A 57,671-nucleotide genomic window follows, 5' to 3' on the forward strand; every position below is an offset into this window, starting at 1 on the left:
TGACCGTTTTTGACCGTTCGGGAGGAGGCACAGAGGGGACAAGCAGGCATGAGCAAACAAAGAGCATTCGAAAATGAACTTTACTCTTCTATCATTACATCTTGAGCACTACCCAAGTCCAATAAAAAAGGGGCAACCGCTTGCCCCCATCACGAATCTGTCTGCAATCAAAATGCAGCTTAAGACTCTTCATCTTCCCCTTCTTCGTCATTGGGATAGACAAAGCCCTTAGAACGTCCGGTCAAAATGGATTTGCCAAGAGAGAGAGCTTTTTGCGCCTGCAACGCGGCTTTGCGCTTCCAGGTCGCTTTACGCATATCTCGCTTAGACTTGGATGTTTTCTTCTTAGGAACAGCCATGCTCGTCCGTGCGGCGATCGCAATTTTTAGACAACCCTCCTATTCTAGGGCATGATGCCTCCATTTAAACCAAGCCTTTTGCAGGTCATTAAGCAATTTTGATTGATCAGCTAGCTGCAAACTAACGATTTCCCCCATCAGTTGACTGATTGGGAGTTGTGGTTCCATTAGGCTGTGTAGTTGGTGTAATGACTTGCCCATTGGGAGTCGTAATAGTGAAAGAGCCGTTGTTGGGCGCGTTGTTGGGCGTTGTAGTTGTACCAGTGCCCGGTGCTGTCGTTCTGTTTATTCCTGGTGTTCCGATCCCAGTCGGTTGAGCGCCAGGAGCAACAGTTTGACCATTCGGAGTCGTAATCACTGACCCTTGATTTCCAGGCGTTGTGGATGCCCCAGGGGCAAGAGTACCAGGTCCAGCCGGAGTTATTTGAGTGCCGCCACCTGGTCCCGTTCCGGTTCCAGTAGTGCCCCCCTGTCCTGCACCTGTTCCAACACCTGTGCCAGTTCCCGTAGTAGGTGCAACAGTGCCTGCACCCGCGCCCGTCCCGGTACCTGTACCTGTGCCCGTATTAGCTCCAGTACCGGTTCCGGGGACAGTTCCAGGAACGGTTGTATCAGTTCCAGTTCCCGCGCCCGTTCCAACACCTGTGCCAGTCCCAGTCACACCACCCGGAATAGTAGTGCTAGGCCCAGTTCTGTTGCCTGTATTAGCTCCAGTGCCTGTTCCGGGGACAGTTCCAGGAACGGTTGTGTCAGTTCCAGTTCCTGCTCCTGTTCCAACACCTGTGCCAGTCCCAGTCACACCACCAGGAACGGTTGTGTCGGTTCCAGTTCCTGCTCCTGTTCCAACACCTGTGCCAGTCCCAGTCACACCACCAGGAACGGTTGTGTCGGTTCCAGTTCCTGCTCCTGTTCCAACACCTGTGCCAGTTCCGGTAGTAGGTGCAACAGTGCCTGCACCCGCGCCCGCTCCGGTACCTGTGCCAGTCGTGCCGCCAGGCGTAGTCGTGCCTGTTCCACCTGTATTTCCAGTTCCGGTACCTGTGCCGCCAGTAGGTACAGTCGTGCCTGCACCCGTTCCCGTTCCAGTACCTGTAGCACCAGGAGCAGCAGTACCAGTACCTGTGCCTGCACCCGTTCCAGTTCCCGCGCCCGTTCCAGTTCCACCATTTGGTGCGGCTGGTATACCAGGTGCTCGACTACCTGCGGGGATGTTGCTTCCTGGCGCTCCTGGCGTGGGTGCTACTGGTACGGTAGCAGGTTGCGAGGGTACAACCGGAGGTGGCGGTGGAGCAGCTTGAGCGGGTACGGTCTCTTCAGCTACGCCTTGATTTAGCCGTAACAACGCTTGCGAAGTGCGAAAGTAGGTTGCCCAACGTTGTGGATCAGGACGGCTGCGCCATTGAGTGCGGCTGACATCTAGATTCAGTACAGGTACTACCGAGCCTTCACTTTGGGCTGAGACGATGACAGACACTTGACTGGTCAAAATGTCGCGATCGAAACTGCGCTGAGCCGCAGCTCTAGCGGCAATTTCCGCTCGGCGCAAAAGCGTTTCGTAGCTCTCCCCGGTGCGGCGGTCTAGGGCCACATCTACTCTGGCGGTATAAGCTTGAGCCGCTTGAGGAGCGATCGCAGCTTGGGTGAGCCAAACGCTACCCCCTAATCCTAAGCAGGTTGCCAAGCTTAGAAGTTGCGGGAGTGCTAAAAAACGAAGGTGGGAAGGGGAAAACTCTCGCATGTTTGCTGCTAGCTCCTTACGCGATCACTCAGCAAGACCACTCAATATATTAATGACTCAGACTTGGTTAAACTGGACACCATCTTAAGCGGGGTCAGGTTTAAGCAGTTTAAATGAGTTAGTTATTAGAAATTTAATTCATAATGAAGCAGAATTAACTTAGACTATAGACGGAATTTTAGACGTTGCGTTTTTATCTTGAGGTTTGCAGTTTCTGACCTGAATTTAATGCCTCACGAAGGCAGTCAGATATTACTGTTTCTTATCTCTCTAGGGTTGTGCACTGGGTCAGCCAAACAAATTTGTCAGATAACTTAGTTTTCAATAAAAGTTTTCAATAAAAAAGTTATCGTACTTCTTGTCTTTTTAACCAACAACATGCCACTTGAGCTGAGTAAAAACAGAGCGTAAGGTTCCTATTTACTTGAACTGCCTTCTGGGCACACTATCTAGTAAGAATCTAGGGCATTCAGCATGGTGAAACACTGGGCGATCGCAATTGGTATCAATCAATATCAGTTCTTGCAGCCTTTGAGGTATGCCCAGCAGGACGCCCAGGCTCTGCATGATTTTCTAGTGGAGGAAGCAGGCTTCCCAGCCGAACAGTGCCTACTGCTAACCGATGCTTCGTTACCTGTTGCCGATCGCTCCACTTATCCCACTGGAGGTTCGCTACAAGCTTGGATTGATCAGTTTTGCCAACAGTGGGTGCACCCCGGCGACCTGGTTTGGTTTTTCTTTAGCGGTTATGGAGTCTGTTACCAAGGACAAGACTACCTAATGCCGATTGATGGTGATCCAGCCGATATTCCTGGTACTGCCATCTCAGTGCGATCGCTGCTGGGACAATTGGATGCCATTGCCGCCGAGACAGCCTTGTTATGCTTGGATATGAATCGGAGCCAAGGGCTGCCATCGGATCAACCGCTGGGCACTCAGACCTTGGAATGTGCCCGTCAACTCAGCGTCGCCACAATCCTGGCTTGCGAACCGGGTGAGTTCTCGTACGAGACTGCCAGCTTGCATCATGGGTGCTTTACGGCTGCCTTGTTGGAGGGGCTGCGGTTTGGTAAATGTGACACCCTCGCCGATCTAGATTATTTTTTGCGCGATCGCCTCCCAGAACTGACTGAGCACTATTGGCAACCCGCTCAGCATGCGGTAGTGCTAGTGCCACTAGGGAAAGGGCAGCAGGGCATCTTGCCTCACTCAATGGTGGCTGCAAGCACCTGGAATACACTCGATCGCCCATCTGACCCGGCTGACACAATGGCTGCGCTCGACTCAGATGCATCTCGTGGCTATATATCCTTGCAAGCACCACCCCAAGCGGGAACTGGTCTCTCTACTCTCTCTGTTACGGGTGATTCTGGCACAGGTCCTTCTGGCACGGGTGATTTTGGCAATGCTGACCACTCTTCTCGTTCCTCGCCCTACCAGATTTTAGAACGGTTGACTCGTAGGCCAGCTAGTTCTACTACACAACCCGCCCCATCTAGTCCTCTATCCCCTCAATCCCCTATGCGAGATCCCGAAGCAGAACCAGAAATGGCAGATAGCGTATTTTGGCGACGGTTGCTGGTTTGGGGCGGTTTGATTGCATTTGTTTTGTGCTCAGGTGTGATCATTCGCAATAAAGCAGCCTTTACAGGTCAGCCCATCGACAATGCTGTTGTCTCCACAGCCACCCAATCGTCGAAGTCCACTCCTACGCCTGTGGCAACGGTGGCGACTTCAACCACAGGTGCGACAGCAACGGCTCCGGTGGTGAGCCCCACCCCCGTCCCAGACAAGGCTGCGCCTAGTCCTCCTGCTACAGTTGCCGCCTCGGATGTGCCACCGACACAACTGCTGCCCGCCGCTCAGACAGCGCTGCAACAGAATAAATCTCAAGAAGCCTTGCGCCTGCTTAATCAGGTACCCGCCAAGCAGCAAACCGAGCAGTACCGTAATCTGAAAACTCAGGCAGAACAGCAGGTTAATCAAGATTTATTGGAAAAAGCAAGAGTAACGATTCGACCGAATCAAGCTTCCCGGTTTAATCAAGCGATCGCTCAAGCCAGCAAAATCAAGCCAGGTCAACCGCTCTACGACCAAGCCCAACAAGATATTCAGCGCTGGAGTCAAGTGATTTTAGACTTGGCAGAGGGTCGAGCCAAGCAAGGTCAGTTTGGCGAGGCGATACAAACCGCTCGCTTGGTGCCCAAGAATAATGCTGCCGTTTATGGCCAAGCTCAGCAAGCGATCGCGGGATGGCAACAAAGCTCTCAGCAGCAAAAGACTAACCAAGCTCTGATTGACCAAGCTCAGGGTTCGTTGCGGCGGGGGGAAGCGTCTTCTTACAGTCGCGCGATCGCCTTGGTTCGACGCATCCCCGCAGGCCAACCAGGGTATTTGGAAGCCCAACGACTCACGGGCGAATGGAGCAATATCATTTTAGGGATGGCAGAACTGCGAGCGTCACGGGGGCGGATTCAGGCAGCCTTGCAAACTGCGACTCTCGTTCCATCAGGGACACCTGCTTATGCTCAAGCTCAGAAATCTATTGCTGCGTGGAAGCGTTGATTTCGCTTTATTTCATTGCCTCAATCAGCAATCACGGTTGGGGTGGTCCAGCCTGAGCGAATTGGAATCTCAATTAAAAACTCAGTTCCTTGGCCCACTTGAGACGTGCATTTGAGCATACCGCCATGTTTTTCTACCACGATCTGATAACTGATCGATAGGCCTAACCCTGTGCCTTGGCCTACAGGCTTGGTGGTGAAGAATGGATCAAAAATTCGCGACCGCACCGCTTCTGACATGCCAGGGCCATTGTCACTAATCCGGATCAGCATTTGGGAAGCATAAGACGCAGACTGCATCAGTTCTGTCTCAATTTTGATTAACCCTGGATTGAACGGCAGACCTTGAGCTAGACGTTGCTGGTTGTCATTCTCGATCGCATCAATAGCATTGCTGATGATATTCATGAAGACCTGGTTGAGTTGGCCCGCGTAGCACTCCGCTAGGGGCAACAATCCATATTGCTTCACGACCCTGATTGCCGTTGGATCATTCGCCAGCTTGAGACGATGTTGCAGAATCATCAAGGTGCTATCAATGCCTTCATGGACATCGACAGGTTTTTTCTCTGCCTGATCTAGGCGGGAAAAATTCCGCAGTGACAACACGATCTGACGAATGCGGTCGGTTCCCACTTTCATCGAAGCCAACATTTTAGGCAAGTCTGTGGCTAAGAAGTCTAGCTCAATTGATTCAGCGTATTCTTGGATGGGCCGCTCAGGGTTGGGGTAGTGTTGCTGATAGAGATGGAGCAGCGTCAGCAATTCTTTGGTGTATTCGCTGACATAGTTGACATTGCCATAAATGAAATTGACGGGATTGTTGATTTCGTGCGCCACTCCAGCCACGAGCTGCCCCAAACTCGACATTTTCTCAGTCTGGATCAGTTGCGTCTGGGTTTGTTGCAGTTCGTTCAGGGTTTGAGCGAGTTGCACCGTCTGGTGTTGGGTTTGAGTCAGCAATTCGGCTTGTTGAATTGCCACTCCCAACTGCGCGGCAATCTGAGTTACAAACTCAATCTCAGACGTTGTCCATGCATGAGGCTGAGAGCATTGATGCACACACAACAAGCCCCAAAGTTCATCACTTTGAATCAGCGGCACCACCAAATTCGCTCTGACCTGAAACTGCTCCAAAATCTTCAGGTGGCAATCGCTCAAGTTGGCAGCATATAGATCAGCCACCGCTTGAATTCGACCGAGCCGATAGTAGGGGGCATACTGTTCGCCAAAACAGTGGTCATGAACTTTCCGGTCTAGTACGGAGGTAAAACCAGGCAGCACACTTTCGGAAACGAAGACACCATCCTGGCAACTAGACTCTGGCTCAAACCGAAACACCCCCACGCGATCGACGTTAAGCAGTTGGCGCACTTCTCGGGCTGTTGCCTGAAAAATCGTTTGCAAATCCAGCGATTCACGAATCTTGGTGATCACCTCAAACAACGTTTTTTGTTGCTCAGCCGCTTGTTCAATCTGTTTAGCTTGTGCGGTTGCCATCGCCGCGGTCGCACAGCTTTGCTCATATAATTCCGCTTGCTGAATCGCGATCGCCACTTGGTCGGCCAACTGTTCTAGCAACTCCATTTCAAAGGCTTGCCACTGGCGCGGCCCTCGGCACTCATGGGCAATCAGCAAGCCCCACAGTTGCTCACCCATACGAATTGGCACTACCAAGTTGGCTTGAACCTGCAGATTGTCTAAAAATTCGATATGACAAGGATGCAAATTAGATTGCTTGACATGATCGATCGCGCGAATCCGACCGCGCTGGTACAAGCTGGCATGCTCGGTCGGGAAACATTCGTCTGCATATTTTTCATGCAAAATTGACTGCCACCCCGATGCCACCTCTTCCACCACAATCTCCCCTTGCCAACCCCGCACGAATTGATAAATCACCACGCGATCGGTATCGAGCAAGCCGCGGACTTCTCGCACAATCGTTTGCAGGATGGTCGGCAAATTTAGCGTGCTACGAATTTGGTCACTCACCTGCCTCAGGAGACGAGCAGACTCTAAGGCTTGCTCTAGCTCTTGGGTGCGTTGCTGAACTTGCAACTCCAGACTGATATTCAACCCATGTATTTGTTGGTAAAGCTGCTGCTGCTGGATGGCCATTGAGAAGTGCTCCCCTAAGGCAGCAGCCAAGTCCCAATCTTCTGGCGTCCAAGGCAAAGCTTGGCCTTGCTTGAGTTCTTGCCAAGCTTCAAAAGAGTTGCGGGGTTGAAATTGTCGCTGATCCGAGTCAAACTGCCCTGCCCACAGGGTTGCGGTATCGATCGCATCTCGAAAAACTGTGAGATAACCCAAAAATTGTTGGCGATATTGCAGCGGCACAACTAAGATGCCACGAATGAGCGTAGCCCGGAACGCTGGTGCTAAAACTCGCAGTTCTGGTTCCTTATAAAGGTCAGTAATCGACTGCTGCCAAAACTCGGCCTTTGATTCGGCAGGTTTAAAGTACTGCTGCCAGAGGGGGCTTTGTTCGATCATCCAGGTCTGGTCTTGTCCTGGCATCTGCGGTTGAGCCCCACAGGTGGCGATCGTGGCTTGGGTGGGATCGAGTGCGAAGGTGTAGAGTCTGCCACCAGACCCTTGGAGTATGGCTACCGTGCGCTCTAAAGCTGCTTGTAGCTGTAGAGTTGGCAGGGTATGGAGGAGAGTCGCGATTTGGTTGATACTGAATTCTTTTGCCGCTTGAGCCCTAGCTTGCCGCAGCAATTCTGCTTGGGCGATCGCGATCGAAACTTGGTCAGCCACTTGCTGTACCACCTGAAGCTCCGACTCAGCAATAATTCGGGGTTGGGCATGATGAGATACCAATAACCCCCAAAGTATCGGTTCGCCAGTCTGGGTCCGGGCATCTTGATGCAAGATCGGCACTACCAAGGAAGATTTCACGCCCATTGCCGTTAGGTAAGCAATGTGGCAAGGGTCTACAGGACGATAACGAATATCTTCTGCCTGGACAGGCAACCCTGTCTCTGGGTTATCTAAAGGGCTTGAACCAATTTGTTCGGAAGCGAGGTCTACGATAGAGCGCTGGCGAGCCTTGAGGAACAACTCGCGGGCTCGCGGCGGAATATCATCAGCCGGAAAATTGAGACCTAAGAGCGAAGGCAAGCGATCGCGCTCAATAGATTCAGCAATAACTTCACCACTTTCATCGGGATGAAAGCGATAGATCATGACGCGATCGGTGTTTAAGAAGGACCGCATTTCTTTAACGGTCGCAGTCAAAATTTCTGATAATTCAAGAGATTGCCGAATGCAGGTGGTAATTTTGTGGAGTAAAACCTCTTGACCTAAACGATCTACCGTGGGTCGTAAATCCTGCATTTCCTGTATGTTCTCTAGTGAATTACTTAAAAGCTGATTAGGCCTAAAAAGCCAAAAAGACCTATAACATTTTGCCTGTTTCTAATTGATATTGAAATCAGTAAAAGTATCTAGAAGTTAATTAGCAAAAATCAACTAATTGCCTGGAGGCTTTCACGTCTAGAGAGATTTAATTGAGGCTTTTAGGGAAGCAATTTAGTTCTTGTCATTAAGCTTGAAGTTGGCTACTCAGCCAATTGCTGTCGAATTTCTTGGCGCACTTGCATCAAAATCTTGCCGAGCTGATTCTGCCCAGTCCGCTCTGAGCCGCAGCCCCAATAGTAATCTGTGGGTGAGTCTTCTACGATTAGTAATTCATTAGTGGAGAGCAAAACAGATTGAATATCTAAATGCGTCAAAAATTTAGTTAAAACTGCTTGATACATGATTTCTGCTTTTACTTGCTCCCAATCTTCCCGGAACACTCGGCAGCGATCGCGACCTAAAGCAGCGGCTTCCTCAGGCGTTTTCACGGCCCGAATGGTCATGATCAGAGCTTCATGTTCAGTTCCGAAAAACTTCTGGGATTGGTAATAATGCTCAACAGTGGACCAGCTTTGATCATCAATAAAAATGGGATGGGGAGAAAAATTAGAAAAACAGCCGTAGGGGTCGCCAACCTTGTAAAAATAAATGGTCATTTTACGCTTACAGATCTACTTAAACAGGGTCCGGGGCATCGCAAGAATTTGTATCAGTCGCAAGCACGATTGAGCGATCGCCCCACAGCACTACGGTACCCATAGGCCAAAGCTCAGGAATCGTTGATAATAGGGCAAAACCGTACCCTTTCTTCCCAGATGGTATGCATTCATGCCAACAGGTTCCTTTGAGAAGACTAACATTGGCTGGCAGACCCAGCAGTTGTTGCGGCAGCCGGGAGAGTGGATTGAGCTGCAACTGAATAAACTCTTCAGTAGCTCCAATGACCAAACTCCACAGACTTTACCCAGTTGGCTAACGGATGCGATCGAATCTCTTGTCCGGGTCGTCTTTTGGCTGCTAGTGGGATTTTGTTTGCTTTGGCTGACTTGGCAGTTGTTACAAACATTTTTGCCATCCCTACGTAGCTTAAAGTTGCTTTCCTGGTTACAGCGACCAGAAGCCCACTCAAACATCAATGCCCAAGTTAGCCAGCTTGATGCTGCCGGATGGTTTCAGCGATCGCAGGATTCCCAGCGTCGAGGCAACTACCCGGAAGCCTTCCAAGCCTTGTATTTTGCGCTGCTGCAACACTTGAGTGAATCCAACTTAGTGCCTTTGGAGGCTAGCCGCACCGATGGGGAGTATTGGCAGTTGGTGCAGCATTTTCCCCAAGCTCCGCTTTACCAGCTATTGATTACGACGCACGAACAAATGCGGTTTAACAATATGGCGATCTCGCTAGAGACGTTAAATCGTTGCCAAGCAGCCTATCAAGAAATTGAGAGGCCAGAAATCGAGAACCGCATGCCTGCGGGGAGACGCTCTTGATGAATCCTGCGCAAAATCTCTCTCGACGACAAATGTGGTTTGGGGCTTTGGTCATTGGAGCGATCGCTTTACTCACCTTGCTGAGTGCTCCGACTCAAAGTGCTTCCCGTAGTGGTTCAACTTATAGTCGCGCTCCCGATGGTTACGGTGCTTGGTACAGTTTCATGAGCGATCGCGGCACTCCCATCCAGCGTTGGCAGCAACCGTTTGAGCAATTAGCTCAAAAGCAACCCAGCTCAGTGAACCAGGGCAAGATCACGCTGTTACAAATTAACAGCAGGCTGAAGGTAGCATCCCTCGACGAGAACCAAAAAGCTTGGGTAGAGGCAGGCAATACGCTAGTCGTTTTAGGTGCCCATGCTCCTGTTGCCGATGCCGCTTTCCGCACCTGGCAAACCAGTGAAGTGGGTAATGTGCGAGTGGAAACTCGACGACGGCATTACTTACCAAAGCAGGGCACCATCAGCCTAGTCCTGGGCGATCGCTTTGGGGCCGTGGTTTGGCAAGAATCTCTGGGTCAAGGCCGAGTCATTTGGGCCACTACACCCCATCTTGCAGCCAACGCCTATCAAGACGATCGCGGCAACTATGAATTTCTAGCTCAACTGGTGACTCCGCCCAAACAGTCGATTTGGGTCGATGAATATCTGCACGGCTATCGTGACCCTGCTAATGCTACAGGTTCAGGTTCAGGTTCAGAAAAGCGATCGCGCAGCTTTTTAGCTTATTTAGCCAACACTGCTCTCTTGCCTGGATTCATTCAAGTGGGAGTATTGCTGCTCTTAGGCATCTGGGCGCACAATCGCCGCTTCGGTCAGCCGATTCCAGTCACCACTCCCGCTGTGGATAACAGCAAGGCCTATATCGAAGCTTTGGCAGGAGCTCTCTACAAGGCGGAATCCAGCGAGTTTGTGATTGACACCATTCGCAAAGAAGAGCAATTACAAGTGCAACGAGCTTTAGGGTTGGGCAACCAATTATTAGACCCGGAAACTCTGCTCACCGCTTGGACCCAACAAACTGGACGACCTGCCACAGAGTTAGCAGACATGCTACAACTGCGATCGCGCGGTCAACGAGTCAGCGATCGTGACTTGCTGGCTTGGTTAGAAAAAATTCAGACTGTTCGCCATCATCTGCCTCGCTATTAAATCACCTATGACAGAAACGCATGCGGTCATCACTCGCCTGGGTCAGGCACTCAGCCAAGTTATTGTGGGTCAGCCTGCTCTGGTGCGACAACTGCTCATCGCTTTACTCGCCAACGGCCATGTGATCCTAGAAGGCGTACCCGGTACAGGTAAAACCCTTTTAGTCAAAGTGTTGGCCCAACTGGTCCAAGCCGATTTCCGCCGCATTCAGCTCACCCCCGACATTTTGCCGTCCGACATCTTGGGGACGAATATTTTCGACCTGAACACGCGCAGTTTTGTGCTGAAGAAGGGGCCAGTTTTTACCGAAATCTTGCTGGCAGACGAAGTCAACCGTACGCCACCCAAAACTCAAGCCGCTCTGCTAGAAGCGATGGAAGAACAACAGGTGACCCTAGATGGCGAAAGCATGCCGTTACCGTCGTTGTTCTGGGTGATTGCAACGCAAAACTCGCTGGAATTTGAAGGCACCTATCCACTTCCAGAAGCGCAGCTAGACCGCTTTTTATTCAAACTCTTAGTTGACTACCCAGACGTTAAAGCCGAAAAACAAATGCTGCTGAACAGCCAAGCAGGTTTCCAATCTCGCCGTTTGGATTTGGCTCGGCTCAAAGCGATCGCCTCAGTTGAGCAAATTCTGCAAGCTCGCCAAGCGGCTCAAGCGGTCAAAGTCGAGGAGCCTGTATTGGATTATTTGCTGGCTGTAGTACAACGTACCCGACAACATCCCGATTTAGCTTTAGGCGCTTCCCCTCGTGCTGCTGTCGCCTGGTTGCAAGTGAGCAAAGCCCAAGCGTGGCTTTCTGGGCGAGATTTCGTCACCCCCGACGACATCAAAGCGATCGCACCTCCGCTACTCCGCCATCGCCTCATCCTCCGCCCCGAAGCCCAACTCGACGGCCTCAAAATCGACAGCGTCATTGGCTCAGTCCTCAATCAAGTTCCAGTACCAAGATGATTCCTTCCTGGCGAGTTTACGGTTTACTCCTCCTTGGCATGGCGATCGCCACCATTCTGGCCGCACTTTGGCCTGGAGAGGTGCAGCTTAGGATAGCTGTGCTGGGGTTGCTGCTATTTGATGCTGTGGTTTTGGGGTTAGCCTTTTGGGACGCTCGGCAGGTGCGATCGCACTCAGTCAAAATCGAGCGGCAACCGTTGCAGCGTCTCTCGATTGGCCGCGACAATCCGGTTGTGTTGGCTGTGCAAACAGGAGATCAACCTGCCAGGATTCAAGTTCGGGATGCTTATCCAGTAGCATTTGACGTTTCAGCCTCTAGCCTCCAAGCCACCTTAGCGGCCAATAGTAGCCAGGAGCTAACTTATACCATTCACCCCACGCAACGGGGGCAGTTTCAATGGGGCGATGTGCAGGTGCGGCAACTAGGAGCTTGGGGGTTGGCATGGCGAGATTGGCAAGTGCCGCAAATTCAAACAGTAGATGTTTATCCAGATTTGTTGGGTTTGCGATCGCTTTCGATCCGCCTCACCTTGCAATCTACCGGAGCCATTCGCCAAGCCCGACGGTTAGGCATGGGCACCGAATTTGCCGAATTACGGGAATACGGTGTAGGGGACGATCCGCGCTTAATCGACTGGAAAGCTACCGCTCGCCGTAGCCGTCCCTTGGTGCGGGTGTTGGAGCCAGAGCAAGAACAAACCTTGATTGTCTTGCTGGATCGAGGCCGCTTGATGACCGCGCGAGTTCATGGCTTAACTCGATTTGACTGGGGTTTGAACGCCACATTGTCTCTAGCCTTGGCAGGTCTGAATCGGGGCGATCGCGTTGGGATAGGAGTGTTCGATCGCCAGCTTCACACCTGGATTCCGCCAGAGCGGGGTCAGCACCATCTCACCAAGCTGATTGAGCGTTTAACGCCGATGCAACCGGAGCTGCTGGAACCAGACTATTTGGGGGCCGTGACTCGCATGGTCAATCAGCAAACTCGTCGTGCCCTGGTTGTAGTGATCACAGACGTCATTGACACCACTGCTTCTGCTGAGTTGTTAGCCGCTCTTGCCCGCCTCAAACCTCGTTATTTACCTTTTTGTGTCACGCTGCGCGACCCCCAAGTTGATCAACAAGCCCACCAGCTAACCGAGAATGTTGCCTCTACTTATAGCCGTGCTGTGGCTTTAGATCTACTGGCCCAACGTCAAGTCGCTTTCGCCGAGCTACGTCAAAAAGGCGTGCTAGTTCTAGACGCACCTGCGAATCAAATTACTGAGCAACTGGTCGATCGCTACCTGCAACTAAAAGCCCGTAATCAGCTTTAACCTGTCTGCCCTGTTGGCTTTCTGCGACTGCAATATATTAATAGAAGTGTAAAAAGACCCATACCAGCCAAATATTTGAAAGGGGATGGGATGACAGGGCTAGGAGAGAAAAAGCCTTCAATCGTTCCCGCAATGATTAGCATAGGCACAATGCCATAGGTTAACTGAGCTGCCTTAAGGCCATACAGCCGCAGAGCATCCGCACGGCGATACTTGCCGGGAAACAACAGCCCTCTGGCAATCAATAATCCTGCGCCTCCAGCCAAAAAGATGGCGGGTAACTCAAGCGAGCCGTGGGGAAAAACAAAGGCCCAAAACGGATAAGCCAAATTATTTTGGCCAACCAAAGTAGCGATCGCCCCAATACTTAACCCGTTGAAAACTAAGAGAAATAGGGTGTAAAGACCTGCGGTCATGCCTCCCGCGATCGCCCCAAAAGAAACCGAAAGATTGTTGGTCATAATTCGGGTAGAAGCAAGAGGTTCGATGCCTACAATGGACCCCATCCATAGTTCACCTTTGTCTCGCACTTTGGTAATTAGCTCACCCGGTACCAATAACGACAAAAAGGTAGGATCTTGCCAAGCGAACCACCAAGCCACTAAAGATCCAGCCAGAAAACACGCGGTTGCCAAAGCAATGTAGGCCCAAGTTTCTTGCACCAAAGCTGGAAAGCCCCAACGATAAAAGTCTAGAGCCGCTTGCCATTCCTGTCGTCTGGAGCCTTGATAAATCTGTGTATAGCCGCGAGAAGCCAGGGTTTGCAAGTCTTGTACGAGAGCGGCCCCAACTTGATTGGTACGGGCGCGGGCCAAATCTGCGGATACGGAGCGATATAAACTGGCTAATTCTTTGATTTCAGCGGCTGGGAGTGACTTCAAACTCCGTTTTTCTACTTGCTTCAGTAGCGCATCCAAGCGTTTCCAGTTGGGTTCACGCCGTGCAATCCAGCGCTGAATATTCATACTTTATAAATTTTCACTCCGCTCTAAGCTAAGCGTAGCCTAAGATAGCGTCAATCTGGTTCCATTCATTCCCAGGAGAACTTGGCTAGTGTCGTCTCCAAATTTGAACCCCGGTGGCCCCATGCGACCGCTCAGCATCGGTAATGTAGTGAGTGCGAGTTTTCGGCTCTACAGCTCCCATCTGAAGCAATATTTTGGTATCGCTCTAAAAGCCTTTCTTTGGGTGTTATTACCTGTTTACGGTTGGGCCAAATACTCTGCTTTAATGGCGTTGATTTCTCGGTTAGCCTTTAGAGAGCTAATCAATCAGCCAGAGAGCGTAAGCACGGCTCATCAACGCACTGATGCTAGAAAGTGGCGTTTTCTCATCGCTGGAATTCTCGTTCTTCTGCTGACTTTAGGAGTTGTACTCGTATACATCTTAGTTGTCACAGTAGTCGTTGGTGTTTTATCAGTATCAATTAGTGGACTTCTAACAAGCTTCCTAGGAGCTATCCTGGTTGGAGTTCTTGGGATAGTTACCTTTGTTGGATTTATTCTTGTGTTACTATGGCTTACTTCACGCCTTCTAGTTACAGAAGTTCCTCTGGCAATTGAAGACAATTTAGGCGCAGTAAAAACAATCAGCCGCAGTTGGGACCTCTCTGAGAAATTAGTTTGGCAAATCATAGGGATAGTCTCAGTTGCATTTCTGATTACCATTCCTATTCAATTATTATTCTCAGTTATTAGTGGTGTATTACAAACACTACTAGAGCAAACTTTATCGGCCAATGCTCTTATTCCCGTAGGAGTTATGTCTATTTTGCTAAATCTTTTGGGTGGCGCAATTGTGGCACCTTTTTGGCAAGCTTTGAAGGCTGTGGTTTATTACGATCTCCGTAGCCGCCGAGAAGGGTTGGGATTGAAATTGCGCGATCGCTAACCCCCATTGCATCTCTAATCAATCTCTCAACCTCTTTATACTTCTCCCCAGCGCTCTCACCGAATCCCTGATCTCTCCCTACCCCGAGCTATGCAGACGAAAGACCATGCGCTTCTTTAATCGAATTATCCTTCAGACACCAGAAAGCGTAGAGTTGGAATTTACCCTAGCTGGAATTGGGAATCGGGCCTTAGCTTTACTGCTCGATTACACCTGCTTGGGTGGGTGTCTCATTGCCTTCCTATTCATCTGGCTATTTGTTTCTAGTCAAGTTCTAGAATTAGTCAGACAAGTAGCTGGAAACGCCAATAGTGTTGACCTGTGGTTAACGGCGATTACTATTCTGGGTGGCTTTGTGATCTATGTGGGCTACTTTGTCTTCTTTGAAAGCCTTTGGCGTGGGCAGACACCTGGGAAGCGTTACACCAAAATTCGGGTGATTCGCGATGATGGACGGCCTATTGGTTTAGCTCAAGCTACCTTACGAGCTTTACTTCGACCTTTCGATGACACTTTATTTTTAGGCGTATTCTTGATTGCTTTAGGTCGCCAAGAAAAACGTTTAGGAGACTGGGCAGCAGGCACGGTGGTGATTCAAGAGGAGCAAACCATTGCTGCTGCCACTTTTCCTATTTCTCCAGCAGCCGAGGCATTAGCGGCCCAGTTACCCGAAATTGCAGATTTATCCCATTTGCTGCCCGACGACTTCGCTGTGGTTCGAGAATACTTGCAGCGCCGGGGTGCAATGTCATCCAAAGCTAAGTCAGAAGTTAATTTACAGTTAGCTCGTCAAGTAAAAGAAATAATTTTGCTGGAAAAAGTACCGTCGAACACCACCCCAGATTTATTCTTGGAGGCAGTTTATCTTGCCTATCAACAGCAATCTACTAAATAAATGTAGGGCGCACAACGTACGCCCTAGTGATGAATGAGTGATGGCTTTTTAGCCACCCATGCCAGGAATCAAGCTGCTAGTCAGCCGCTTAATTGCCCGGTTGGCGACATCAGCGTAGCGCAGTTCACCGCAGAGAATTTTGCCCATACGTTCTGTAGCGGAAGGACGCTTGATGCCAACTTTGTAGCCAATGCCAGGTACCCGATAGAAGACACCCGCAATACGCTGCGCCCAAGCCATATCTTCGCCCCATTCTTGGTTGATGATTTGGGTATAGCGCTCTAGAGCACTGCGATCGCCTGTTAGAGATTGGTTAATCGCTTCAGCCGCCTTCATACCACTAAAAATAGAAGGCCGAATCCCTTCAGCGGTAAAGGGGTCCACTACACAAGCTGCTTCTCCCGCTAACACCGCATTCTGGGTGTGCAGCTTTTGATTGCCATCCCACAGGCACAGTGGATGGCCATATTGTTGACTGGACTTGACATCCACACCAAACAGCGTGGCATACTCAGCCAGCAAAGCTTTCATATCCTGGGGTTCACCACCTCGGAAGGTACCAATACCCAACGAATAGCCATCGGCTTTAGGGAAGTTCCAGATGTAGCCATTCTTCACCATGCCAAACTCAAAGTGAATAGGGTTGCCGCTTTCTACTTGAGCGGGCACCTCTGCTTCCAAAGCTCCGGCTAAGCGACGCTTCCGCTCTTTGAACCCTAGCCACTTCGCCATTGGGCCTTTGGCACCGTCCGCAGCAACGAGATATCGCCCAGTGACTGGGCCATCGGCTGTATTGACTTGCCAGTGGTCGCTCTTAAACTGAATTCCTGTAACTTCCGTGTTGTCTCGCAGCTCTGCGCCTTGCTTCTGGGCTTGCTGTACCAAGAAGTGATCGAACACATCTCGCCGCACCATCCACATCGGCTCTGGAGTTTTTAGCTCAACTTCCACTGGGTCTTCCATTTTCCAGGTGAAGCGCACGGAGTTGACCTTGAGTGAAATCGCTGGCGTGAAGTCGAAGTCAAACCACTGCGCAACTTGAGGCGAGACTCCGCCCCCACAAGGTTTGTAGCGGGGTAGGGGTTCTTTTTCTAGCACTAGAACAGAACGGCCTTGCTTGGCTAAATGGTAAGCGGCAGTTCCTCCCGCTGGCCCCGCACCGACAATAATGCAGTCAAACATCATGCTCGCATCTCACTCTTGAATATCAGTTCACAACTCCAGCCTGGCCGATCGCTTAGAACTTTGGGTAGTAGCTTTGCCAAACACTGGTAGTTTGTAGTGCTTTACTAGCCATCCTGACCCAATGGCATCCAGAGCTGACAGACAGGGGTAACTCAGTGAATGTTTCCGTATTGATCTCAAATCTAAAGCAGCATACGAATAACCCTGCTGTTTCTTAGGAAAAAACAACAGGGATTTCACAAGTGTGCTTGGCAATTCAAGTTTCAAAGTAGAGGAATTGGTTCAGTTCCAACAACAATCAATCCGTGAAATCACTACAGTTATATAGTTCATTGAATGCACTGAGTACAAAGCCCTGATGTGGCCCCTAGGATAGTTCATGAAGGCTTGATAAAGTTCTGAGCCACAAGACACTCTGAAATGAGGCTAAGCCAATGAACTGGGAAGTATGTGTGCAGTACGCCAACGGCAGTAAGCGAGTTCTGCGTTCTTACAAGAATCGCGAGACTGCCTTGAAGTGCATCGACACAATCTACTCCATTCAGGGGTACCCCATGCACTTAGCTTACGTGGTTCGTCAGACACCCATGCCAGCACTTCAATATGCCTAAACCCGAAAGACGAACTTCAATATATTTCGCTTGAGTGCTTAGTTCTAGAACAATTTAGCTCTATGGCTCTATAGGATTTAGATCCAAACCTGGTGGTGAGCAAAACACTCTAGACGGTGGTGATATCTTTCTCCTTTTCTGCCAAAACTTCTTCAATTCTGGCAATGTACTTGTCCGTCAGCTTTTGAATTTTATCCTGCAAGTCCCGTGCTTCATCTTCGGACACCTCGCCCGCTTTTTCTTGTTTGCGGACGCTATCGACCGCATCGCGACGCACATTGCGAACTGACACTTTGCCTTCTTCGGCAAACTTGGCCGCTAGCTTCACGAGTTCTTTACGGCGATCGCTGGTGAGCGGTGGAATATTTAGGCGAATGGTGGACCCGTCGTTGCTAGGAGTTAAGCCAATGTCGGATAGGGAAATGGCTTTTTCAATCAAGTTTAGGCTACCGCGATCGAAGGGTTGAACCGTAATCGTGCTGGCATCTGGCGTATTGATAGTTGCCAGAGACTTGAGAGAAGTTGGGGCTCCGTAATACTCCACCATGACTCGATCGAGCAGAGATGTGTTGGCTCGTCCAGTCCGAATTGTATTGAAAGACCGTTGAGTTGATTCAACGGCTTTTTGCATCGAATTTTCAGCGTCAGCTAATTTCACAAGAACCTCCCACGATCGTTCCAATTGTTTCTCCCGTCACGGCCCGCAGGATGTTACCGCGTACCGAGAGGTCAAACACAATGATAGGAATGTTGTTATCTTTGCACAGTGCGATCGCAGTACTATCCATCACGCGCAAATCTTGCTGCAAAACATGGGCGTAGGTGAGGCTTTGATACCTACGCGCGTTGGGGTTTTGGTGCGGATCGGAGTCGTAAACACCATCTACCTTGGTAGCCTTGAACAAAACATCGGCGCTAATTTCCGCTGCTCGCAACGCTGCTGTGGTGTCGGTCGTGAAGAAGGGATTGCCGGAGCCTGCCCCAAAGATCACAACTCGCCCTTTTTCGAGATGACGAATGGCTCGCCGCCGAATGTAAGGCTCTGCCACTTCTTGCATGGCGATCGCAGTCTGCACCCTTGTGGGCACGCCCATCTGTTCCAGAGAGTCTTGCAAGGTCATGGCATTCATGACGGTGGCAATCATGCCAATGTAATCGGCGGTTGCCCGGTCCATTCCAGCCGCAGCTCCCTTAACGCCGCGAAAGATGTTGCCGCCACCCACGACAATGGCAACTTGGACTCCAGTTGCTACAACATCTGACACTTCCTGGGCAATAGCTTGAACCACCGCTGGGTCAATGCCATAAGCTAGATCGCCCATTAAGGCTTCACCGCTTAGTTTGAACAAAACCCGCTGATAAACAATCCCCATGTAGCGACTACTTTTTAACTCAAATTGCCTCCAACTAAAGATAACACTAAGCTGTCGGAGGTCAGCTTTTAGGAGCCGCAAGCATTGCTAAATACGCCATTTAACAGAACAACCTACGGGTTCAGTTTCTGCTACAGGTATTGCATTGCCCTCTAGGACACGAGCGATCGCGATTTGAAAGTTAGGCGATCGCACAGCACTGACGTCTTCTGGGTTGTCGTCAATGCGTCCGTGATAGCGCACAATGCCCGCTTGGTCTAGCAAGAAAACTTCTGGCGTTATTTTGACTCCAAAGCTACGCCCTACATCTTGGGTCACGTCTCGCAAGTAGGGGAAGTTCAACTGTTGCTCAACCGCGAAGTGCTTCATATTCTCGAAGCTATCATCCGGGTATTGCGTGGCATCGTTGGGATTAATCCCAATTAAGGTAAACTTTTGAGCTTGAAAGGTAGCTTGAATTTGTTTGAGGCGGTTTAGGTAGAGCCGTACGTAAGGGCAATGGTTACACATAAACACTACCCCTACTGCTTTCGACCTTTCTAGATAACGAGCAAGATGGTGCACCGCATTATCTATTCCTGGGAGTTCAAAGTCTGGAGCGTAGCTGCCTATTGTTGTACCTACTGTTTCCATGAAACTGAATCCGCTGAATGTTCAGAAGAGTTTAACGGGCAGCAGAGGCTTCCCATCTAGCTCTCCATCATAGTCCGCTCGTTGCAGGAATGGTCTAAGGTTGAGAATAAGAGGGCGATTGCGGCAAGGTGCTACCCAACAGTTGCCTTACTTTTGCCAAAATCACGTCTAAACCCGCATCTTTTGCCGCTAGGTCATCGGCCATAAAATAAGGTCGTTGGCTGATGGATGCTAAATCATTTCTGTCAATCCAGCCGGAGACTAACAGGCAGAGAGGAGGGCGCTCTAAGGATGATTTTAAGCGATGAATAATACCATAGCCATCTAGCTTATTTTCTGATTCAGGCAAAGGGTCAAGAACAAAATCAACAATCACCAAATCGTACTGAGCTGCCACTGCAAAAAAGTGATTGGGATCTGTAAAAACAGTTACCAAAAACTCTTTTCTCAAGAACCTTTGAACTGACAAACTCCAGTTAATGTCGTCATCTAAGACCGCAATCTTATGCATTTTAGCTAGGAGTTAATACTCCTCTTCTAAGGAGCTTGTTGCAATTCTGGAGCCATTGAAATTTTGGTGCGCCCCATAGCAATAGCAACAACTTAATTTCTTCATAATTTCATCCTATCAGTTCAGTAAAAACCGCTGAGCAAAGTTAGGATTACTTAGGAATCAAATTTTTATTTCACAATCTTTGTAACTATTTTTAAATTACTAAAACGATAGATTTAGTTGTATGAAACCTTATCAGCAAATCGCGATCGCGGAATGTGGAGAACCATTAGTACCCATTCCACTGGATATATTTGCCATCGAACATCTCCATGCTTATCAAAAGTTAGGGGCTCCTTATGGTGACAAATCGCCCTACTATTTGCGGGAACAAGTGGTGGCTCGCTTGCTCCAGGCTCAGCAGCAACTGCAAGCATGCTGTCCTAGTTGGCGGATTCAAGTTTTTGATGCTTACCGTCCGATCGCAGTGCAGCAGTATATGGTGGACTACACCTTTGCCGAACTGGTGCAAGGGCAAGGGTTACAACTTCAGGAACTCACGGACGCTCAGAAACAAAGCATTTGGGAGCAAGTGCATCAGTTTTGGGCGGTACCGAATGTGAACCCTGCTACGCCACCTCCTCACAGCACTGGTGCTGCGGTAGACGTAACGCTGGTGGACGCATCCGGCGCTCCTGTAAATATGGGTTCACCCATTGATGAGATCTCTCCCCGCTCTTTTCCAGATTTCTTCGCCGATCAGCCAGAACTGGAAGCGCAGCAATATCATCAAAATCGCCAGTTACTCAAGCAAGTGATGACCAGTGCGGGTTTTCTGCAACACATGAATGAATGGTGGCACTTCTCCTGGGGCGACCAATTGTGGGCCTGGTTGAGCACTGGAGTCAACCCAAACCCTGACCCTCATGCCGTCACTGCTCGTTATGGTCGCGCGGAGCTTTAGCTAGGATGGCAACATTGCCACTAGGCTTATCTTGTAGAAATGCAGGCAGCATCCAGCAAGATCAAGCGCTCTGTACTAAAGACGGTACAGCGTGGCACTGTTTGGGCGATCGCAGGTGTAATCCCTTGCTCTAATCGAGTTTGAGCTTCACGAGCTGCGGGCTGGAACTGCTGAAACCAACGGTTGCTCGCCAAGTAGTGGGGGGTAAATGCTTCTTGATCTAGCAACCAAAAGTTAATGCCGTACTGCTGGATAAACTGCTCAACAGCTTCTTGGTTGGGGTTGTACTGCGCTTGCAACAAATCTGTGACTCTTTGGCGAAACTGACTGTAATACCCTTGGTGGAACGGCAGCGCATATTCACGCCCCGCCAACACAGGCCGTTGGCCAAAATAAGGCACAAAATTAGCTTCTTCTGACAGTGAAGCCACCAAGCTAGCTTTGGGGGTCTTTTGCAAAAACTGATAGAGCGCTGGTGCTTGCCCTTCTTTATATTTCGTGTCAGGAAAACGCTGGTCGTAGCTGGGATATAGCAACAAAGCGGCGCTCACCAGAACTATAATTCCAATCGCTAAGTACTGCTTTGGGGCTGACTGAGACTGAGTAGCCCATCGCCATAAAGCATCGAATAACGTAATCAGGACAATCCCAGTGGCGATCGCAGTAATCACCCGAAAACTGTGGTGAGTATAACGACTGGGTAATTGCAACTTAAATAGCAGCAAGTGAGCCAGAGTAAACAGCCCTACCGAAGCGGCGAAAATCTGCACCAATAAACGGATCTGCGGTTGTACTTGTTGCAGTAGCGGCAAGCGATCGCGATATCGCCAGAGCAAGGGTAGCAGCACACCCACAGTCAGCAATGGAGGCAACCACAAGGCTGGAAAAAAGCCACTCCGCTCAGCCGTGAGCCAAAAGTCCCAAGGATCATTTACATAGAACCGACTGCGGCCTTTTTCACCAAATTCTGACATTTGCCTTGCTGCGTCGGGCGTAATCACGGAGCCATACTCGGAGGTTTGCAGGATAAAGGGCAACAACACCACAAACGCCACGGCTAAGCCTGCTACGCAGAAGATATAGTCTTGGCGATCGCGGGAGAAACACAGCCGCCCATTTTCCCAGCGAACTAAGGTGAGCACTAGGGTTCCAGCACTAATTAACAAAATTTGCGGGTAAAACAGTCCTTGCAACGCGATCGCTGCCAGGCAAGGCAGGAGCGATCGGCGCAGCAGATAGTACAGAAACGCCAGAAACAGCGGATACAAAAAGGCTCTGGGAGTGGCAGTCACTAAGTCATCCTTCATCCAAACTGTTTGGTTCAGCAGCAGAGTTGCCAGAAAACTCGCCGCAGGTACCGGAAACAGTTGCAAGCTGACGCCAAAGCAATAGCCTGTCATCACCAAACCTAAGGCGATCGGCAATAGCTTGTTGAGCAAAAAAGGATGAATCCCGATCGCCGCAAACAGTTGGTAAAACTTGGTGTAGCCCCAAGGCGCTACAGATTGGAAATAGTTGGCAATAAAATCGTTGGGCAATAAGCCTGGGTCGAAGAACCGCTGCATCCAAAACACATGCTGCCGCGCATCATCTTGGACAACATATTCACCGCTAAAGGCTTGCTGTAGTGCCATGCAGCCATAGATCGCGGCAAAAGTCAGGCTCAAACTGAACCAAAAGGCTAACTGGGCTTTGGAAGGTTTCGCCGTCGTCAGCCCGTGATGCAAAGGCGTAATCAGCATAGGGGTGGAGATGCAGTGTGCTGAGAAAGCGCAGGCAATTAAAATTACTGTAAACTTCTGGCAAGGATTTAATATTCTTGCAATCCTACTACATCTGGATTAAGGGAGTTGGCATGGCATCCAGGGCTGCATCCGCCACTTCCCTCAGGGGCGCTACCGAGGTTAAGGTCCGCAAACAGTTTCGACTAGGTAGGAAACGGTATCCTATCTGGCTGAAGCTTTTGCTACTCACATCGCTCCTGTTGGGTCTCTGCTTTCGCTTCGTTAACTTAGACCGCAAACTCTACTGGCATGATGAAGCGCTGACTTCGCTGCGAGTGTTTGGCTACACCCAAACAGAATTAGTACAGCAAGCCTTTAATGGCCAGGTCGTTGAGGTAGCAGCGCTGCAAAAATATCACCACCCCAGCCCGGATAAAGGTTGGGGCGACACGCTCACGGCACTAGCTGGCAATGCAGAGCATCCACCGCTTTACTACTTGCTGGCTCGCCTTTGGAGTGACGGGTTTGGCAGTTCGGTTGCAGCGATGCGGAGTTTACCCGCGGTCATCAGCCTGTTTGCCTTTCCCTGCATCTATTGGCTTTGCTTAGAACTCTTCGAGTCTTCCTTGACCGCCGCGATCGCCTGCGCTCTGATTGCGATCGCCCCTTTTCATGTAATTTATGCCCAAGAAGCGAGAGAGTACAGCCTTTGGGCGGTCACGGTTTTATTTTCTAGCGCTAGTTTCTTGCGGGCGTTACGACTTCAAACCAAGCAGGCATGGGGATTGTATGCGATCGCAGTTAGTTTGAGTCTGTACACCCATGCCTTAGCAGGTTTAGTTTCGATCGCTCACGGGGTTTACCTGCTAGCGACTCAACGCGATCGCCTGTTCAAAACTTTCAAATCTTATGCTTTGGCCGCGATCGCAGGACTCGTAACCTTTCTGCCTTGGATCGTTCTGGTGGTGCAGAATTGGGCGCAAGTTCACGCCGCTACCGAGGGAGTTAGGCGCGCTCAAACTTTGCATACCATCATTGGCAAATGGTTCATCAACCTGAATCGAGTTTTTGTCGATATTGAACTTGGTTCTGCGAATATTATTTTTGTTCTGTTAGCAGCGGTTGTCTTCTATTGGCTTTGTCGCCATACCGCTCAGCGCATCTGGCTATTTATTGTCAGCTTAATTGTGGTTACGGCATTTCCCTTAGTCATTGCTGATTTAATTCTACAAAGCCGATATTCCACCAATCTCCGTTATCTAACTCCCTGTTATATCGCGCTCGAATTAGCGGTAGCTTATTATCTCGCCACTCATTTGCGATCGCGTCAACTGCGCCAACACAAAGTTGCGAGAACAGCATTAGTGACTTTAGTTGCTGCTGGAAGTTTAAGCTGTTTAATTAGTTCTCAATCTGAGGTTTGGTGGCATAAAAGTATCCAAAAAACTGGGTTTTATCCTGAGTTTTCTCGTATTGTGGATCGCACTACTAATCCTTTAATTATTAGTGATAGCAGCAATGCGATCGACGTTCTATCATTGAGCCATTCTCTAGATCCTCAAGTTCATCTACAGTTATTACCTGCAACAGTAGTTCCGCAAGTTCCTGGCCAATTTAGTGATGTGTTTTTATTTAGTACTTCTATTCCGCTACGAGAAATGCTAGAAAGAACCCAAAACTTTCAATCTCAACCACTCAGTAAAACTCGTAACGTCTTTCACCTAACGAAACTTCCTACTTCGCTGAGGAAATAACACTCATTGTGTTGCTCCACTATCCAGGCCTGAATCATGCCAGAACGTTTATCCATAAGCAAAGAAACTTCTACGGCCACATCCAATCCACAAAACCTTTATCCTGCCTTTTCGCTGATTCTTCCGGTCTACAACGAGGAACAGCACGTCGCCATCACGCTAGAACACTTACATCAACAGTTTCAAGCAGCTGGTTGTGATTACGAAATTATTGTAGTCAACGACGGTTCCACCGATCGAACCAGTCAGATTCTGCAAGAGCTATCCGGGATTCGCTTGATTCAGCACAGTCAAAATCGAGGTTATGGTGCGGCTCTAAAAACGGGAATTCGCCATGCTAAATATTCCCTAATTGTAATTACGGATGCTGATGGCACGTACCCGAATGAGCGAATCCCAGAACTAGTGGCTCTGGCTCAGCAGGCAGATATGGTGGTGGGTGCGAGAATTGGTGAAAACGTCAAATATTCTAAGCTTCGCAAAATTCCCAAGTGGTTTCTGTTGCACTTCGCCCAATGGATTACTAACTGCCGCATCCCTGATATCAACAGTGGAATGCGAGTGTTTCATAAAGATATTGCAGAACGTTTTCTTAATATCTTACCTAATACTTTTAGTTTTACAACTACCATTACGCTCGCCATGCTGACAAACAACTATGTAGTTCAGTATGTACCAATTGATTATTACCATCGGGTTGGCAAAAGTAAAATTAAACCGATTCGAGATACCCTGAGATTTCTCCAATTAATCTTAAGAACTGGAGTTTATTTCGCCCCACTAAGAATTTTTCTTCCTGTTGCAAGTATCTTCTTTCTAGGATTTTTAGTTACCTTAATTCAAGACATCTTTGTGCGAGAAGATCTCACCGAGCGAACCATGATCTTGTTTATTGCAGCAACCCAAATTGGCATGTTTGCCTTATTAGCAGACATGATCGATAAGCGCAGCCAACGTTAAGTGCTGCTCTCAACTTACTTACTTTCCATCCAAAAATTCATCTAGATAGCTTCAGAAATTCAACATCAGTACTCTGTAGTTAATGCAGTTCTAGGTCTTAACTAACAGTTTCTGACGCTTGTCCCGATCGCTATGCTCTCTGCCAAACTCTTTGCTGCGCTGTTATTTGCTTTAGTCTTGCCTGCTGGGATGATTTTGCCGATTCCTGAGGCGATCGCTCAACCTACCGCCACACAAAAACCTGCAACCCCAAATTCGGCTCAGAAAATCGAAGCGGATCAACTGCAAAAGCAAGGCTTTGCTAAACTTGAAGCCAGAGAGTTTGCCGCTGCCGAAAAATCTTGGCAACGGGCGCTCCAGATTTATCGGAGTCTGGGCGATCGCGAAGGTGAGTTTCTAATTCTCTACTGCCTGGGCTTGCTGCACTACACCCAGCAAGAAATTCCCCCTGCCGCCAGCTACTACGAACAAGGGCTGAAACTAGCACGACAGTGGGGCGATGCCGAGAAAGAATGGCAAATGCTGAGTACTCTCGGCACCATTTATGCGTCCGTTGGCGAGAACAAGCAAGCACTGAGCTACCAAGAACCTGCCCTTGCCTTAGCTCAAAAGCTTAAAGATGTGCCAAAGCAAGCGCAAGCGTTGGAAAGCCTGATCAAAACTTCGCAAGAGTTAGGAGATTTCGCCCAGGTCAAGACCTATCAGCAACAGCAAGCGGCGATCGCCGCCCAACTTCCATCTTCTACCAATACCCTAGACCCCACCATGCAAGCCCTGAAGGAAGGGCAAGCGTTGTTGATTCAAGGCTCTAGAGCTTCAGTGCAGCAGGCGATCGCGAAGTTTGAGCAAGCTAGAGCCAGCGCCAAAAAGAACGGTGAACGACAGCAGGAAATTTTGGCTTTGCTAGCTTTGGGAGCTGCCCACGACAGCTTAGGCCAAAGGCAACCAGCGCTAGAGGCTTACAAACAAGCGCTGCCTCTGGCGCAACAGTTAGGCGATCGCTACAGCCAAGCTGCGATTTTTATCGGTATGGGTCAGGTCTACAATTCCACAGGCCAACTTGAACCTGCCTTAGCTGCCTTCAACCAAGCACTCCCTCTCTTGAAAGAGATCAAAAACCGGGCTGGAGAGGGGACGGTGCTCAACAACATGGGCAGTATCTCCAGTAAGCTCGGCGACTATGACCAAGCGCTGAACTATCACCGACAATCGTTGGCAATCGCGCAGTCCACAGGGGATCATACCCGCCAAAACCGCACCCTCAACAATATGGGCTTGGTGTACAGCAAACTGGGCCAGTACCAAGCTGCCTTTGATGCCTTCAATCAAGCACTCGCCAGTCTAAAAGCTGATAGCGATCGCTTTGACCGCGCCACCACCTTGGCCAATCTGGGGACCGTCTATTCTTATGTAGGCCAATTAGACCAAGCCTTAGAAAGCTTTCAGCAAGCGCTAGCGGTCCTCAAAGAAGCCGATGACCCCGGACGCGAAGCTTATGCTTTAGCCAATATTGGCAGCGTGTATTACGACCGCCGCGATTACGAGCCAGCCCTAGATTATTACCAGCGATCGCTGAAGCTACTCCGCCAAGTCCAAGACGCCGAAGGAGAATCCACGGTTCTCAACAACATTGGCTTGATCTACGACGACCTGAAACAACCCCAACTCGCCTTAACCTATTACAACCAAGGTTTAGCGATCGCCCAAAAGACTAAAGACCCCGCTGGGGAGGCGACCACGCTGATCAATCTAGGACGGACTCATTACACGCGACAGGATTACGCCAAAGCCGCTAGCTACCAAGCTAAAGCCGCCACTCTAGCGCAGAAAATTGGCAATCAACGTGTTGCAGGCTATGCCCTCGGCAACCTTGGTCGCGCTCAATTGGCGGCCAAGCAATTAACAGCCGCAGAAACCAGTCTGCTCGCTAGTGCTCAAGCATGGGAATCTTTGCGCGCCAGTCTAGGAGATGATGACCGCAATAAAATTTCCCTTTTTGAAGAGCAAACCAGCACCTATCGCCTCTTACAAAAAGCCTTAGCTGCCCAGAACAAACCAGAGGCAGCGCTGGAAGCGGCTGAGCGCGGTCGGGCCAGAGCGTTTGTGGAACTTTTAGCCGAACGCTTGCCCACTCAAGCTGACGCCGTCGCCAAAATCCAGCCGCCTAATTTGGCTCAGATCCGAGCGATCGCCAAGCAGCACAACACCACGCTGGTCGAGTACTCCGTCATCGACGACGACGAGAGGAATGTGAACGGTGAACCTCTGCGCGAGTCAGAATTATTCATTTGGGTGATTCAACCCAACGGCAAAGTGGACTTTCGTCGGGTGGACTTGAAACCGCTGTGGCAAAAAGGAGTATCTCCAACTTCAACCACCCAACCCCTCAAGGAGTTAGTCGCTCGCAGTCGCAGTTCCATCGGAGTCAGAGGGTTAGTGTTTCAGGAAGATGCCGAGGCGATCGCCCGTGCCACTGACGATGCCAATGCCGCTGAAGCCGAAAACAAACGCTTGCAACAACTCCATCAACTGCTGATCGAGCCGATCGCCGATTTGCTGCCCAAAGACCCTAATGCTCACGTCACCTTCATTCCTCAGCAGTTTCTCTTTCTCGTCCCTTTTGTCGCCCTACAAGATGCCAACGGCAAATACCTGATCGAAAAACATACTGTTTTGATCGCTCCCTCAATTCAAGTCCTAGACCTCACCCACCAACAACGCCAACGATTACAGGAGGCAAGGGATAAGAAAGCAGATCCACTTTCATCCTTTCTCCCTTCTCCTTCATCCTTAATTGTCGGCAACCCCACCATGCCCAGCATTCGTCCAAAGTTGGGCGAACCTGCCGAGCAACTGGCCAGCCTACCAGGAGCCGAAAAGGAAGCCAAAGCGATCGCCACGCTTCTCCGCACCCAAGCCCTCATCGGAGATCAAGCCACCAAAGCCAAAATTTTGCAGCAACTTCCGCAAGCTCAGATTGTTCACTTAGCGACACACGGCTTGTTAGATGATTTCAAAGGCTTGGGTGTACCGGGAGCGATCGCTTTGGCTCCTTCTGACCAAGATGACGGCCTCCTCACTGCCAGCGAAATCCTTAACCTGAAGCTCAATGCAGAACTGGTGGTTTTAAGTGCCTGCGACACAGGCCAGGGAAGAATTACAGGCGATGGTGTGGTGGGGTTGTCCCGCTCCTTGATTTCGGCTGGCGTACCCAGTGTGATCGTGTCGCTGTGGAAGGTGCCCGACGAACCTACTGCTGCCTTAATGACCGAGTTTTATCGACAACTGCAACGCCAACCCGATAAGGCTCAAGCGCTACGGCAAGCCATGCTAGTAACCAAAGCCAGCTACCCTGACCCGCTAGATTGGGCCGCTTTTACGCTGATGGGTGAGGCTGAATAAATCATGCTGAACCCACTCATGATTCGCCTTTCCAGCATGAGTCTTAGTGCGATCGCTGCCACTTGCTGCTTCGCCTACCCTACAGTGGCTGCCCCATCTGCAATTGCCCAACCTCAAAGTCAACTACCCAAAGCGATCGCCCGGATTCTCTCAAGTCATGCAGCCGTAGCCATTAGTTCCGATGGCAAAGTAGTGGCAGGGGTAAGCCATGACAAGCAAATCAAGTTGTGGAACTCGCAAACTCAGGCAGAAATCCGCACCTTAGCAGGGCATCCATTACCCATTTTGGCGATCGCCTTCAGTCCCAATGGTCAAATTCTCGCCAGTGCCAGCCACGACAAAACCATCAAACTTTGGAGCGTACCCACCGGGCAACTGCTACAAACATTGACGGCGCATACCGATTGGGTAGAAGCGATCGCCTTTAGCCCCGATGGTCAAGCGTTAGTGAGTGGTGGTGGCGACAAAACCATTCGGGTTTGGCGTGTAGCTGACGGAGGACAGAAGTTCAAGCTGAAGCGAACTCTGACGGGGCACCAAGACTCGATTTACGCCTTAGCGATTAGTGCTGACGGACAAACCCTAGCCAGCAGCAGTTGGAATGTAATCAAGCTGTGGCAACTGCGAAACGGTCGAGGGCTGCAAACTCTATCAGATAACGCTTTTGGCATTAATGCCTTAGCCATTAGCGCCGATGGTCAAACCTTAGTCAGTGGGAATGGCGATCGCACCATCAAAGTCTGGAATTTATCAGCAGGTCAAGTAAGACAAACTTTAATGGGTCATCAAGCCGCCATTAGCGCTTTGACGCTGAGCCGCAATGGTCAAACGCTGATCAGTGGCAGCAGCGATAACACCATTAAGTTGTGGCAGTTAACAACCGGACAACTCACCCAAACTCTACCTCGTCAATCCAGTAGTATCGAGGCGATCGCTCTCAGCTCCAATGGCCAAGCATTAGTCAGTGGTGGTTGGGGCGACATCATCAAAATCTGGGATCTCCAAACAGGCCGTGACGTCACTCTCAGCGCCCCCACCTCCAAGGAGCAACGACAGGCTCTGACCATTTCATGATTACGACTTGAAAAGCGATTGGACATGCGATGAAGAGGGCTGAGATCTAGCAGCGTTCACCCTAATAGGCGAAGCGGAATTTGCCCGAAACAGACCCTAATACTTTAGGAGTAGGGTTTTGATTCCCCAATTAGGCTGTCTATATTTGAGGTATCTTCCGCTTCCATCTGGGTGTAGTAGATCAGTTAAGGTTTTACCAGTTCTTCGGTTCTGCTTTGTACAGCGTTCTAGCGACTGCTCTTGAATGACTGCGTTTTGCCCACAACCTGCAGCCTGGGTTGAGCGAATGCAGTTAGATACGTGTTCAGCGATCCCATTCATCAGCCGCCTTTCCTCAGCCCATGACCTTGAAAAAATGTTTGCGATCGCCCTACCTCGGGGTGAGCTTGTTGCTAGTCGCCTTAGTTCTGGCCGAAGTTTTTTCGCCCCAATCCAGCCATGCTGGTGAGGTTCCAGACGGCAAAGCCCTACCAATCCTTCCTGCCCCAGATGATGCAGGGACGCTCGTCACCCCAGACGGTAGCCGCTTTGATATTACAGGGGGCCAGCGATCGCTAGATGGCGCGAACCTATTTCACAGCTTTACTCAGTTCATTTTAGACACAGGCTACACGGCCAATTTCCTCGCCGATCCCGCCACACAAAACATCTTGGCGCGAGTCGTAGGCGGCAACTTGTCGGCGATCGATGGCCTAATTCAAATAACAGGGGGTAGCCCCAATTTATTTTTAATTAATCCTGCTGGGATCGTGTTTGGTTCCAATGCCAGTCTCAATGTGCCTGGCTCCTTCACCGCTACCACCGCCAACGGCTTGGGTTTTGGCAAAGAGTGGTTCAATGCTTCGGGCTTCAACAACTACGAAGGCTTAGTCGGCACACCAGATTTATTCGCCTTCAGCATGAGCCAACCCGCCGGGATCATCAATACCGGGAATCTAGAAGTTGCCGCTGGACAGAATTTAACGTTGCTCGGTGGCACTGTGATTAGCACAGGTCAACTCACCGCTCCCGAAGGACACATCACCGTCGCGGCGGTTCCAGGTAACAGTTTGGTACGGCTGAGCCAAGCCGAAAGTTTGCTGACTCTAGATATTCAGGCGATCGCTCCTGACACCTATCAACCCAACCCCTGGGACTTCCCGATTGTGGATCTCCCCGATCTCCTTACAGGCGGTCTCGGCAAAAATGCTACGAATATCACCACCAACCGAGACGGGCAGCTAGTTTTATCTGGCTCTGGCCTCACCGTTTTGCCAGGAGATGTAGTGGTGCAAAATGCTACGGCTCGGAGTGCCACGCTTGTGGCTGCTGGCAAAGTCACGCTGGGCAATACACCTCTCCCGCTACCTGACAAAGGTGTGCACGACAGTATCGGCAATCCTTTAAGCATTCAGCCTGATGGCAATACCTATCTCGTTACTAGCCCCACTGGCAGCACCTTCTACATTAGAGGCAACATCGAAGTTCTCATTGACCCTGGTGATAGAGTCAGCAACCCTGGAACTGGTGGCAAAATTTCTCCTAACCCTCTTCCAGATATAGACATTCCCTTTCCGATTGATAAAGAGATGGGCATTACATTCCCCCCATCCATCCCAGAAGTTGACCTGCCACCCATTCCAGAAGACCCAGGAGCTAGCCTACCAGCTATTCCAGAAGTTCCAGGGGACCTTCCACTTATCCCCTCCGAGAAACCCACTCAACAAGCTGGGCCAGTACCCCCTGATATTCCGATTAATCCTGAACCAGGCTCACCTGAAGGTATAGGTACACCAGCATTAGGGGTTTCTCCCGATCCTTTACCTGAACCATCAAGTGGAATTCCGCCCTCGCCTCAGCCTGAAACAGGCATTGGAGCCACTACAGGAGTACCACCTTCACCTCCCCCGGAAGTTCCCAGCGCAACGCTTGGAGCTGCACCGCAACCCAAACCAGGCACGATTCGGCGGCAAGAAATTGCTCTGAGTAACGATCGCCCTCGCTCCAATCCCACTCTGGGAACTACTGTTCAAGGGCAACAAATTGCGATCGCAACGAGTACCCAGGATTGTTTGCGAGTTGGACAGATTGTAGAAAATCAGGGAACGACTTACCGAGTCATTACTGACCAAGGGCGAGTGATTCAGTGCTACCAGCAGCAACTCGCTTTAGCTCAGCAGCAAAACCAACCGCAGCAGCAACGACAAACCCTGCATAACTTAGGCAGCATCCATTTTGTCGTAGGCAACTACGCCCAGTCAATTCAGCGCTACCAGCAGAGTTTGGCGCTCGCTCAGCAACTGCAAAACCGAGCAGGCGAAGCGGAAGCGTTAAGTGGATTAGGAGCTGCTTACAGTGCTGTGGGTAACTACACAAAGGCGATTCAGTACTACGAGCAAAGTTTAGCCATCAGCCGCACGCTGCCAGTTCCCGAATTGCAAGGCATGACCCTACGCAACTTGGGGATCGCGTATCTGGCTCAAGACAATCTTGCTAAGGCACTGGAATATCCACAGGAAAGTTTAGCGATCGCGGAGAAAGCTCAGGACCGCCGAGGCATTGGGCAGTCGTTAGGCAATTTAGGTTTGGTTTACTTCACCAAAGGGGATCACGCCAAAGCGATTAAGCATCTGGAGCAACAATTAGCGATCGCGCGTGAGTTAAAAGATCGCCTAGCCGAAGGGCGAGCCTTGGGTAATTTGGGACTGGCTTACTACGGCTTGGAAGATTATCAGCAAGCGGCTAACTATCAACAGCAAAGTTTGGCGATCGCGCAACAATTGCAGGACCGCCCTGGTGAAGGCCATGCCTTGAATAATTTAGGAGATGCTTGGTTACGTTTGGGTAAATTGGCTGAAGCAGAGCAAGCGCTTTTTGCAGGGATCAAAGTTTGGGAGTCGCTACGGGCACAGCTTGATCAAAATGATGATGCGACGAAGATCTCCATCTTTGAGACTCAAGCCACGACTTACAGCACGCTGCAAGAAGTCTTGATTGCCCAAAATAAGGCGCAGGCGGCGTTAGAAGTGGCAGAACGTGGTCGAGCTCGTGCTTTTGTGGAATTGTTGGCAAAGCAGTTGCCCACTCAGGGCAGCAAAAGTTTGGCAGGTGCTGCTAATCTAGAACCTCCCAGCATTGCTCAGATTCAACAAATTGCCCGCGCCCAAAATGCCACCTTGGTTGAATATTCGATTATTCAAGAAGCCTTCCAGGTCGAGGGGCAGCGGCAGATTCAGGACAAAGCTCTCTATATCTGGGTTGTACAGCCCAACGGCAAAGTAACGTTCCGCCAAGTAGACCTCAAACCCCTGTGGCAGCAGCAAAAAACCTCTTTAGATGATTTGGTTGCTAGTACCAGAGCCTCCATCGGGATTGAAGGGCGGGGGCTGGCATTTAACCAAACCACTGAGGTTGTCGCCAGTGCCTTGGAGAGGCTCCAACGTTACCAGACGCGACAGTCACAACTGAAGCAACTGCATCAACTGTTGATTCAGCCGATCGCGGATCTGTTGCCGAGCGACCCAACTGCTCGTGTGGTCTTCATTCCTCAAGGTTCTCTCTTTTTGGCTCCTTTTCCCGCTTTGCAAGATGCCGCCGGAAAGTATCTGATTGAAAAACATACGATGCTGACCGCTCCAGCAATTGAGGTGCTAGCACTCACCTACCAACAACGGCAACGCCAAGGGATAGCGCAGCAGTCTCAACCGACGCAGGTTGCCGCCACCACCCTACCGCGATCGCCCCAGAAGTCTCTAATTGTGGGCAACCCCACGATGCCTAACGTGCCGAGTGAGAATGGTGAGCGATCGCAACCCCTTTATAGCCTGCCTGGAGCTGAACGAGAAGCCAAAATGATTGCCTCGCTCCTCAACACAGAGGCGATTACGGGCAGCGCGGCAACGAAAGCAACGGTGATGGCGAAGATGGGTGATGCTCAGATTATTCACCTAGCAACTCATGGTTTGTTGGATGATTTCCGAGGGCTAGGCATTCCAGGTGCGATCGCTTTAGCGCCTTCGGGCCAGGATGATGGTTTGCTGACGGCAAATGACATTCTCGGCTTGAAGCTGAATGCTGAGTTGGTGGTGCTGAGTGCTTGTGGCACGGGACGCGGCAAGATTACGGGCGATGGGGTGGTGGGGCTATCGCGATCGCTGATTTCAGCGGGGGCTCCCAGTGTGGTGGTGTCGCTGTGGCAGGTGCCCGATCATCCAACGGCGGCTCTGATGACGGAGTTTTACCAAAATCTGCAACGGCAACCGGATAAGGCGCAAGCGCTACGGCAGGCAATGTTAGCGATGTTGAAGCAGCACCCAGATCCTAGAGATTGGGCGGCGTTTACTTTGATTGGTGAGGCGGAGTGACAAATTTGTTACTTATGGGTTGAAGTTCTACGGAGTAGGGCAGGATTGAGGTGAAGTTTTTTGGGGTGCTTCTCGGTATTTTTGGCTCGATTTAAGTCTTTGGAAACCGAGCCTTGAGGGCACCTGCCCTCAAACTCCCGCTGAAGGACGGTTGCGTCCCCCAGACCCCCTCCAAAAATGGCTTGTCTATCCCAGTTTTCTCTTTTTCTCTTGCTCCCCTCGCCCAGTATGGGGAGAGGGGCTGGAGGAGAGGGCTGCCCCTAATCACTATCTGAAATTCTCGTTATGTCTTATCACCGCCGATCGCTTAGCCTCGTTATTGCTGCTTTATTACTGGCAGGTGGCACGCCGTTAGGTCGTTTCAATCCTTTGGGTGCTGCGGTGGTGTTGGCGCAGTCGGAGGCGGAGCAGGCGCAGATTACTGAGGCGGTTTATCTGAATCAGCAGGGGTATGAGCAGTTTCGTCAGGGTCAGCCGCAGGAGGCGTTGGCGACGCTGCAAAAGGCGATCGCGATTTTTAAGGCGACGGGGGCTAAGGCGGGGGAGGCGCAGAGTCTGAACCATATTGCCAATGTCTATCACTACAGTTTGGGGCAGTATCCGAAGGCGTTGGAGTTTTATCAGCAGGCGTTGAAGTTACGGCAGCAGATTGGCGATCGCGAGGGGGAATGGGCGACGCTGGATGACATGGGGATGGCTTACGGGGAGCAAGGGCAGTACACCAAGGCACTGGAGTTTTACCAGAAGGCGTTGGGGATTATTCGGCAGTTGGGCGATCGCAACAGTGAGAAGCTACGGCTGAATGAGATTGCTAGTGTTTATTTCCGGTTGGGGCAGTATCCGCAAGCGCTGGAAGCCTATCAACAGGTGCTCAAACTTCAGCGGGAGGGGCGCGATCGCGAGGGGGAAGGCACGACGCTGGGCAATGTGGGCGTGGTCTATGTGAATCTAGGGCAGTATGCCAAGGCACTAGAAGCTTATCGTCAAGCTTTAGCCATTTTTGATTTGCTGCCCGCTTATCAAGGCGCGAAGGCAACAATTCTGAATAATATGGGTGGGCTGTTTTTCAGCATTGGGCAATACAAGGAAGCGCTTGATTCGACTCAGCAAGCCCTGGCAATTTTCAACAAGTTTAGCGATCGCTCGGATACAGCCACGGCGTTTACTGAGTTGGGGTTGCTGTACGAGATTGTGGGGCAATATTCCCAACCGTTGGAGTTTCATCAGTCGGGCTTGGCGATGCGGCGGGATATTGGCAACGCCTTGAATCAGGAATCGATTACCAAGGTGGGACAAGCTGCGACACTGAACAATATTGGGCGGGTCTATGCCAGTGTGGGCAAATATGACCAAGCACTGAAGCTGCATCAACAAGCGTTGGTGATTTACCAGGAACTCAGCGATCGCGCTGGGGAAGCTACGACGCAGAATAACTTGGGACAGGTCTACGACAACCAAAAGCAAACGGAGCAAGCGCTGAAGTTTTACCAGCAGGCGTTGCAGCTCTACAAGCAGGTAGGCGATCGCACCGGGGAAGGGGTGGCGCTGAGCAACTTGGGCCACGCCTATGAGCAACAGGGACAGAATTCCCAAGCTTTGAAGTTCTATCAGCAAGCGCTCACGGTGCATCGGGAGGTGGGCGATCGCGTCAATGAGGGGGTGACGCTGAGCAGTATTGGTCGGATTTTGCATCGTTCCGGGCAACAATCGGAGGCGGAGAAAACGCTGCGACAGGCGATCGCGATTTTGGAATCTTTGCGTCCGGGGCTAACGGATGCGGGGAAGGTCTCTATCTTTGAAACGCAACAGAAAACCTATGGCACATTGCAGCAAACGCTGATCGCCCAGAAGCAGACCAATCCCGCTTTAGAAATTGCTGAACGCAGTCGTGCCCGTGCCTTTGTGGAGTTGCTCGCTCAACGCCTCAACACCAACTCAACCACAGCTCCTGCTCTCAATCCTCCAACTCTGGCGCAGATCAAGCAGATTGCTAAAACTCAAAATTCAACGCTGGTGGAATATGCGATCGTGCAGGATACTGCTCCTTCGCAAGCTCCACAGCTATTCATTTGGGTGATTCAGCCCACGGGAAATATGAGTTTTCGCCAAGTCGAGTTAAAAGGTTTGCCTCAGCCAGGAATTAATGCAGCGGATACTGCTTCTCCTCTAGAGAGCTTAGTCACCCAGGCAAGAGGGGCGATCGGCATCAAGGGTCGAGGATTGGCGTTCCAAGAAGACACGACGACGGTGGCGAGAGCGATCGCCAAGGTGAACAACCAAACCAATCAACCACTGCAACAACTCCACCAATTACTGATTCAGCCGATCGCTGACCTTTTACCCACTGACCCTAACGCCCACGTTACCTTTCTGCCTCAAGAAGCGCTGTTTTTAGTACCATTTCCTGCCTTGCAGGCCAGCAATGGTCGCTACTTAATCGAGCAACACACTGTTCTCACCGCACCTTCCATCCAAGCCCTAGACCTGACGCATCAGCAACAGCAACGCTTACAGCAAGCAAACCGCCAGAGGGGAAATCCTACCTTGATTGTTGGTAACCCAACAATGCCTAAGGTCAGCCTACCTCTCGGTGCCACCGCTCAACCGCTCCCCAGCCTCCCTGGTGCGGAGCAAGAAGCTAAGGCGATCGCGGCCCTACTCAAAACTCAACCACTGACTGGCAGTCAAGCAACGAAAGCTGCCGTTTTGCAGCAGATGTCTCAAACACGACTGGTTCATTTAGCTACCCACGGGCTATTGGATGACTTCAAAGGTTTGGGTGTCCCGGGTGCGATCGCCTTAGCTCCTTCTGGTCGAGATAACGGCCTCCTGACAGCTAGCGAAATTCTCGACCTGAAGCTCAACACCGATTTAGTAGTTCTCAGTGCTTGCGATACTGGGCGTGGTCGCATTACTGGAGATGGTGTGGTGGGTCTCTCGCGCTCCTTAATTGCCGCTGGTGCCCCCAGCGTCATTGTCTCCCTGTGGCAAGTACCTGATGCACCTACAGCAACTCTGATGACGCAGTTCTACCAGACACTGCAACAGCAACCAGATAAAGCCCAAGCTCTCCGCCAAGCCATGCTAGCCACGATGAAACAACACCCTGATCCCAAAGATTGGGCTGCTTTTACCTTAATTGGTGAAGCTCAATAGCTCCATCGTTAAACTGAGCTATCGATTGCGGCTAGTAAAGTTTCTGCTTGAGTGCAAAGTTCCGTATGGCAAGTGCCATTGCTAGCCAGAATGCCTCCCCACTGGCTGACATCTGCCTGGTTATACTGCAACAAACTGCCATCAAAGCGAGTGACCTTACCACCTGCCTCAGTCAAAATCAGTTCTGGAGCCGCTAAGTCCCAATCCTTCGGCGCTGATTTACCTGATAGAGAAATATATAAATCTGCTTGCTGCTCCACGATCGCCGCAATTTTGCAGCCAACACTACCGATCGCCCGTTGGTTTTGGCAAGGCAGTTGGCGTAAAAGCTGGACCAGCCTTTCCCCACGATGGCTGCCGCTGACAACGACTGACAGATCTTCGATGCGATCGCGCTCAGCTACTCGTAATTGAGTTACAGCACCGTCGCGTGTCTCTACAAACGTGCCATCACCCAAAGTTGCGTAGTAAAGTTTGCCAAGTTCTGGACAAACTACCACTGCTAATACGGGTCGTCCTGCATGAGCTAAAGCAATGTGAACCGCGTATTCTCCGGTGCGCTTGATAAAGTCTTTGGTGCCATCCAGCGGGTCTACAATCCAGACCCAAGTATGCTGCAACCGCTCAGCGGGATTCTGCGCTTTGAAGGTTTCCTCAGTCAGGTAGCCAAACTCGACCGTGCCAAACGCAGCGTGCAGATTATTCAGAATGTAGTGGTTGGTGGCGACATCCGCAGCGGTGACAGGTCCATCCCCTTGGTCTTGAATATTTAAGTCTAGAGTTGATTCCCCCGCAACTGGATTGGGGTGGTAATACGATTGCAGAATCTCAGCAGCGCCCCAGCCAATAGAGCGGGCGATCGCTAAAACAGATTCGACCGGAAATCCAGCGATTGATTGCAAGTTTGCCACTTAGGATTCCTTCGCTCCACTAATGGCTGCATCCTGACCCGAAGCGACCCAATAGCGACGACAGCTCCACATCAGGGCAGTACCGACAGCAATGTAGATCAGACCGCGAATTTCAAAACTGACGCCTGCCAAGCGGAGACCTACACCAATTCCCATCATGGCGAGAATCAACGCGATCGTTTTAGCCCCAAACATTTGGAAGATGCTCTTGAAGGGGTTCGGCTCCTGTAACGTATCCACGCGATCGATTACCCGATTCGCAGTTCGATCGAGAATAATTTTTCCTTTCAACAAACCGATACTCAACGCAGCCGCTCCCCAGCCTAGATGCTTGGTATCCAGAAAGCCCAGATAAGGTAGGTGAAACCAGAACACCAAACCCATCGTAAACAGACCAATCCCTACCAAAGTCCAGATGCTCGCTGCAATCCAGAGGTGTTGCCTGCGAGTAAGGCCGCCAGTCGTTTCAGTGCTTTCCATAACCTAGATGGGAGTCGCGCAATATCAGCCCTCATTATAGGACGGAGACAGAGTCGCAACGGATCTCTGGTAATGCCTCGTAGCAATTGCGGCAGTTGCCCCAAATAGCACAGCGCCAGAGCTTAGGAATCAGCCTCCTGTCAACTCTGGCGCTGGTGTCTGTGATTGAGCGTTTCAGGGGCTAGGTAAAGCTACTGGCTAGAGTCACTGCTCGAACTGTAGCTGCACCAAGAACTTAACCCGCTCAAAGGTCAAATTTAGCAGCCGCCGATGGCGCTACCGCTGTTGGACTGGCTGCTGGAGCTGGAACTGCTGGGGCCAACTCGATAGATAGAGTTGCTCTGGTTGTCGAGGCTCTGGCTAACTTCTGCGGTCATCTCGTCAGCAGGACGGTTGCGATCGGAACTCATGGAACCAGGCAAAGGACGCATGGTGTTGCTGCCACTGTACTGGTTCTCACCCGATTGGTTCATCGCCGTGCTGTTATTCATCGGCATGTTGTTGTTATTCAAGCTGTTTGCTGTATAGCCACCCGCAGGGCCTGCTGTGGCACCTGCACTAGGGGTAAAGCGGTTAGCTTGATAGTTAGATTGGTAAGATGAGTTGAAGGACTGAGTTGTATTACGCATGTCAGCGCTAGCAACACGCTCGCCATCTAATTCCCGCAAACGCTCCATTGTGTATCCACCTGCGGGGCCATAGGTTGGAGCCACCTCAGCACTTCTATAAGACATGCCTGCAGCAGAGGAATTACCACTCATGTTTGACTGATTTGCTTGCAGATTCTGCGAACCCAGGTAGCTAGAGTTAGCTTGCTCAGACCCACTGTAAGGTGAGCTCATGTTGATGTTGGACTGATCCATCGATTGAGTGCCACTTGCTTGCATCTGCTCCATCGTGGCTCCACCCGTTGGGCTATCGCTAGGAGTAACTTGGCCCGTGCTGGGTATACACTGAGTGGGGCTGTTAGAGTTAGCAGGGCTAGATTGCATTTGAGCTACTGCGGGCAATCCCAACAAAGCACTGACGCCAGCCACACCAGCTAGACTAACTACTTTCTTAAATGAGAAAAAATTCTGAGCGCTCATAAATACCTCGGGTTCCCGTAAAGAGATTAGTGATTTCAAAAACTTGGGCTAAAAATGTCAGCTCCTATACAAATTTGAGTGTAGAAGTCTGAGTGGTTTTAATTCTCTGCCACGAGTGGGATCTAACCCGAGCTAAGAGTAAGAGATAGATAGTGGGAAGCCACCAAAGAGCTGCTGAGCGATCGCCCTTAGGCAAGACACACCACAAAACCAACCTACCCAAAGGTAGAACTCCCAGGTAGAACTTCTAGACCAGAAATCCTCACCCTCGCCAGAAGTGCCTTTTCTGAAGGAGCCTGCTACCTTGGAAGGCGGATGGGTCGTCGCTGTAAACAGCGCAGGAGAATGATCATGCTGGAGTTGTACCAATTTGAGATGTCGCATTATTGCGAGAAGGTGCGGCTAATCCTGGATTACAAGGGATTGGCCTATCGCAAGATTGAAGTCACCCCTGGCATTGGGCAGTTAGACCTCTACCGAATGTCCGGGCAACGCCAAGTCCCGGTTCTAAAAGATGGCAACGAAGTGATTGCAGATTCAACGGCGATCGCTAAATATCTCGATCGTCAATATCCCGATCGCCCTGTTATCCCCACAGACCCCAAACAAAAAGGGCTGTGCCTCATGCTCGAAGATTGGGCCGACGAAGTCCTAGGTCTGAACGCCCGAAAAGCCATGCTCGCCGCCTTCAGCCAAAGTCCCGACTTCCGCACCGCCGCTCTACCTACTTCTACGCCTGCTTTGCTGAAAAACTTGATCGGCTCAGTTCCCAGCGAAGTGTTAGACGTGCTGAGCTTTGGGGTTGGCATGGGACCCGATGCTTTGCATAGCGCCAAAGCCTCACTTAGGCAAAACCTAGAAGCCCTGACCTTTATCCTGCTCGATCACCCGTATCTAATTTCCGACCAGCCCACCCTAGCGGATTTTGCTGTAGCAGGGCTGAGCATGTACATCAAATTCCCCTCTGGCCCTTACCTCGACATCCCTGAAGGACTCAAAGGTAAAGGAGTCCCGGGAGTTGCAGATATCGGCACCTTCGAGCCTTTCTTCAACTGGCGCGATCGCCTTTACACTGAATACCGCAAATCCTTCACCCCCGCTACCACTTCCTCCAGTAGCACCAGACCCACCTCGATTGACATCGAGTAGCCCCCACCCTCTTATACGTAGAGAAAAACTCAGCACCCTAAACCCCTTCTGGAGGAGGTCTGGAGGACGGCTGCGTTCTCCAGCGGGGGTTTAGGGGCAAGTGTTCCCAAGCTCTTAACTCCACCAGCAGACAAACCCCGCCCAAACTTAAAAATCGTTTTTACACCAAGCAACCCCGTACAATCACTCTTCTGAAATAGATAGACTTAGCCTTCAGACAGAGCGATCTGCGCCAATCCAGTCGTTAATCTCGGAATGTTAAAACTTCAGTTTTGTTACCTGATTTTTTTACCAATACCGAGTTCTGCAAAAACCCATGACAAACTTGCGCGATCGAGATAGAGAAATTTACAATCAAGAATTACGCCGAGAAAATCAAATCGCTCGTGAGAATAATAGTGCTGCTAGCGGTTTGATGACAGGAATCCTCTTAACCTCCCTGCTTGGCTTGGGACTCGGTGCTTTCTTCCTATTTAACCGCGGAGCAGACAACTCAGCTCCTGCTGGCAACCAAACTATTATTGAGCGCACCCAAGAAATTCCAGTTCCTCAGCCTCAAGCTCCAGATGTGAAACCACCAGACGTTAATATCACATTGCCTAAAGTAGAAGCGCCACCAGCCCCAGATGTGAACGTCAGCATTCCGAGCCCTGCGGCACCACAAGCTCCTGCAGCGGAAAGCGCTCCCGCTGATAGCGCTGCTCCTACAGGAGATGCCACTTCTACAGGAGAGACCGCTCCCGCTCAACCGTAGCTCAGCTAATGAAGTCCTAAGTAGTTTATGAAATTGGTGGGTTGGAGAGATACACCCCTCCAAAGCGTGCCTCTCCAACCCATTTAGGATGGCTACATAATCTTTTGGTTTTTAGTAAAGGTGGAGGGTTTCGTTAGAGATCCTTCACCTTTTCCCATAGATGAAACCAATGACAATCAAAATTTTTCTGAAAAGAGATTTTCTGAGAAGCAACGCAAGATTAAGTGCAGCGATCGCTTAACTGGCAAATCTTCCCTATAAAAACATTTAAGTATTAGAACCAGAAGCATTGCTATATAACTTTTAAGCCCTAAAATAACTAGAATTAGTATTACTTGAATGAATTAGACCTAAGATAATTCAAAAGGTTGAGGAATTATTGGTCTAAAATCATCTGCCTCCATTAACCCGTCCAGGTGTGAGCAAGGGAGACTAGCGAGTTTATAAATGGATTTAGATAAACCCTTAGGTTCAGTCATTCAAGGCTCCCTTAGCCAAGGACTCGAAGTTCGCTTACACCCAGATGTCTCTGTAGAAGACATGCGAGTGGGCAAATTCTTGGTCGTTCAAGGGGCGCGATCGCGGTTCTTCTGCATGTTGACCGACGTAACCCTTGGAACCGCCAGCACCCGGATTTTCGCTAATCCTCCTGATCCAGGCAATACCTTTCTCCAAGAAGTTCTAGCAGGAACGGGCACGTTCGGCACCATCGACTTAACTCCAATGTTGATGTTTACACCCGAACCAGAAGAGCCTATTAGTTACTCGGCCAACAGTAAGGCCAAGAAAACTAAAGGCGGCAAAACTGCCCGTGCCGCCGAAGATAAAAGTGACTCTACAGCCAGCTTGCCACTGCTCGCTTCCCTCACGCCTCAAAGCAGCAGCACGATCGAATTAATGCCCGTCAAGACCATTCCCAGCCACTTTAGCCAGGTGCATGAAGCCAGCGAGCGGGATTTTCGAGCCGTTTTTGGTTGGGAAAATGACCCCCATCGACGCAACTTTGCGATCGGGCAACCGATTGATATGGACGTGCCTATCTGCGTCGATTTAGATCGCTTCGTCGAACGTAGTAATGGTGTATTTGGGAAATCAGGTACCGGGAAATCTTTCCTGACTCGCTTGTTACTGTCGGGAATTATCCGCAAACAAGCGGGAGTCAACCTGATTTTTGATATGCACTCGGAGTATGGCTGGGAAGCCGTCCGCGAAGGCAAGCAGTTCAGCACCGTGAAGGGGCTCAGGCAACTCTTTCCCGGTCAGGTGCAGATCTACACCCTCGACCCCGAATCCACTAAGCGCCGTGGAGTCCGAGACGCTCAAGATCTCTTTATCAGCTTTGACCAGATTGATGTGGAAGACTTAATGCTGGTACGCGGAGAACTCAACCTCTCTGAAGCCAGCCTAGAAAACGCCATTATTCTCCGCAATGAGTTTGGCAAATCTTGGATTACTCGCCTGCTCTCCATGAGCAACATGGAAATTCAGGAGTTTTGCGAAACCAAGATGGGCAGCAAGTCCTCCATCATGGCGTTGCAGCGTAAACTCAACCGCCTAGAAGAACTGAAATATATTCGCAATACTTGCCCCCACAACTACGTGGGTCAAATTCTTGATTCCATTGATGCTGGCAAGCATGTGGTGATTGAGTTTGGCTCGCAGTCCAACATGCTCTCCTATATGTTGGCGACGAATGTAATTGCCCGCCGGATTCACGCTGCTTATGTGCAAAAAGCCGAGAAGTTTTTACAGAGCAAGAATCCCAGCGATCGCCCCCAGCAGTTAGTCATCACAATTGAAGAAGCGCACCGCTTCCTCGACCCTAGCACCGTCAGCCAAACCATCTTCGGCACGATCGCCCGTGAGATGCGGAAATACTTCGTCACCTTATTGGTAGTAGACCAACGACCTTCAGGGATTGACAACGAAGTCATGTCTCAGATTGGCACCCGCATCACCGCGCTCCTCAACGACGAGAAGGATATTGATGCCATCTTTACCGGAGTGTCGGGGGCGCAAAGCCTCCGTTCCGTATTATCTAAGCTAGACTCAAAACAGCAAGCTCTAATCCTAGGCCATGCAGTGCCGATGCCTGTGGTCATTCGTACTCGCCCTTACGACGAAACCTTTTATGCCGAGATTGGGGATGTACCCTGGGAAGAGATGCCTGCAGCGGCAGTCTTCAAAGCCGCAGAGTCTGCTAAAGCGGACTTAGGTTTCTAGTCCTGTGAGATTTTTCGAGACCAATGGGCAAAAGACCCGGATAGAGGCTACGTCTTTGCATTAATCAATGAGGCTTTCTCCCTAAAAAGCCTCTAAATCAGTTCGGTTTTCCCTATGCTAAATGGCCATTCGGTCAGGGAAAACTGCGCCATTATAGTAGAAGAACTGCTTAGAGCACAGCTACAGAAATGTCACTTCGCTAAAGTTAGAGCTAGAATAGAAAATTTTCCAGTAGATTCTTCGGTTTTGCCTAACGGGATCATACTCTAGGATGAATCTTTTTTGCTTTCCTGGAGTCTAAACTTATAGCACAATCGAGTAAAGTAAACTCATACTGAGTACGACCTTTTAGAGTTTCTTGCCACTACTTGGGTCAAATAATATGGAATCGGGTCCACCTGCATCCTGAAAGTTACGGGCACGAAGTTTTAAGCTAATTCATCACCTGTAGACAGAGGTTAGTTTTATCCTCTGCATTTGGACTTCTCTGACCTAGGCGATTTGAGGTTGGTCAGGGAAGAGCTTGCTTATTGTGTCTGGTTGGCTGCCCGTTCCCACTTCAAGCTTTCAATCGCTCTCTATTTCGCCCCCACTTCTCTTTAATCTACTTTTACTGAGTTCATCACAGATCCATGCCTACTGCCAATTCTAAAACAAAGACTGCTAATCCCATGTTCACCGTTGACATGGTACGCACCTACCTCCATGAAATTGGACGAGTGCCTCTGCTAACCCATGAACAAGAAATTGTGTTTGGGAAGCAGGTCCAGCAGATGATGTCTCTATTAGAAGCCAAGGAAAAGCTGGCGAAAAAGTTGCGTCATGAGCCAACTCAAGCGGAGTGGGCAGCGCAAGCTAAGCTCAGCGAAGAAGAGTTGACAAAAACTCTGCGTCAGGGCCACCGAGCCAAGCAAAAGATGATTGAAGCGAACCTGCGCTTGGTCGTGGCGATCGCGAAGAAGTACCAGAAGCGCAACCTGGAGTTCCTGGACTTGATCCAAGAAGGCACCCTAGGACTGGAGCGCGGTGTAGAGAAGTTTGACCCGACTCGTGGTTACAAGTTCTCGACCTACGCCTACTGGTGGATTCGCCAAGCCATTACTCGCGCGATCGCTCAGCAAGCTCGGACCATCCGTTTGCCCATCCATATCACCGAGAAGCTGAACAAGATCAAGAAGGTGCAGCGTGAGCTAGCCCAGAAATTAGGTCGGGCTGCTAGCCCTGCTGAGATTGGGGAAGCTCTAGAGCTAGAGCCTGCGCAGATTCGGGAATACCTGACGATGTCTCGTCAACCCGTTTCTCTAGATCTTCGTGTCGGTGACAACCAAGACACCGAACTGCAAGACCTCTTGGAAGACGAAGGGCCTTCGCCTGAGCACAATATGACTCAGGAGTTGCTCCGTCAAGACTTGCAAGACTTGTTGGCAGAGCTCACCCCGCAACAGCGAGAAGTTTTGACCCTCCGCTTCGGCCTGAATGATGGCAAAGAGTTGTCTCTAGCCAAAGTCGGTGAACGCCTCAATATTAGTCGTGAGCGTGTGCGCCAACTAGAGCACCAAGCCCTCAATCACTTGCGCCGTCGTCAGGAGAGCGTACGTGAGTACTTGGCCAGCTAACCACTTTAAACAGGGATGCTCAAGCGTGTCCCTGTTTTTTTATCTACTTATTTTTATCTATTTAAAGTTCTGAACAAGATATTGAACTTGTGGTCAGGAATCGGGAACTAAACTCTTGTAGAACTGAACAGTAACCTTAGCAACACCCTTTTGGGTGTGTCCTCGCAACTCCCAGAAACCTACCTCTAGATAGCAACTAACTCTCCCATTTGATTGAACAGTTGTACAGGTATTCTGGGTTACGGTGTGAGTATTGAGGTTTGTCGTTGAGTCTTGATGGAGGAAACTACGGTGACCAATCCATGCATCCGTTCTCTCTCGCCGTGGCGTACTCTGCAACGCATCACCCAGCCAGCTTTGGGCATTTTGCTGCTAACGAGTCTCTCTGGTGTTGCGCTACAAGCTGCGAACGCGGCTGAGTCTACCTCTACGGCTGTGTCAGCACGCCAGCTAGAGCGGCAACCCTTAACTTCAGCACCAACCGCCAAAGCGATCGCCAAGCAAGCAGCTCCTAGCAAAAATTCTGTTAAAAGCTCTGCGAATAGCAAGAATAGTTCTCTGGCTGACGGCACCTATCTATATGGTGAGGCAGCCGAGCCAGAGCAAGTTGGTAGTGCTTACATGGTGTTTCAGGTAACTAAAGGCAAAGTCGTTGGCGCATTCTACATGCCGCGATCGTCCTTCGATTGTTTCTCTGGCAGTTTTGAGCCAGGCAAATTAGCATTGAACGTGGTTGATACCTACGAGAAAACCACGCATCCCTTCGCGATCGCCTTGGAGCAAAACAGCACCATTGCTTCTAATAGCAATAAGCCTGCTGTAGCCGAAATTGGCTTGCAAGGCTTCCAGCGCCTAGCTAAGGTCAGCGCCAACGACCAGCGCATCTTAGGTATGTGTCAGACCAACTCCCAAAAAAATCAAGCTAAATAGAACATTTGCTCGCTAGCTCAGCTAAGGCTCGGTAGACTGGGGAAAGCCACGCTATAGATCTGGTTATGCCTCGCTTTCTCCACGTTGCTGATGTGCACTTAGGGCTCGATCGCTACGACACTCCCCAGCGCACCAAGGATTTCTTCTTAGCTTTTCGCGATGTGTTGGAGCGTTACGCCATTGATGAGCAAGTTGATTTTGTCCTCATCGCGGGCGACTTGTTTGAGCATCGGCAGGTGTTGCCCGCAGTGCTGAACCAGGCCCAGGTTTGCTTTGAGATGCTGCGAGAAGCTGGCATTCCAGTCTTAGCGATCGAGGGCAACCATGACAACCGACCCTACGCCACCAAAACCAGTTGGCTGCGCTACATGGCTGATTGGGAATATGTGATTCTACTAGAACCTAAGGAAGACGCGGAAGATGGCGAAAACCTCTTTGACCCTTGGACCCCAGAAGCCAAAGCAGGTGGCTATATTGATTTGCCCTGTGGGGTGCGGGTTTTAGGCTCTCGCTGGTATGGTGCGTCTGCTCCCCAAATGATTGAGAAATTGGCCCATAGTATTCAGCAATTGCCACCAGGACCACAGCACACCGTCATGATGTTTCATCATGGTATGGATGGCCAGATTGCTCGTTATACTGGGGCGCTGAGGCTAGAAGCTGTAAATCCTTTGCGGGAAGCAGGAGTGGAGTATCTAGCTTTAGGTCATATCCACAAGAACTACGAACTAGAAGGTTGGATTTTCAACCCTGGCTCGATTGAGGCCAATAGCATTGCTGAAAATCTTCAGCAAACTCCTCGTGGTGCTTATCTAGTCGAGATCAACGGGACAGGAATTCGCGCTGAGCTCAAGCAAGATTATTATCAGCGCCGGATGATTCGTCTCAACCTGGAGGCAAATAAGCAGCAAACGCAAGCAGAACTGGAACAAGCAGCGATCGCCCACATCCAAGCCGCCGCGAAATCTGGTAAAACCCAAGCGGCGATCGTGGAACTGCGAATTCACGGTCAGGTCGGCTTCAACCGCTTGGACCTCAATGTGCGCGATTTACGAGATAAGCTGCATCAACTCAGTGAAGCGCTGATCTTTTTGCTGAAATACGACGCGATCGGCACCGAGTACGAAACGCCGATGATTGGCAATGGCGAGGAACCACCCCCCCGCACCGCAATCGAGCTACAAGCCTACACCGATTTGTTAGCTGCTAATAATGCCTATCAAGATCAAGCAGGAGCGATCGCTAAAGGTTTAGTAGAACTGAAAGACTTAGTGCTCGACAGCCGCCCCGAAGCCGAACTCTACGAACTCGCCCAACAACTGCTGAAAAGCTCTACAGCTTAGAGGCCTTCTCTTTCTACGCGGATTAAGTTTTCGGTGACGTTTTCGAAGGTGTCATCGTGGCTGATGATGAAGAGTTGGCGGAAGGATTTGATGTTGGCGATCGCTTCAGCTAACTGTTCTCGACGTGCCCGATCCATATTGGTTGTGGGTTCATCGAAGAAGGCCACATCAATATCTGCCAAAACCTTGAGCAAGGCGAGACGCACTGCCAAAGCCGCGCACATTTGCTCGCCTCCCGACAAGCTTCTGAACGTGCGCCAGTAACCACCTTCCTGGATGCGGATTTCGTAATCACCTGTCCACTCTAGGGCGACATTTTGGCGGTTGATCAGTTCGCGGAAGAGTTTGTCAGCTTCACGAGAAATCTCCTCAATATAGAACTTGGTAATGCGTGGGCCTGCTTGGTTGTAGACTTGGCGGGCATCACTGATAAACTGCTGCACTCGTTGCCGTTCTAACAAGTCAACTTGAGCTTTTGTACGTTGGTCGGCGATCGCCTGTAGCTCTGCCAGTTGATGCTCAATCTGATAGAGGAATTTCTGCTTTTGGGGCAACCCTCCCTCGATTTGGTCTTTTTGGCTGCGAATTGCGTTGTAGGTTACTTCTACTTCTTGCAGGTGTTGCGGGTCGTAGGTTTCGGCCAGTTGTGCTAATTGCGCTTGTACAATTGCTTGGTCAGTGGTGAGGGTGCTAAGTTGGGCGATCGCGGCCTCAAAGTTTGCTTCTAAAGTTGGCAGGTGCTCCGCATCTTTTTGATGTTGTAAGTACAGATCTCGCGCCGCTTGATACCTGGCTTTTTGGACTTTTTGCGCTTCTATGTGGTCTGGTAAATCAGTAAATTCTGCCAATTGAGCTTCTAGATGAGTCACTGCTTGAGCAACTTCCATCTGAGCTTGGTGAGCTTGGTTATATTGCATCTGCAATTGGGTTTGCTGCTGTAACTCCTGCTGGCGAAGTTGACTCCGACCTCTAGGATTTCCTAGGGCAGCGATCGCCGTGGTCAGCTGCGTCTTCTCTTGTTGCAACGTTGCTTGGTTGGCGAGTTGACTTTGGAGGTATTGCAGTTTAGCTTGCAACTCAGCTGCATCTTGCTGCAAGGCGGTTTGCTTAGTCAGCCAGGTTTCTAGCCCAGTGAAGTGAGTACGCTGTTGATAGGCTGTTTCCAGTTGGCGCTTTACTTCCGCTAGCTGTTGCTCTAGTTTGCTGGCAGAGACCTGCTCTGATAGATCGCCTAGGATTTGCTGCAAGTTGCCTAAAATTTCATTGTTCAAGTCCACACCCGCCTGAAGCGTAGTCAGGGCAGAGTCTACCGAGGCGGCGAGTAAGGGCACCGATCGCTGAAGTTCCTGTAAACCCGCGATCGCGGTTTCAGCCTCACTCAAGTAGCGATCACGTTGGGTTTGGCCGTGGGCAACAATCTGGCCGAGGTCAGCTTCAAACTGTTTAGCAGCGGCAATGCGGCTGAGTTGTGCTTGCAGGCGATCGCGCTGTTGCTCCCAGACAGGAATTTGCTCCAACACTGTCTCGAAGCTACTAATCCGGGCAATTTCGGTGCCGAGATGCTCTAGCTCCCCTTGGAGCTTAGCTAATTGCTTGGTAATATTCTGCCGCTCTAGCTCGGCAGTAAACAACTGTTGAAGTTGTTGGGCGATCGCTTCCTGATTTTGCTCTAGCTCAGTCTGTTGTTGAATCAGGGGTTGCAGTTGTTCAATTTCTTGCTGAGCTGCGGTTAGGCTTTCGAGTTGTAGAGTCAGTTTAGTGAGCTTGGCTTGCGAGTTCTCCCAAGTCACTTGATAACCTTGGCGCTGTTTCAGCAGAGCTTGCTGTTGTTTGCTTTGGCGATCTAGGGCTTGCAAGGCAGACTCTGCTTGCAAAAAGATTTGATAACCCGCTCGATTGGCTTCGCAGGTGGCTACTGCTTGCTTCGCCCGTTGGAGTGACTGTTCTAGCAACACATTGGTTTGGCGCTGTCCAGTCAGTTGCGCTTGCAAAGTCGAGAACTGAACTTCGAGTTGCTGGATTTGGTGCGATTGAGCGGTGAGCCGATCTTTTTGATGCTGAAGTTGCTCCAGTTGGATTTGAAGTTGCTGTAAAGCAGTCTTATCCTTGGTTACTTCTTGCTGCAAATCAGCCCGTTGAGTGTGCAGCAGATCCCAATCGCGCAGGTTCTCGGTATAGTACGCGATCGCCCGCTCTAGTTCCTGAACTTGCTGCTGAGCATACTTTTCTAAATCTCTCGATTTCTCAAAAGCTTGTTTGTACTCATCCACGCGCAGGATGCGATCGAAGACTTTGCGCCGCTCGTCTGCTGCTTTCTTAAAGTCTTCAGTAAAGGTGCCTTGCGGAATACCAATGGTATCAGCAAACAATTTGGGCAAGTCAGTTTCTTTGGCAACGCCCAAATGTTCTTTCAGCCAAGGCAAGACATCACTGACATTCTTCAGGTCTAGCCGTTGGTGAATTTGCGGGTCAAAAATCTCATAGCCCTTGCTGGTACAGCGCTGCACGCGATACGTGCGCCCATCTCCTCTGGAAGTAAAGGTGACGCTGACTTGAGCGCTGGCTGCACCCCGACGGATTAATTCTTCTTTGGTATAGCTGGAGTAATTAAACAGCGCCCAAGCGATCGCCTCTAAAATGCTGGTTTTGCCTGCCCCATTTTCTCCACAAATCGCGTTGGTTCCGGGCTGAAACTCAAAGTAGCGATCGCTGTGAGCCTTAAAGTTTTTGAGACTAATCGAAAGAATTTCCATAAACTCAATTCTAGAGTTTGAATTTCGGCTTGGACTTGCTCACGGGAAATTCAAACTCTAAAATCTAAAATTCGATTCCAGGCTGAGCCTTGATGCCTTGTTCCTTGAAAGGGTGCTTGACTAAGGTCATTTCGGTCACTAGATCGGCCCGCTCAATCAAAGCCGCAGGTGCTCCTCGTCCCGTCAGAATGACGTGAGAATCCTCTGGTTTCTGCTCTAGACCTGCCAACACGTCCTCAACCGCTAAGTAGCCCAGCTTTAGAGCAATGTTGACTTCATCTAGCAGCACCAAGCGAAAGTCTGGATTACGGATGTAGGTTAAAGCAGTATTCCAAGCTTCCTGAGCTTTTTGGATATCGCGATCGCGGTCTTGGGTTTCCCAGGTAAAGCCCTCACCCATCGCATGAAATTCCAGTTGCTCACCCCAATGGCTAAAGGCTGCTTTCTCCGCTGGCTCCCAAGCGCCTTTAATGAATTGCACGATCGCCACTTTGTAACCGTGACCGAGCGATCGCAGCACCATCCCCAAAGCAGCGGTAGTTTTACCTTTACCGTTGCCCGTATTGACCACAATCAAGCCTTTTTCCAGCGATCGCTCAGCTAGCCGCTGCTCTTGCACTTCTTTGCGCCGCTGCATTTTCTGCCGATACTGCTCATCCGTCAGACCCGCTGATGCTTCGGGTGAAGCTGAGTCTGTAGCGGCTGAGGTGTCAAGATTTGGATTCATTGAACTAGTTATCCGAAAGGCTCTGTAGCGATCTTAAAGTCTAAGTCGAAGCTCGGTGGAACGGATGCTAATTCAGAGAACTTAATCGAAATCCCCCAAGTAGCCATCCCAAGGCTGCTCTTCTGAGTCTTCTGCCAAAGCTGCCATATCGCCGTTGTAGTGAGCATTGATCGACATCGCTTTCTGTTGCAGTCGCTCTGGGACATAACGTAGGTCTACAGGCAAGCCGTGGACTACCAAAAACTCAGCCAATTGCTGAGGATGTAGATAAACTCCCTCGGCATGTAGTCGTTTCAGCATGTGACTAAAGCTATGCCAATGCTGCCGAGATGATGAATGAGAAGTGGTGTAGTGCAACGCAGAAGAAGGCAAGGCTGAAGGTGTAGGCATGGCATGACCTCAGAAACGGGCCGAGCAGTTAAATATGCCGTATTAGCTTGTTGATGAAGTTTTTTATGGCGTCGTCTCCAGTTTATCTTGTTTCTTCGCCTACATGGCTTGACTAAAATAGAGCAGACATTGTAATGCTCAAGACGAAAAACCGCAAAGGAATGCCCTTAGAAGCGGCATACTTACCCAAGCGGTAGAGAAAGCCGTAAGAACCCTTACTTTGGGAATGTTTGCTTGGAGAATCCCAGCAATTTCCGTACCTTTATTGAACTGATCTTAAACGTGGGTGTTAAACTGTAGCAGTTGGTGTTTGAGGTCGCGTATAAAGCCTTGAAACTCCTTTCCTTGGTCGGGTACCCGTGGAGACCACTTTGGTACCTGGAAATGAAATTGAAACGGAAACGGCAGTGCGATCCCGCACTATCTTGGGCTGACCGTTGTGAAGCACCCAGTATGAGCTGATCGGCCTGTAACTACCAGGTTCGCGATTGCTAGCAGATACTCTTGCTGATTCAGAGGATAAGCAACCCTATCTCTAGAAATAGTGGCGAACTGGGTCGATCGTGCTCCTTAGGTGGAGTCTTTTTGAATTGAATAGCTGGATTAATGGTTCTGATGTTTTCAGATTTATCAGAGCTTTTAGTCAAGGGATATTTACCTGTACGATGTCCTTTCTCATCTAGCCTGGGGAATTCTGTGCCTAGGTTTGACTGATGCAGCAAACATAAGCTTTGAGTCTGTAGAGTTCTGCCACTACTGGCTAGAGCAACAGAATCAAATTCTTGGCTGCGTGGGCATTTACTGCCTCAGCGTTGCCAACTTCGTTGACCAATCGGATCACATGACTTTGAAAGTTTCTTTCAAGGTTGCAGATAAGAAAACCTAGTGATGCTTGAGTTTGTTGAATAGTGCTGCATGAGCCTAGACAACAAACAAGCGATCGCATTAGGTAGCTGCGTGTCCATTTCTCCTCTTCTTTATGCTTTTTGTTCTTTTTGGAGCGTACAAATGTCGAAATTGCTCAGCCACAAAATCGCACCCGCCCCCATGCCTGCTGAAATCAGCGTCGTTGATTTAATTGACGGCTATTTCACAGCTTATAACTCGGCTCGCCTGCGCGAGATTTGTCACTTGCTAAGCCAGGAAGTGATGCAGGAGGGCGTGACTGTTGGGGTGAGTTTGTCTGGCGCGATGACTCCGGCTGGCTTTGGAGTCTCCGTTCTCGCTCCCCTGATTCGGAATGGCTTTATTGACTGGATGATCAGCACAGGCGCTAACCTCTACCATGACATGCACTATGGTTTGGGGTTGAGCCTCTATTCCAGCAATCCCTTTTTGGATGACGTAAAGCTGCGTCAGGAAGGCCGCATCCGGATTTACGATATTGTCTTTCACTATGATGTGCTACTGGAAACCGACGCCTTCATTCGCGAGATTTTGCGGGCGGAACCGTTCCAGAAGCGCATGGGTACGGCGGAATTTCACCATTTGCTAGGTAAGTATGTCCGAGAAGTTGAGAAGCAACTCGGTGTGCAAAATTCTTGCCTGTTGGCAACTGCCTATGAATGCGGCGTTCCCATCTATACCTCCTCTCCTGGAGACAGCTCGATTGGCATGAACGTGGCGGCTCTGGCGCTAGAAGGCTCCGAGTTGGTGATTGATCCCTCCTTGGATGTGAATGAAACCGCAGCGATCGCTTATGCAGCGCGCGAATCTGGTGTCGTTGGTGAAGAAGGCAAGAGTGCAGCGGTGATCATCGGCGGTGGCAGTCCCAAGAACTTCCTCTTGCAAACGCAACCTCAACTGCATGAAGTGTTGGGTCTAGAGGAACGAGGTCACGACTACTTTATCCAAATCACGGATGCTCGCCCAGATACAGGTGGGCTTTCTGGTGCTACACCTAGCGAAGCCGTGAGTTGGGGCAAAGTTGACCCAGATGAGCTGCCCAGCACCATTGTTTGCTACACCGATAGCACGATCGCACTACCTATCATGACCGCCTATGTGATCAATCAGTGCGCCCCTCGTGCTCTAAAGCGACTCTACGATCGCCGCGAAGAAATGCTGGCAAAACTAAAGGCTGACTACTTGGCAGCTAAGGCCGAATCGGCCACCGAGCGATCGCTAGTCGCTGTGGCTGAGACTATCAAGAGCGAAGCAGCCAAGCGCGAACCTGTGGCAACTTATCCTTGCGGCACTCCAATTCGCAAATAAACGTCACTTCTGAGTGAACGTCTTCACTCAAATTAGCTCCCTCTTGCTTCGGCAAGGGGGATTTTTGTTATCGGGGAAAAAGAGCGATCGTCAACTTCGAAAAACTTTGATCAAAATTCCGTAAATTATCGCTTCTAAATAGAACCAGAAACCGCTAATCTCTCTAGGTTGAATCAGCGCAGTGCACTGGCTGATCAGTAACAAACCTATTGAACTTCGTACCCCCTCAACTTGTGCGTAGTAATTTTGATGAACTGAATTCTCACTCCTTGGACCAGCAGGATAGAGGATTGAGCCGCATTGCCAAACGTCTGGCCCAAAGTCTAGAAAGAGATGCCTTAGTCCAAAAAACAACCGATGAGCTGAGACAGATGCTCCAAGCTGATCGCGTGGTCTTGTACTACTTTTATCAACGATGGAAAGGCCAAGTTACTTTCGAGTCCTTGAACGCTGAACATTTATCGATTTTTGGGATCAACTGGCGCTGATGATTGCTTCAACGACGAGTATGCAGCTTTGTACTTAGATGGGCGAGTTCGAGCGATCGCAGACATCGAAATAGAACCGATTCACGAGTGCCACCGGGATTTCTTGCGGAGTCTGCCAGTGCGGGCGAATTTGGTTGTGCCTGTCCTCACGAACAAAGGATTATGGGGGTTACTAATTGCTCATCAATGCCAAGTACCGCACAACTGGTCTACGGAAGAAATTAAACGGATGCAGCAAAGCGCGACTCGCTTAGCAACGGCTCCCGCTATTCGCGACACCTAAGCGCTCAGAATCAAGAACTCAAGCGATCGCTGTTTTGGCTCTAGTGAATCGCTTAACCAAAATCAAGATATAGTTCTGCCCAACTGCCCCAAGAACGAAGTATCGTTTTTGGAGGAGCCGTCCTGGTGATAGAAAGAGCTATGTCAGAATCCACGATTGAATCCATTCTTCAAGAAAAGCGCTTATTTCAGCCTGCGGCTGAGTTCTCTCAAAAAGCTCAGATCAAGAGCCTGGAGGAGTACCAGCAACTCTACAATCGCGCCAAGGCTGATCCAGAAAAATTTTGGGCCGAGCTAGCTGAGCAGGAATTGCACTGGTTTCAGAAGTGGGATCAAGTGCTGGATTGGCAGCCTCCCTTCGCGAAGTGGTTTGTGGGTGGCAAAATTAACATCTCCTACAACTGCCTCGATCGCCATTTGACGACTTGGCGACGCAACAAAGCCGCTTTGATTTGGGAAGGAGAACCCGGAGATTCGCGGACGCTTACCTATGCCCAACTGCATCGTGAGGTGTGCCAGTTCGCCAATGCCCTCAAGCATTTAGGGGTGGAGAAGGGCGATCGCGTGGGCATCTACATGCCGATGATCCCGGAAGCCGCGATCGCAATGTTGGCTTGTGCGCGGATTGGCGCGGCGCATACGGTTGTGTTTGGCGGCTTTAGTGCTGAGGCGTTGCGCGATCGCTTGGTAGATGGTCAGGTCAAGGTTGTAGTCACAGCCGATGGTGGCTGGCGCAAAGACGCGATCGTGCCGCTGAAAACTCAAGTGGATAAAGCCTTAGCCGATGGCTCGGCTCCTAGTGTGGAGAATGTGCTGGTGGTACGCCGAACTGGGCAAGACATACCCATGCAACTTGGCGGTCGGGATCATTGGTGGCACGAGTTGCAGCCGCAAATGTCGGCGGATTGTCCTGCTGAACCGATGGATAGCGAAGATTTGCTGTTCGTCCTCTACACCTCAGGCAGTACAGGCAAACCCAAAGGCGTAGTGCACACCACAGGTGGCTACAACCTCTACACCCACATGACGACCAAGTGGATCTTTGATCTGCAAGACACGGACGTGTATTGGTGTACTGCTGATGTGGGCTGGATTACCGGACACAGCTACATTGTCTATGGCCCACTTTCCAACGGTGCGACCACACTAATGTACGAAGGGGCACCTCGCGCCTCGAATCCTGGCTGCTTCTGGGATGTGATTCAAAAGCATGGGGTCAATGTCTTTTACACCGCCCCCACCGCGATTCGCGCCTTTATCAAGATGGGTGAAGACTTGCCGAAAGCGCGAGATCTCTCCTCTTTACGCTTATTGGGCACCGTAGGTGAACCCATCAACCCCGAAGCTTGGATGTGGTACCACCGCGTGATTGGCGGTGAGCGCTGTCCGATTGTGGATACTTGGTGGCAAACCGAAACGGGTGGCATTATGATTACGCCTCTACCGGGTGCGATCGCCACCAAACCAGGCTCAGCGACCCTACCTTTCCCTGGCATCTTGGCTGATGTGGTGAATCTAGAAGGAGAATCCGTCGGTACTAACCAAGGCGGTTACCTAGCAGTGCGGCATCCCTGGCCTGGAATGATGCGGACGGTGTATGGCGATCCCGATCGCTTCCGCAAAACCTACTGGGAACACATCCCCCCCAAAGATGGCAAATACATCTACTTTGCAGGCGATGGCGCACGACGCGATGAAGATGGCTACTACTGGGTGATGGGCCGTGTCGATGACGTGATTAACGTGGCAGGGCACCGTCTAGGCACGATGGAGATTGAGTCGGCGTTGGTGTCTCACCCGGCCGTGGCGGAAGCTGCGGTGGTCGGCAAACCCGACGAAGTCAAAGGGCAAGACATTGTGGCTTTCGTCACCCTAGAAGGGGGGCACACGGGCAGTGATGCTCTGAAAGCAGAACTAAAGCAGCACGTGGGCCAAGAAATCGGCGCGATCGCCCGTCCCGGAGACATTCGGTTTGCCGATGCCCTCCCCAAGACGCGATCGGGCAAGATTATGCGACGGTTACTACGAGATCTTGCCAGTGGTAATGCCGTGTCTGGAGATACCTCCACCCTGGAAGATCGCAATGTCCTAGAAGCTCTCCGGGATGAAGGTTAACTAAACTGACCTCTCCCCAAACCTCTCTGCGGCGCGGAGAAGGACTTCGAATTTGGCTCCCCTTCCCTGGTAGGGAAGGGGCAGGGGGTTAGGTTCCTGCTTTAAACCCGCTGGGCAATTACGGCATAAAAGGGATCACCCCCTGCAACGCCAAGCATTTGCAAGAAGCTGGGTACTTGTGCCCGTCGTGCGATCGCTTCTGGTTCCGGAAATCCAGGTACAGATGTGAAGTAACGTTTGACCAGTTCTACTCGGTATTCCTCCGAGCTATCTCGCCAAGCCTGAATCGCCTTTTGGTAGAACATGCGATTAGAAAAACTGACGATCGCAATGCCTCCGGGCTTAAGAACACGATGAATCTCACTGAAGATCGCTTCGGGGTACTGCAAATACTGCACGGAAACGGTATTGAGCACTGCATCAAACGATTGGTCGGGTAGTGGTAGCTTCGGCTCTTGATTGAGGTCTTGAGTAAAGTAGTGATTCAGGCGGGGATTGCGGGCCAACTCTTCCGCGTTGAGTCCATGCCCCTCGACGTGAGCAAATTCGATCTCATCCGGTAGATGGGAAACCCAACTGCTCATCAAGTCCAAGATGCGTGTCTGAGGCTTCAACCGTTCGCGATACAAATCGGTGAGCTGCTGGATGAATCCTTCGTCTACGTGAGTAACAAATCGGGGCAGGCCATAAAATACTGTGTCTTCGGTGGGGTCTAGCTTGGTGCGATCGCTGGGTTGAAGGGGCATGATGTCGGCGGGAATGTTCTCTACTTCCCAAATTTTAATGAAGAAACTTAACGCGAGACGGTCGC

General features: G+C 50.4%; 44 protein-coding genes (1 of these 44 running past the window's edge). 25 read left to right on the forward strand and 19 right to left on the reverse strand.

Annotated elements, in window-relative coordinates; all coding sequences use genetic code 11:
* Nucleotides 1–179: 179 nt before the first annotated feature.
* Nucleotides 180–359, reverse strand: a complete 180-nt coding sequence (gene rpmF, locus NDA01_RS14740; protein ID WP_190432598.1) for a 50S ribosomal protein L32 — start codon at nt 357–359, stop codon at nt 180–182.
* Between the two features lie 121 nt (nt 360–480).
* The gene (locus tag NDA01_RS31910) at nt 481–2,097 is read right to left on the reverse strand and encodes a hypothetical protein (protein WP_431193409.1); all 1,617 of its coding nucleotides are present in this window, start codon (nt 2,095–2,097) and stop codon (nt 481–483) included.
* A gap of 474 nt (nt 2,098–2,571) precedes the next feature.
* Here NDA01_RS31910 and NDA01_RS14750 point away from each other — a divergent pair, with 474 nt between their 5' ends.
* Entirely contained in the window at nt 2,572–4,662 is a 2,091-nt protein-coding gene (locus tag NDA01_RS14750) for a caspase family protein (RefSeq protein WP_348228527.1), read from the forward strand.
* Nucleotides 4,663–4,682: 20 nt separating this feature from the next.
* On the opposite strand, the gene NDA01_RS14755 is transcribed toward NDA01_RS14750, so the two are convergent.
* On the reverse strand, nt 4,683–8,003 hold the full coding sequence (locus NDA01_RS14755) for a GAF domain-containing protein (RefSeq protein WP_348228528.1): 3,321 nt from the start codon (nt 8,001–8,003) through the stop codon (nt 4,683–4,685).
* A 224-nt stretch (nt 8,004–8,227) separates the two neighbouring features.
* On the reverse strand, nt 8,228–8,683 hold the full coding sequence (gene ybiA, locus NDA01_RS14760) for a riboflavin biosynthesis intermediates N-glycosidase (RefSeq protein WP_348228529.1): 456 nt from the start codon (nt 8,681–8,683) through the stop codon (nt 8,228–8,230).
* 172 nt (nt 8,684–8,855) lie between these two features.
* Here ybiA and NDA01_RS14765 point away from each other — a divergent pair, with 172 nt between their 5' ends.
* The 4 genes from NDA01_RS14765 to NDA01_RS14780 are packed head-to-tail and all read left to right on the forward strand — an operon-like array spanning nt 8,856 to nt 12,940.
* Nucleotides 8,856–9,515, forward strand: a complete 660-nt coding sequence (locus NDA01_RS14765; protein WP_348228530.1) for a DUF4129 domain-containing protein — start codon at nt 8,856–8,858, stop codon at nt 9,513–9,515.
* Nucleotides 9,515–10,666, forward strand: coding sequence for a DUF4350 domain-containing protein (locus NDA01_RS14770; RefSeq protein WP_348228531.1), 1,152 nt, complete (start codon nt 9,515–9,517; stop codon nt 10,664–10,666). Before NDA01_RS14765 ends, NDA01_RS14770 begins: the two co-directional genes overlap by 1 nt.
* A gap of 7 nt (nt 10,667–10,673) precedes the next feature.
* Complete coding sequence (locus NDA01_RS14775) at nt 10,674–11,624, forward strand: AAA family ATPase (protein ID WP_190432588.1); 951 nt, start codon at nt 10,674–10,676, stop codon at nt 11,622–11,624.
* Nucleotides 11,621–12,940: a DUF58 domain-containing protein gene (locus tag NDA01_RS14780; protein WP_348228532.1), complete on the forward strand. Its 1,320-nt coding sequence runs from the start codon at nt 11,621–11,623 to the stop codon at nt 12,938–12,940. Before NDA01_RS14775 ends, NDA01_RS14780 begins: the two co-directional genes overlap by 4 nt.
* Here the strand turns inward: NDA01_RS14780 and NDA01_RS14785 are convergent.
* Entirely contained in the window at nt 12,937–13,905 is a 969-nt protein-coding gene (locus NDA01_RS14785; protein WP_348228533.1) for a stage II sporulation protein M, read from the reverse strand. The genes NDA01_RS14780 and NDA01_RS14785 overlap by 4 nt on opposite strands.
* 148 nt (nt 13,906–14,053) lie before the next feature.
* Between NDA01_RS14785 and NDA01_RS14790 the strand changes: the two genes are divergently transcribed.
* Both NDA01_RS14790 and NDA01_RS14795 read left to right on the forward strand, forming a co-directional pair.
* Nucleotides 14,054–14,830 carry a DUF7847 domain-containing protein gene (locus NDA01_RS14790; protein WP_348228534.1) on the forward strand — a complete coding sequence of 259 codons (777 nt, stop codon included), beginning with the start codon at nt 14,054–14,056 and terminating at the stop codon, nt 14,828–14,830.
* A 106-nt stretch (nt 14,831–14,936) separates the two neighbouring features.
* Nucleotides 14,937–15,725, forward strand: a complete 789-nt coding sequence (locus NDA01_RS14795; RefSeq protein WP_348228535.1) for an RDD family protein — start codon at nt 14,937–14,939, stop codon at nt 15,723–15,725.
* Between the two features lie 48 nt (nt 15,726–15,773).
* On the opposite strand, the gene NDA01_RS14800 is transcribed toward NDA01_RS14795, so the two are convergent.
* Entirely contained in the window at nt 15,774–16,910 is a 1,137-nt protein-coding gene (locus NDA01_RS14800; protein ID WP_431193410.1) for a geranylgeranyl reductase family protein, read from the reverse strand.
* Nucleotides 16,911–17,344: 434 nt separating this feature from the next.
* Here NDA01_RS14800 and NDA01_RS14805 point away from each other — a divergent pair, with 434 nt between their 5' ends.
* Complete coding sequence (locus NDA01_RS14805) at nt 17,345–17,521, forward strand: family 2 glycosyl transferase (RefSeq protein WP_190549401.1); 177 nt, start codon at nt 17,345–17,347, stop codon at nt 17,519–17,521.
* Nucleotides 17,522–17,630: 109 nt separating this feature from the next.
* On the opposite strand, the gene frr is transcribed toward NDA01_RS14805, so the two are convergent.
* The 4 genes from frr to NDA01_RS14825 form a co-directional block, all read right to left on the reverse strand.
* On the reverse strand, nt 17,631–18,179 hold the full coding sequence (frr, locus tag NDA01_RS14810; RefSeq protein WP_190432579.1) for a ribosome recycling factor: 549 nt from the start codon (nt 18,177–18,179) through the stop codon (nt 17,631–17,633).
* Nucleotides 18,166–18,894, reverse strand: a complete 729-nt coding sequence (gene pyrH, locus NDA01_RS14815) for a UMP kinase (protein ID WP_190432577.1) — start codon at nt 18,892–18,894, stop codon at nt 18,166–18,168. The genes frr and pyrH overlap by 14 nt, the downstream gene beginning before the upstream one ends.
* An 87-nt stretch (nt 18,895–18,981) precedes the next feature.
* Nucleotides 18,982–19,527 carry a thioredoxin family protein gene (locus NDA01_RS14820; protein ID WP_190432575.1) on the reverse strand — a complete coding sequence of 182 codons (546 nt, stop codon included), beginning with the start codon at nt 19,525–19,527 and terminating at the stop codon, nt 18,982–18,984.
* Between the two features lie 94 nt (nt 19,528–19,621).
* Nucleotides 19,622–20,038: a response regulator transcription factor gene (locus tag NDA01_RS14825; RefSeq protein WP_348228536.1), complete on the reverse strand. Its 417-nt coding sequence runs from the start codon at nt 20,036–20,038 to the stop codon at nt 19,622–19,624.
* A gap of 226 nt (nt 20,039–20,264) precedes the next feature.
* Here NDA01_RS14825 and NDA01_RS14830 point away from each other — a divergent pair, with 226 nt between their 5' ends.
* Nucleotides 20,265–20,984 carry a M15 family metallopeptidase gene (locus NDA01_RS14830; protein WP_348228537.1) on the forward strand — a complete coding sequence of 240 codons (720 nt, stop codon included), beginning with the start codon at nt 20,265–20,267 and terminating at the stop codon, nt 20,982–20,984.
* Between the two features lie 26 nt (nt 20,985–21,010).
* On the opposite strand, the gene NDA01_RS14835 is transcribed toward NDA01_RS14830, so the two are convergent.
* A complete protein-coding gene (locus tag NDA01_RS14835; protein WP_348228538.1) occupies nt 21,011–22,726 on the reverse strand; it encodes a hypothetical protein in 1,716 nt (571 codons plus the stop codon).
* 113 nt (nt 22,727–22,839) lie between these two features.
* On the opposite strand from NDA01_RS14835, the gene NDA01_RS14840 reads away from it, so the two are divergent.
* The 6 genes from NDA01_RS14840 (at nt 22,840) to NDA01_RS14865 (ending at nt 37,397) form a co-directional block, all read left to right on the forward strand.
* Nucleotides 22,840–24,462 carry a glycosyltransferase family 39 protein gene (locus NDA01_RS14840; RefSeq protein WP_348228539.1) on the forward strand — a complete coding sequence of 541 codons (1,623 nt, stop codon included), beginning with the start codon at nt 22,840–22,842 and terminating at the stop codon, nt 24,460–24,462.
* Nucleotides 24,463–24,498: 36 nt separating this feature from the next.
* Complete coding sequence (locus tag NDA01_RS14845) at nt 24,499–25,422, forward strand: glycosyltransferase family 2 protein (protein ID WP_348228540.1); 924 nt, start codon at nt 24,499–24,501, stop codon at nt 25,420–25,422.
* A 132-nt stretch (nt 25,423–25,554) separates the two neighbouring features.
* The gene (locus NDA01_RS14850) at nt 25,555–28,824 is read left to right on the forward strand and encodes a CHAT domain-containing protein (protein ID WP_348228541.1); all 3,270 of its coding nucleotides are present in this window, start codon (nt 25,555–25,557) and stop codon (nt 28,822–28,824) included.
* Nucleotides 28,825–28,827: 3 nt separating this feature from the next.
* Nucleotides 28,828–29,898, forward strand: a complete 1,071-nt coding sequence (locus NDA01_RS14855) for a WD40 repeat domain-containing protein (RefSeq protein WP_348228542.1) — start codon at nt 28,828–28,830, stop codon at nt 29,896–29,898.
* 341 nt (nt 29,899–30,239) lie between these two features.
* A complete protein-coding gene (locus NDA01_RS14860) occupies nt 30,240–34,241 on the forward strand; it encodes a CHAT domain-containing protein (protein ID WP_348228543.1) in 4,002 nt (1,333 codons plus the stop codon).
* 285 nt (nt 34,242–34,526) lie between these two features.
* Nucleotides 34,527–37,397: a CHAT domain-containing tetratricopeptide repeat protein gene (locus NDA01_RS14865; protein ID WP_348228544.1), complete on the forward strand. Its 2,871-nt coding sequence runs from the start codon at nt 34,527–34,529 to the stop codon at nt 37,395–37,397.
* An 8-nt stretch (nt 37,398–37,405) separates the two neighbouring features.
* Here the strand turns inward: NDA01_RS14865 and NDA01_RS14870 are convergent, their stop codons facing one another.
* From NDA01_RS14870 to NDA01_RS14880, 3 genes are all read right to left on the reverse strand, one after another.
* Complete coding sequence (locus tag NDA01_RS14870) at nt 37,406–38,308, reverse strand: 3'(2'),5'-bisphosphate nucleotidase CysQ family protein (protein WP_348228545.1); 903 nt, start codon at nt 38,306–38,308, stop codon at nt 37,406–37,408.
* Nucleotides 38,309–38,788, reverse strand: a complete 480-nt coding sequence (locus tag NDA01_RS14875) for a hypothetical protein (protein WP_348228546.1) — start codon at nt 38,786–38,788, stop codon at nt 38,309–38,311.
* 257 nt (nt 38,789–39,045) lie between these two features.
* Nucleotides 39,046–39,876: a hypothetical protein gene (locus tag NDA01_RS14880; protein WP_348228547.1), complete on the reverse strand. Its 831-nt coding sequence runs from the start codon at nt 39,874–39,876 to the stop codon at nt 39,046–39,048.
* A gap of 351 nt (nt 39,877–40,227) precedes the next feature.
* On the opposite strand from NDA01_RS14880, the gene NDA01_RS14885 reads away from it, so the two are divergent.
* The 6 genes from NDA01_RS14885 (at nt 40,228) to NDA01_RS14910 (ending at nt 47,891) form a co-directional block, all read left to right on the forward strand.
* Entirely contained in the window at nt 40,228–41,025 is a 798-nt protein-coding gene (locus NDA01_RS14885; RefSeq protein ID WP_190555824.1) for a glutathione S-transferase family protein, read from the forward strand.
* Nucleotides 41,026–41,341: 316 nt separating this feature from the next.
* Nucleotides 41,342–41,779 carry a hypothetical protein gene (locus tag NDA01_RS14890; RefSeq protein WP_190555825.1) on the forward strand — a complete coding sequence of 146 codons (438 nt, stop codon included), beginning with the start codon at nt 41,342–41,344 and terminating at the stop codon, nt 41,777–41,779.
* 447 nt (nt 41,780–42,226) lie between these two features.
* Nucleotides 42,227–44,002, forward strand: coding sequence for a helicase HerA domain-containing protein (locus tag NDA01_RS14895; RefSeq protein WP_348228548.1), 1,776 nt, complete (start codon nt 42,227–42,229; stop codon nt 44,000–44,002).
* A 632-nt stretch (nt 44,003–44,634) separates the two neighbouring features.
* On the forward strand, nt 44,635–45,618 hold the full coding sequence (locus NDA01_RS14900) for an RNA polymerase sigma factor, RpoD/SigA family (RefSeq protein ID WP_190432542.1): 984 nt from the start codon (nt 44,635–44,637) through the stop codon (nt 45,616–45,618).
* Between the two features lie 291 nt (nt 45,619–45,909).
* The gene (locus NDA01_RS14905; RefSeq protein ID WP_348228549.1) at nt 45,910–46,548 is read left to right on the forward strand and encodes a hypothetical protein; all 639 of its coding nucleotides are present in this window, start codon (nt 45,910–45,912) and stop codon (nt 46,546–46,548) included.
* A 65-nt stretch (nt 46,549–46,613) separates the two neighbouring features.
* A complete protein-coding gene (locus NDA01_RS14910) occupies nt 46,614–47,891 on the forward strand; it encodes a metallophosphoesterase family protein (RefSeq protein ID WP_348228550.1) in 1,278 nt (425 codons plus the stop codon).
* Here NDA01_RS14910 and NDA01_RS14915 read toward each other — a convergent pair.
* The 3 genes from NDA01_RS14915 to NDA01_RS14925 form a co-directional block, all read right to left on the reverse strand.
* A complete protein-coding gene (locus NDA01_RS14915; protein WP_348228551.1) occupies nt 47,888–50,644 on the reverse strand; it encodes an AAA family ATPase in 2,757 nt (918 codons plus the stop codon). The genes NDA01_RS14910 and NDA01_RS14915 overlap by 4 nt on opposite strands.
* A 64-nt stretch (nt 50,645–50,708) precedes the next feature.
* Nucleotides 50,709–51,371, reverse strand: a complete 663-nt coding sequence (gene cobO, locus NDA01_RS14920) for a cob(I)yrinic acid a,c-diamide adenosyltransferase (protein WP_348228552.1) — start codon at nt 51,369–51,371, stop codon at nt 50,709–50,711.
* Between the two features lie 81 nt (nt 51,372–51,452).
* Nucleotides 51,453–51,761, reverse strand: a complete 309-nt coding sequence (locus NDA01_RS14925) for a hypothetical protein (RefSeq protein ID WP_348228553.1) — start codon at nt 51,759–51,761, stop codon at nt 51,453–51,455.
* A 1,008-nt stretch (nt 51,762–52,769) separates the two neighbouring features.
* Between NDA01_RS14925 and NDA01_RS14930 the strand changes: the two genes are divergently transcribed.
* The 4 genes from NDA01_RS14930 (at nt 52,770) to acs (ending at nt 56,860) form a co-directional block, all read left to right on the forward strand.
* Nucleotides 52,770–53,975: a homospermidine biosynthesis protein gene (locus NDA01_RS14930; protein WP_348228554.1), complete on the forward strand. Its 1,206-nt coding sequence runs from the start codon at nt 52,770–52,772 to the stop codon at nt 53,973–53,975.
* A gap of 233 nt (nt 53,976–54,208) precedes the next feature.
* Nucleotides 54,209–54,463 (forward strand): GAF domain-containing protein, encoded by a 255-nt coding sequence (locus tag NDA01_RS31915; protein WP_431193412.1) that lies wholly within the window; start codon nt 54,209–54,211, stop codon nt 54,461–54,463.
* A complete protein-coding gene (locus NDA01_RS31920) occupies nt 54,444–54,746 on the forward strand; it encodes a GAF domain-containing protein (RefSeq protein WP_431193413.1) in 303 nt (100 codons plus the stop codon). The genes NDA01_RS31915 and NDA01_RS31920 overlap by 20 nt, the downstream gene beginning before the upstream one ends.
* A 140-nt stretch (nt 54,747–54,886) precedes the next feature.
* Nucleotides 54,887–56,860 carry an acetate--CoA ligase gene (gene acs, locus NDA01_RS14940; RefSeq protein ID WP_348228555.1) on the forward strand — a complete coding sequence of 658 codons (1,974 nt, stop codon included), beginning with the start codon at nt 54,887–54,889 and terminating at the stop codon, nt 56,858–56,860.
* Nucleotides 56,861–56,961: 101 nt separating this feature from the next.
* On the opposite strand, the gene NDA01_RS14945 is transcribed toward acs, so the two are convergent.
* Nucleotides 56,962–57,606: a methyltransferase domain-containing protein gene (locus NDA01_RS14945; RefSeq protein WP_348228556.1), complete on the reverse strand. Its 645-nt coding sequence runs from the start codon at nt 57,604–57,606 to the stop codon at nt 56,962–56,964.
* A 47-nt stretch (nt 57,607–57,653) separates the two neighbouring features.
* Nucleotides 57,654–57,671: the final stretch of a tetratricopeptide repeat protein gene (locus tag NDA01_RS14950; protein ID WP_348228557.1), read on the reverse strand. It continues 672 nt past the right edge of the window; only the last 18 of its 690 coding nucleotides appear in the window; the start codon falls outside the window, past its right edge; it ends in the stop codon at nt 57,654–57,656.

Source organism: Trichocoleus desertorum AS-A10, from assembly GCF_039962155.1.
Lineage (GTDB): Bacteria > Cyanobacteriota > Cyanobacteriia > FACHB-46 > FACHB-46 > Trichocoleus.

Bases quoted from the DNA above. Each gene is read 5' to 3' on its own strand.
- rpmF (WP_190432598.1), bottom strand. From the start codon at position 359: ATGGCTGTTCCTAAGAAGAAAACATCCAAGTCTAAGCGAGATATGCGT.
- NDA01_RS31910 (WP_431193409.1), bottom strand. From the start codon at position 2,097: ATGCGAGAGTTTTCCCCTTCCCACCTTCGTTTTTTAGCACTCCCGCAA.
- NDA01_RS14750 (WP_348228527.1), top strand. From the start codon at position 2,572: ATGGTGAAACACTGGGCGATCGCAATTGGTATCAATCAATATCAGTTC.
- NDA01_RS14755 (WP_348228528.1), bottom strand. From the start codon at position 8,003: ATGCAGGATTTACGACCCACGGTAGATCGTTTAGGTCAAGAGGTTTTA.
- ybiA (WP_348228529.1), bottom strand. From the start codon at position 8,683: ATGACCATTTATTTTTACAAGGTTGGCGACCCCTACGGCTGTTTTTCT.
- NDA01_RS14765 (WP_348228530.1), top strand. From the start codon at position 8,856: ATGCCAACAGGTTCCTTTGAGAAGACTAACATTGGCTGGCAGACCCAG.
- NDA01_RS14770 (WP_348228531.1), top strand. From the start codon at position 9,515: ATGAATCCTGCGCAAAATCTCTCTCGACGACAAATGTGGTTTGGGGCT.
- NDA01_RS14775 (WP_190432588.1), top strand. From the start codon at position 10,674: ATGACAGAAACGCATGCGGTCATCACTCGCCTGGGTCAGGCACTCAGC.
- NDA01_RS14780 (WP_348228532.1), top strand. From the start codon at position 11,621: ATGATTCCTTCCTGGCGAGTTTACGGTTTACTCCTCCTTGGCATGGCG.
- NDA01_RS14785 (WP_348228533.1), bottom strand. From the start codon at position 13,905: ATGAATATTCAGCGCTGGATTGCACGGCGTGAACCCAACTGGAAACGC.
- NDA01_RS14795 (WP_348228535.1), top strand. From the start codon at position 14,937: ATGCGCTTCTTTAATCGAATTATCCTTCAGACACCAGAAAGCGTAGAG.
- NDA01_RS14800 (WP_431193410.1), bottom strand. From the start codon at position 16,910: ATGATGTTTGACTGCATTATTGTCGGTGCGGGGCCAGCGGGAGGAACT.
- NDA01_RS14805 (WP_190549401.1), top strand. From the start codon at position 17,345: ATGAACTGGGAAGTATGTGTGCAGTACGCCAACGGCAGTAAGCGAGTT.
- pyrH (WP_190432577.1), bottom strand. From the start codon at position 18,894: ATGGGGATTGTTTATCAGCGGGTTTTGTTCAAACTAAGCGGTGAAGCC.
- NDA01_RS14820 (WP_190432575.1), bottom strand. From the start codon at position 19,527: ATGGAAACAGTAGGTACAACAATAGGCAGCTACGCTCCAGACTTTGAA.
- NDA01_RS14825 (WP_348228536.1), bottom strand. From the start codon at position 20,038: ATGCATAAGATTGCGGTCTTAGATGACGACATTAACTGGAGTTTGTCA.
- NDA01_RS14830 (WP_348228537.1), top strand. From the start codon at position 20,265: ATGAAACCTTATCAGCAAATCGCGATCGCGGAATGTGGAGAACCATTA.
- NDA01_RS14835 (WP_348228538.1), bottom strand. From the start codon at position 22,726: ATGCTGATTACGCCTTTGCATCACGGGCTGACGACGGCGAAACCTTCC.
- NDA01_RS14840 (WP_348228539.1), top strand. From the start codon at position 22,840: ATGGCATCCAGGGCTGCATCCGCCACTTCCCTCAGGGGCGCTACCGAG.
- NDA01_RS14845 (WP_348228540.1), top strand. From the start codon at position 24,499: ATGCCAGAACGTTTATCCATAAGCAAAGAAACTTCTACGGCCACATCC.
- NDA01_RS14850 (WP_348228541.1), top strand. From the start codon at position 25,555: ATGCTCTCTGCCAAACTCTTTGCTGCGCTGTTATTTGCTTTAGTCTTG.
- NDA01_RS14855 (WP_348228542.1), top strand. From the start codon at position 28,828: ATGCTGAACCCACTCATGATTCGCCTTTCCAGCATGAGTCTTAGTGCG.
- NDA01_RS14860 (WP_348228543.1), top strand. From the start codon at position 30,240: ATGACCTTGAAAAAATGTTTGCGATCGCCCTACCTCGGGGTGAGCTTG.
- NDA01_RS14865 (WP_348228544.1), top strand. From the start codon at position 34,527: ATGTCTTATCACCGCCGATCGCTTAGCCTCGTTATTGCTGCTTTATTA.
- NDA01_RS14875 (WP_348228546.1), bottom strand. From the start codon at position 38,788: ATGGAAAGCACTGAAACGACTGGCGGCCTTACTCGCAGGCAACACCTC.
- NDA01_RS14880 (WP_348228547.1), bottom strand. From the start codon at position 39,876: ATGAGCGCTCAGAATTTTTTCTCATTTAAGAAAGTAGTTAGTCTAGCT.
- NDA01_RS14885 (WP_190555824.1), top strand. From the start codon at position 40,228: ATGCTGGAGTTGTACCAATTTGAGATGTCGCATTATTGCGAGAAGGTG.
- NDA01_RS14890 (WP_190555825.1), top strand. From the start codon at position 41,342: ATGACAAACTTGCGCGATCGAGATAGAGAAATTTACAATCAAGAATTA.
- NDA01_RS14895 (WP_348228548.1), top strand. From the start codon at position 42,227: ATGGATTTAGATAAACCCTTAGGTTCAGTCATTCAAGGCTCCCTTAGC.
- NDA01_RS14900 (WP_190432542.1), top strand. From the start codon at position 44,635: ATGCCTACTGCCAATTCTAAAACAAAGACTGCTAATCCCATGTTCACC.
- NDA01_RS14910 (WP_348228550.1), top strand. From the start codon at position 46,614: ATGCCTCGCTTTCTCCACGTTGCTGATGTGCACTTAGGGCTCGATCGC.
- NDA01_RS14915 (WP_348228551.1), bottom strand. From the start codon at position 50,644: ATGGAAATTCTTTCGATTAGTCTCAAAAACTTTAAGGCTCACAGCGAT.
- cobO (WP_348228552.1), bottom strand. From the start codon at position 51,371: ATGAATCCAAATCTTGACACCTCAGCCGCTACAGACTCAGCTTCACCC.
- NDA01_RS14925 (WP_348228553.1), bottom strand. From the start codon at position 51,761: ATGCCTACACCTTCAGCCTTGCCTTCTTCTGCGTTGCACTACACCACT.
- NDA01_RS14930 (WP_348228554.1), top strand. From the start codon at position 52,770: ATGTCGAAATTGCTCAGCCACAAAATCGCACCCGCCCCCATGCCTGCT.
- acs (WP_348228555.1), top strand. From the start codon at position 54,887: ATGTCAGAATCCACGATTGAATCCATTCTTCAAGAAAAGCGCTTATTT.
- NDA01_RS14945 (WP_348228556.1), bottom strand. From the start codon at position 57,606: ATGCCCCTTCAACCCAGCGATCGCACCAAGCTAGACCCCACCGAAGAC.